The organism is Streptomyces sp. NPDC001292, from assembly GCF_042896465.1.
Lineage (GTDB): Bacteria > Actinomycetota > Actinomycetes > Streptomycetales > Streptomycetaceae > Streptomyces.
Genome location: NZ_JBIAXG010000041.1, coordinates 1 through 55386 on the forward strand (window position 1 = coordinate 1; position 55386 = coordinate 55386).

Annotated in this window: 53 protein-coding genes and 1 pseudogene (1 of these 54 only partly in view); 16 read left to right on the forward strand and 38 right to left on the reverse strand. The window is 72.1% G+C overall.

The genetic code is table 11. From position 1 onward, the window contains the following. Positions 1-91: 91 nt before the first annotated feature. The gene (locus tag ACFY4A_RS32460) at positions 92-739 is read right to left on the reverse strand and encodes an alpha-ketoglutarate-dependent dioxygenase AlkB family protein (RefSeq protein ID WP_390832900.1); all 648 of its coding nucleotides are present in this window, start codon (positions 737-739) and stop codon (positions 92-94) included. Between the two features lie 68 nt (positions 740-807). Here ACFY4A_RS32460 and ACFY4A_RS32465 point away from each other — a divergent pair, with 68 nt between their 5' ends. After that, positions 808-1941, forward strand: a complete 1134-nt coding sequence (locus ACFY4A_RS32465) for a methyltransferase (RefSeq protein WP_390832901.1) — start codon at positions 808-810, stop codon at positions 1939-1941. On the opposite strand, the gene ACFY4A_RS32470 is transcribed toward ACFY4A_RS32465, so the two are convergent. Together ACFY4A_RS32470 and ACFY4A_RS32475 are read right to left on the reverse strand one after the other, a co-directional pair. Continuing rightward, positions 1931-2803 (reverse strand): ketose-bisphosphate aldolase, encoded by an 873-nt coding sequence (locus ACFY4A_RS32470; RefSeq protein WP_390832902.1) that lies wholly within the window; start codon positions 2801-2803, stop codon positions 1931-1933. The two genes, ACFY4A_RS32465 and ACFY4A_RS32470, sit on opposite strands and share 11 nt — an antisense overlap. Positions 2804-2841: 38 nt before the next feature. After that, on the reverse strand, positions 2842-3723 hold the full coding sequence (locus tag ACFY4A_RS32475; RefSeq protein ID WP_390832903.1) for an SIS domain-containing protein: 882 nt from the start codon (positions 3721-3723) through the stop codon (positions 2842-2844). 128 nt (positions 3724-3851) lie between these two features. Here ACFY4A_RS32475 and ACFY4A_RS32480 point away from each other — a divergent pair, with 128 nt between their 5' ends. Next, the gene (locus ACFY4A_RS32480; protein ID WP_390832904.1) at positions 3852-4631 is read left to right on the forward strand and encodes a DeoR/GlpR family DNA-binding transcription regulator; all 780 of its coding nucleotides are present in this window, start codon (positions 3852-3854) and stop codon (positions 4629-4631) included. Between the two features lie 20 nt (positions 4632-4651). Here the strand turns inward: ACFY4A_RS32480 and ACFY4A_RS32485 are convergent, their stop codons facing one another. Continuing rightward, positions 4652-5032, reverse strand: coding sequence for a luciferase family protein (locus ACFY4A_RS32485; RefSeq protein ID WP_390832905.1), 381 nt, complete (start codon positions 5030-5032; stop codon positions 4652-4654). 217 nt (positions 5033-5249) lie between these two features. Between ACFY4A_RS32485 and ACFY4A_RS32490 the strand changes: the two genes are divergently transcribed. Together ACFY4A_RS32490 and ACFY4A_RS32495 are read left to right on the forward strand one after the other, a co-directional pair. Next, positions 5250-5822 carry a hypothetical protein gene (locus ACFY4A_RS32490; RefSeq protein ID WP_390832906.1) on the forward strand — a complete coding sequence of 191 codons (573 nt, stop codon included), beginning with the start codon at positions 5250-5252 and terminating at the stop codon, positions 5820-5822. A 114-nt stretch (positions 5823-5936) separates the two neighbouring features. Continuing rightward, the gene (locus ACFY4A_RS32495; protein WP_365424273.1) at positions 5937-6509 is read left to right on the forward strand and encodes a MarR family transcriptional regulator; all 573 of its coding nucleotides are present in this window, start codon (positions 5937-5939) and stop codon (positions 6507-6509) included. A gap of 39 nt (positions 6510-6548) precedes the next feature. Here ACFY4A_RS32495 and ACFY4A_RS32500 read toward each other — a convergent pair whose 3' ends face one another. The 10 genes from ACFY4A_RS32500 to ACFY4A_RS32545 form a co-directional block, all read right to left on the reverse strand. Continuing rightward, positions 6549-7265, reverse strand: coding sequence for a gamma-glutamyl-gamma-aminobutyrate hydrolase family protein (locus tag ACFY4A_RS32500; RefSeq protein ID WP_390832907.1), 717 nt, complete (start codon positions 7263-7265; stop codon positions 6549-6551). After that, positions 7262-8752 carry an aldehyde dehydrogenase gene (locus ACFY4A_RS32505; protein WP_390832908.1) on the reverse strand — a complete coding sequence of 497 codons (1491 nt, stop codon included), beginning with the start codon at positions 8750-8752 and terminating at the stop codon, positions 7262-7264. Before ACFY4A_RS32505 ends, ACFY4A_RS32500 begins: the two co-directional genes overlap by 4 nt. A 62-nt stretch (positions 8753-8814) precedes the next feature. Further along, entirely contained in the window at positions 8815-10269 is a 1455-nt protein-coding gene (locus ACFY4A_RS32510; protein ID WP_390832909.1) for an APC family permease, read from the reverse strand. 172 nt (positions 10270-10441) lie between these two features. Beyond that, positions 10442-11008, reverse strand: a complete 567-nt coding sequence (locus tag ACFY4A_RS32515; RefSeq protein WP_390832910.1) for a TetR/AcrR family transcriptional regulator — start codon at positions 11006-11008, stop codon at positions 10442-10444. Positions 11009-11381: 373 nt separating this feature from the next. Next, a complete protein-coding gene (locus ACFY4A_RS32520; RefSeq protein WP_390832911.1) occupies positions 11382-12227 on the reverse strand; it encodes a fumarylacetoacetate hydrolase family protein in 846 nt (281 codons plus the stop codon). Between the two features lie 11 nt (positions 12228-12238). Then, on the reverse strand, positions 12239-13165 hold the full coding sequence (locus ACFY4A_RS32525) for a 3,4-dihydroxyphenylacetate 2,3-dioxygenase (protein WP_390832912.1): 927 nt from the start codon (positions 13163-13165) through the stop codon (positions 12239-12241). Further along, positions 13158-14624 (reverse strand): aldehyde dehydrogenase, encoded by a 1467-nt coding sequence (locus ACFY4A_RS32530; RefSeq protein ID WP_390832913.1) that lies wholly within the window; start codon positions 14622-14624, stop codon positions 13158-13160. The genes ACFY4A_RS32525 and ACFY4A_RS32530 overlap by 8 nt, the downstream gene beginning before the upstream one ends. 34 nt (positions 14625-14658) lie before the next feature. Beyond that, the gene (locus tag ACFY4A_RS32535) at positions 14659-15465 is read right to left on the reverse strand and encodes an acetoacetate decarboxylase family protein (protein WP_390832914.1); all 807 of its coding nucleotides are present in this window, start codon (positions 15463-15465) and stop codon (positions 14659-14661) included. Positions 15466-15477: 12 nt separating this feature from the next. After that, positions 15478-16686: an NAD(P)/FAD-dependent oxidoreductase gene (locus ACFY4A_RS32540; protein WP_390832916.1), complete on the reverse strand. Its 1209-nt coding sequence runs from the start codon at positions 16684-16686 to the stop codon at positions 15478-15480. A gap of 3 nt (positions 16687-16689) precedes the next feature. Continuing rightward, positions 16690-16878 carry a ferredoxin gene (locus tag ACFY4A_RS32545; RefSeq protein ID WP_073952234.1) on the reverse strand — a complete coding sequence of 63 codons (189 nt, stop codon included), beginning with the start codon at positions 16876-16878 and terminating at the stop codon, positions 16690-16692. Between the two features lie 342 nt (positions 16879-17220). Here ACFY4A_RS32545 and ACFY4A_RS32550 point away from each other — a divergent pair, with 342 nt between their 5' ends. Both ACFY4A_RS32550 and ACFY4A_RS32555 read left to right on the forward strand, forming a co-directional pair. Beyond that, complete coding sequence (locus ACFY4A_RS32550; protein ID WP_390832917.1) at positions 17221-18576, forward strand: glutamine synthetase family protein; 1356 nt, start codon at positions 17221-17223, stop codon at positions 18574-18576. Positions 18577-18669: 93 nt separating this feature from the next. After that, positions 18670-19956 (forward strand): cytochrome P450, encoded by a 1287-nt coding sequence (locus ACFY4A_RS32555; protein ID WP_390832918.1) that lies wholly within the window; start codon positions 18670-18672, stop codon positions 19954-19956. 128 nt (positions 19957-20084) lie between these two features. On the opposite strand, the gene ACFY4A_RS32560 is transcribed toward ACFY4A_RS32555, so the two are convergent. Continuing rightward, positions 20085-22595, reverse strand: coding sequence for an ATP-dependent Clp protease ATP-binding subunit (locus ACFY4A_RS32560; RefSeq protein ID WP_390832966.1), 2511 nt, complete (start codon positions 22593-22595; stop codon positions 20085-20087). 136 nt (positions 22596-22731) lie between these two features. On the opposite strand from ACFY4A_RS32560, the gene ACFY4A_RS32565 reads away from it, so the two are divergent. Both ACFY4A_RS32565 and ACFY4A_RS32570 read left to right on the forward strand, forming a co-directional pair. Next, on the forward strand, positions 22732-23469 hold the full coding sequence (locus ACFY4A_RS32565) for a maleylpyruvate isomerase family mycothiol-dependent enzyme (RefSeq protein WP_390832919.1): 738 nt from the start codon (positions 22732-22734) through the stop codon (positions 23467-23469). Positions 23470-23567: 98 nt separating this feature from the next. After that, positions 23568-23808: pseudogene (locus ACFY4A_RS32570) on the forward strand (DUF6332 family protein). On the opposite strand, the gene ACFY4A_RS32575 reads toward ACFY4A_RS32570, so the two are convergent. From ACFY4A_RS32575 to ACFY4A_RS32585, 3 genes are all read right to left on the reverse strand, one after another. Continuing rightward, a complete protein-coding gene (locus ACFY4A_RS32575) occupies positions 23769-24434 on the reverse strand; it encodes a response regulator (protein ID WP_390832920.1) in 666 nt (221 codons plus the stop codon). The pseudogene ACFY4A_RS32570 and the gene ACFY4A_RS32575 overlap by 40 nt on opposite strands. After that, positions 24431-25663, reverse strand: a complete 1233-nt coding sequence (locus tag ACFY4A_RS32580; RefSeq protein ID WP_390832921.1) for a sensor histidine kinase — start codon at positions 25661-25663, stop codon at positions 24431-24433. The genes ACFY4A_RS32575 and ACFY4A_RS32580 overlap by 4 nt, the downstream gene beginning before the upstream one ends. A 139-nt stretch (positions 25664-25802) precedes the next feature. Next, positions 25803-26492, reverse strand: a complete 690-nt coding sequence (locus ACFY4A_RS32585; RefSeq protein ID WP_390832922.1) for a TetR/AcrR family transcriptional regulator — start codon at positions 26490-26492, stop codon at positions 25803-25805. A 130-nt stretch (positions 26493-26622) separates the two neighbouring features. Between ACFY4A_RS32585 and ACFY4A_RS32590 the strand changes: the two genes are divergently transcribed. Then, positions 26623-27093, forward strand: coding sequence for a nitroreductase family deazaflavin-dependent oxidoreductase (locus ACFY4A_RS32590; protein WP_390832923.1), 471 nt, complete (start codon positions 26623-26625; stop codon positions 27091-27093). Here the strand turns inward: ACFY4A_RS32590 and ACFY4A_RS32595 are convergent. After that, positions 27083-28327, reverse strand: a complete 1245-nt coding sequence (locus ACFY4A_RS32595) for a geranylgeranyl reductase family protein (RefSeq protein ID WP_390832924.1) — start codon at positions 28325-28327, stop codon at positions 27083-27085. The two genes, ACFY4A_RS32590 and ACFY4A_RS32595, sit on opposite strands and share 11 nt — an antisense overlap. A gap of 215 nt (positions 28328-28542) precedes the next feature. Here ACFY4A_RS32595 and ACFY4A_RS32600 point away from each other — a divergent pair, with 215 nt between their 5' ends. Next, positions 28543-29898 (forward strand): dipeptidase, encoded by a 1356-nt coding sequence (locus ACFY4A_RS32600; protein WP_390832925.1) that lies wholly within the window; start codon positions 28543-28545, stop codon positions 29896-29898. 447 nt (positions 29899-30345) lie between these two features. Here ACFY4A_RS32600 and ACFY4A_RS32605 read toward each other — a convergent pair whose 3' ends face one another. The 5 genes from ACFY4A_RS32605 to ACFY4A_RS32625 all read right to left on the reverse strand — a co-directional run bounded on the left by ACFY4A_RS32605 (position 30346) and on the right by ACFY4A_RS32625 (position 34962). Continuing rightward, entirely contained in the window at positions 30346-31386 is a 1041-nt protein-coding gene (locus tag ACFY4A_RS32605; RefSeq protein ID WP_390832926.1) for an NUDIX domain-containing protein, read from the reverse strand. A gap of 140 nt (positions 31387-31526) precedes the next feature. Next, a complete protein-coding gene (locus tag ACFY4A_RS32610; RefSeq protein WP_390832927.1) occupies positions 31527-31724 on the reverse strand; it encodes a hypothetical protein in 198 nt (65 codons plus the stop codon). 58 nt (positions 31725-31782) lie between these two features. Beyond that, positions 31783-32706, reverse strand: a complete 924-nt coding sequence (locus tag ACFY4A_RS32615) for a carbohydrate ABC transporter permease (protein ID WP_390832928.1) — start codon at positions 32704-32706, stop codon at positions 31783-31785. Continuing rightward, positions 32703-33617 carry a carbohydrate ABC transporter permease gene (locus ACFY4A_RS32620; protein WP_390832929.1) on the reverse strand — a complete coding sequence of 305 codons (915 nt, stop codon included), beginning with the start codon at positions 33615-33617 and terminating at the stop codon, positions 32703-32705. The genes ACFY4A_RS32615 and ACFY4A_RS32620 overlap by 4 nt, the downstream gene beginning before the upstream one ends. A gap of 19 nt (positions 33618-33636) precedes the next feature. Beyond that, positions 33637-34962: an ABC transporter substrate-binding protein gene (locus tag ACFY4A_RS32625; protein ID WP_390832930.1), complete on the reverse strand. Its 1326-nt coding sequence runs from the start codon at positions 34960-34962 to the stop codon at positions 33637-33639. A 210-nt stretch (positions 34963-35172) separates the two neighbouring features. Here ACFY4A_RS32625 and ACFY4A_RS32630 point away from each other — a divergent pair, with 210 nt between their 5' ends. Continuing rightward, a complete protein-coding gene (locus tag ACFY4A_RS32630) occupies positions 35173-37203 on the forward strand; it encodes an NPCBM/NEW2 domain-containing protein (protein WP_390832931.1) in 2031 nt (676 codons plus the stop codon). Between the two features lie 91 nt (positions 37204-37294). Here ACFY4A_RS32630 and ACFY4A_RS32635 read toward each other — a convergent pair whose 3' ends face one another. Continuing rightward, positions 37295-38248, reverse strand: a complete 954-nt coding sequence (locus ACFY4A_RS32635) for an ROK family protein (RefSeq protein ID WP_390832933.1) — start codon at positions 38246-38248, stop codon at positions 37295-37297. Positions 38249-38471: 223 nt separating this feature from the next. Between ACFY4A_RS32635 and ACFY4A_RS32640 the strand changes: the two genes are divergently transcribed. Next, the gene (locus ACFY4A_RS32640; RefSeq protein WP_390832934.1) at positions 38472-39542 is read left to right on the forward strand and encodes a LacI family DNA-binding transcriptional regulator; all 1071 of its coding nucleotides are present in this window, start codon (positions 38472-38474) and stop codon (positions 39540-39542) included. A gap of 253 nt (positions 39543-39795) precedes the next feature. Here ACFY4A_RS32640 and ACFY4A_RS32645 read toward each other — a convergent pair whose 3' ends face one another. The 5 genes from ACFY4A_RS32645 to ACFY4A_RS32665 form a co-directional block, all read right to left on the reverse strand. After that, positions 39796-41100 (reverse strand): DUF6986 family protein, encoded by a 1305-nt coding sequence (locus ACFY4A_RS32645; protein ID WP_390832935.1) that lies wholly within the window; start codon positions 41098-41100, stop codon positions 39796-39798. Between the two features lie 236 nt (positions 41101-41336). Then, on the reverse strand, positions 41337-42299 hold the full coding sequence (locus tag ACFY4A_RS32650) for an electron transfer flavoprotein subunit alpha/FixB family protein (RefSeq protein ID WP_390832936.1): 963 nt from the start codon (positions 42297-42299) through the stop codon (positions 41337-41339). Positions 42300-42349: 50 nt separating this feature from the next. Continuing rightward, positions 42350-43135 (reverse strand): electron transfer flavoprotein subunit beta/FixA family protein, encoded by a 786-nt coding sequence (locus ACFY4A_RS32655; protein WP_390832937.1) that lies wholly within the window; start codon positions 43133-43135, stop codon positions 42350-42352. 219 nt (positions 43136-43354) lie between these two features. Beyond that, positions 43355-43873 (reverse strand): flavin reductase family protein, encoded by a 519-nt coding sequence (locus tag ACFY4A_RS32660; protein WP_390832938.1) that lies wholly within the window; start codon positions 43871-43873, stop codon positions 43355-43357. A gap of 208 nt (positions 43874-44081) precedes the next feature. Then, entirely contained in the window at positions 44082-44453 is a 372-nt protein-coding gene (locus tag ACFY4A_RS32665) for a TlpA family protein disulfide reductase (RefSeq protein ID WP_390832939.1), read from the reverse strand. Between the two features lie 275 nt (positions 44454-44728). Between ACFY4A_RS32665 and ACFY4A_RS32670 the strand changes: the two genes are divergently transcribed. After that, positions 44729-45457, forward strand: coding sequence for a lysophospholipid acyltransferase family protein (locus ACFY4A_RS32670; RefSeq protein ID WP_390832940.1), 729 nt, complete (start codon positions 44729-44731; stop codon positions 45455-45457). A gap of 46 nt (positions 45458-45503) precedes the next feature. Here the strand turns inward: ACFY4A_RS32670 and ACFY4A_RS32675 are convergent, their stop codons facing one another. The 5 genes from ACFY4A_RS32675 to ACFY4A_RS32695 all read right to left on the reverse strand — a co-directional run bounded on the left by ACFY4A_RS32675 (position 45504) and on the right by ACFY4A_RS32695 (position 50159). Beyond that, a complete protein-coding gene (locus ACFY4A_RS32675) occupies positions 45504-46199 on the reverse strand; it encodes a B3/4 domain-containing protein (protein ID WP_390832941.1) in 696 nt (231 codons plus the stop codon). A gap of 17 nt (positions 46200-46216) precedes the next feature. After that, positions 46217-46810, reverse strand: coding sequence for a transglutaminase domain-containing protein (locus ACFY4A_RS32680; protein WP_390832942.1), 594 nt, complete (start codon positions 46808-46810; stop codon positions 46217-46219). Positions 46811-46894: 84 nt separating this feature from the next. Next, positions 46895-47965, reverse strand: coding sequence for a threonine aldolase family protein (locus ACFY4A_RS32685; RefSeq protein WP_390832943.1), 1071 nt, complete (start codon positions 47963-47965; stop codon positions 46895-46897). Continuing rightward, positions 47962-48717, reverse strand: coding sequence for an SDR family NAD(P)-dependent oxidoreductase (locus ACFY4A_RS32690; protein ID WP_390832967.1), 756 nt, complete (start codon positions 48715-48717; stop codon positions 47962-47964). The genes ACFY4A_RS32685 and ACFY4A_RS32690 overlap by 4 nt, the downstream gene beginning before the upstream one ends. Positions 48718-48761: 44 nt before the next feature. Then, on the reverse strand, positions 48762-50159 hold the full coding sequence (locus ACFY4A_RS32695; RefSeq protein ID WP_390832944.1) for a DUF6421 family protein: 1398 nt from the start codon (positions 50157-50159) through the stop codon (positions 48762-48764). 439 nt (positions 50160-50598) lie between these two features. On the opposite strand from ACFY4A_RS32695, the gene ACFY4A_RS32700 reads away from it, so the two are divergent. After that, positions 50599-51282: a glycerophosphodiester phosphodiesterase gene (locus ACFY4A_RS32700; protein WP_390832945.1), complete on the forward strand. Its 684-nt coding sequence runs from the start codon at positions 50599-50601 to the stop codon at positions 51280-51282. Here the strand turns inward: ACFY4A_RS32700 and ACFY4A_RS32705 are convergent. Beyond that, positions 51272-51838 carry a GNAT family N-acetyltransferase gene (locus ACFY4A_RS32705; protein WP_390832946.1) on the reverse strand — a complete coding sequence of 189 codons (567 nt, stop codon included), beginning with the start codon at positions 51836-51838 and terminating at the stop codon, positions 51272-51274. The genes ACFY4A_RS32700 and ACFY4A_RS32705 overlap by 11 nt on opposite strands. Before the next feature lie 278 nt (positions 51839-52116). Here ACFY4A_RS32705 and ACFY4A_RS32710 point away from each other — a divergent pair, with 278 nt between their 5' ends. Continuing rightward, complete coding sequence (locus ACFY4A_RS32710; protein WP_390832947.1) at positions 52117-52509, forward strand: VOC family protein; 393 nt, start codon at positions 52117-52119, stop codon at positions 52507-52509. Positions 52510-52613: 104 nt separating this feature from the next. Next, positions 52614-53378 carry a VOC family protein gene (locus tag ACFY4A_RS32715; RefSeq protein WP_390832948.1) on the forward strand — a complete coding sequence of 255 codons (765 nt, stop codon included), beginning with the start codon at positions 52614-52616 and terminating at the stop codon, positions 53376-53378. An 80-nt stretch (positions 53379-53458) separates the two neighbouring features. On the opposite strand, the gene ACFY4A_RS32720 is transcribed toward ACFY4A_RS32715, so the two are convergent. Together ACFY4A_RS32720 and ACFY4A_RS32725 are read right to left on the reverse strand one after the other, a co-directional pair. After that, complete coding sequence (locus tag ACFY4A_RS32720) at positions 53459-54127, reverse strand: MarR family winged helix-turn-helix transcriptional regulator (protein ID WP_390832949.1); 669 nt, start codon at positions 54125-54127, stop codon at positions 53459-53461. Beyond that, on the reverse strand, positions 54124-55386 hold the 3' portion of the coding sequence (locus tag ACFY4A_RS32725; protein WP_390832950.1) for an FUSC family protein. It continues 417 nt past the right edge of the window; only the last 1263 of its 1680 coding nucleotides appear in the window; its start codon lies off the right edge, out of view; it ends in the stop codon at positions 54124-54126. The genes ACFY4A_RS32720 and ACFY4A_RS32725 overlap by 4 nt, the downstream gene beginning before the upstream one ends.

The window sequence follows — 55386 nt, forward strand, 5'->3', positions numbered from 1 at the left end:
GGCAGGTCGGGACCCCGGGCCCGCCGCCCGACCGCAATCAATCACACCGATCACGACCGACCGGCCAATTGCCCGTTACTGACCCACGCTCCTAGAAGCCGCTCACCCTGAGAGTGATGTTCAGCCGTCCGGTCAGCCCCAACTCGGCCGGTGCCGTGCCCGGATGGACGCGCGGCACGCCGTGGTACGCGAGGCGGGACGGGCCGCCGAACACGAACAGGTCTCCGCTGCGCAGTTCGACGTCGATCCAGGGCCGGGTGCGGGTCCCGGTGTTGCCGAAGCGGAACACGCACGTGTCGCCGAGGCTCAGCGACACCACCGGCGCGCCGGACTTCTCGTCGCTGTCGCGGTGCATGCCCATGTGCGCCCCGGCGTCGTAGAAGTTGATCAGGGCGATGTCGTACGGCGCCGGGCCGGCCGCGCCGGGACCCAGCGCGTCGGTCACCGCGCCGCGGGCCAGCTCGTCCAGCCAGGCGGGGAACGGCTTCACCGGGGCGCCGTCGCCGTCGACGGCGGTGCGGGCATAGTACGGGTACCAGTGCCGGCCCAGGCAGACCTGCCGGGCGGTCATCGTCCCGCCGCCGGGCGTGCGCACCGTGCGCAGGCCGGCCGGTGGGCGGGCCCACTCCCGGCAGGCGGCGAGCAGCGCGCGCTGCCGGTCCGGATCCAGCCAGTCCGGCACGTGCACGGCGCCCGGCGCGATCTGCGTGCGGCCGCGCGGGAACAGCTCGGCGTCCATGGTTCCCATCCTGCCCGACACGGCGTGAGCTGCGGCTCCGCTAGCCTTGACAGGCGATGAACGACCGTATGACGACTCCTTGGGGCGAGCTGGAGCTCGCCCGGTTCCCACAGGACCCGCGTGACCGGCTGCGGGCCTGGGACGCCTCCGACGAGTACCTGCTGGGGCACCTCGACGAGCACGGGACCGACCTGTCCGGGACCGTCGTGGTCGTCGGGGACCGCTGGGGCGCCCTGGTCACGGCGCTGGCCGCGCACCGGCCGGTGCAGATCACCGACTCCTTCCTCACGCAGGAGGCGACCCGCGCGAACCTCGCCCGGTGCGGAGCGGAGCCCGGCGCGGTACGCCTGCTGACCACGCAGGATCCCCCGCCCGGCCGGATCGACGTGCTGCTGGTGCGGGTGCCCAGGAGCCTGGCGCTGCTGGAGGACCAGTTGCTGCGCCTGGCGCCCGCGGTGCACGAGGGCACGGTCGTCGTCGGCACCGGGATGGTGAAGGAGATCCACACCTCCACGCTGACGCTGTTCGAGCGGATCCTCGGTCCCACCCGGACCTCGCTCGCACGGCGCAAGGCCCGCCTGATCCTCTGCACGCCGGACCCCTCCCGGGAGCCGCCCGCGAACCCGTGGCCGCACACCTACACGCTGCCCGACGGCGTAGGCGCAGCCTCCGGCCGGACCGTCGTCAACCACGCGGGCGTCTTCTGCGCCGACCGGCTCGACATCGGCACCCGGTTCTTCCTGCGGCACCTGCCGGACGGCGGCGGCGCCCGCCGGGTGGTGGACCTGGGCTGCGGCAACGGCGTCGTCGGTACGGCGCTGGCGCTGGCGAACCCGGGCGCCGAGGTGCTGTTCACGGACGAGTCGTTCCAGGCCGTGGCCTCCGCGGAGGGGACGTACAAGGCGAACGGCGTGCCGGGACAGGCCGAGTTCCGGGTCGGCGACGCGCTGGCCGGGGTGCCGGCCGGCAGCGTGGACCTCGTGCTGAACAATCCGCCCTTCCACTCGCACCAGGCGACCACGGACGCGACGGCCTGGCGGATGTTCACCGGGGCGCGGCGTGCGCTGCGCCCCGGCGGCGAGCTGTGGGTGATCGGCAACCGACACCTCGGCTACCACGTCAAGCTGCGCCGGCTGTTCGGCAACAGCCGGCTCGTCGCGAGCGACCCGAAGTTCGTGGTGCTGCGGGCCGTCAAGAGGTAGGCGCCGTACGGCGTGAGCCGATCACGCCGATGAGCCGCTCCACCTCCCCCACCATCGCCTCGCGGCCCACGCTGAGGTACTTGCGGGAGTCGACAGCCTCCGGGTGGGCGGCGAGGAAGCCGCGGATCGCGCCGGTCATCGCGATGTTGAGGGCGGTGCCGACGTTGACCTTGGCGATGCCCCCGGCGACGGCGGCGGCCAGTTCGCCGTCGGGGACGCCGGAGGAGCCGTGCAGGACGAGCGGCACGTCCAGTGCTCCGGCGAGTCGCTTGATGAGGTCGTGGTCGAGGGCGGCGGTGCGCTCGGTCATGGCGTGGGTGTTGCCGACGGCCACGGCCAGGGCGTCCACCCCGGAGCCGGTGACGAACGCGTGCGCCTCGGCGGGATCGGTGCGCGCGCCGGGGGCGTGGGCGTCCAGCGGCGGCGCGCCGTTCTTTCCGCCGACCTCGCCCAACTCGGCCTCGATCCAAAGCCCTTGGGCGTGCGCCCAGGCCGCGGCGGCACTGGTCGCGGCGAGGTTCTGCGCGTACGGCAGCCGGGAGGCATCGTACATCACGGAGCTGAAGCCGGCGTCGGCCGCCTGGCGCAGCAGGTCGTCGCTCTGCACGTGGTCGAGGTGCAACGCGACGGGTACGGTGGCGCGTTCGGCCGCCGCCGCGGCGGCACGGGCGAGCGGCAGCAGCCGTCCGTAGCGGAACGTGACGGCGTTCTCGCTGACCTGGAGGACGACGGGCGCGCCGGCCGCCTCCGCCCCGGCGACGACGGCCTCGACGTGTTCCAGCGTGATGATGTTGAAGGCGACGACTGCGGAGCGCGCGGCGGCGGCGCGGGCGACCAGTTCGCCGGTGGATGCAAGCGGCACGGTCTGTCCTTTCCGGTACCGGATCGGGTGACGGGGCGTCAGGGTGCGAGGATCACCGAGCGGGTGAGGTGGCGGGGCCGGTCCGGGTCCAGGCCTCGGGCCGCGGCGACGGCGACCGCGAGCCGCTGGGCACGGATCAGTTCCGCCAGCGGGTCGAGCTCGCCCTCGATCCACAACCCACCCGTCGTGCGGACCTGTTCAGCGAGCCCTTCCGGCGCCCGGCCGAGCATCCAGGTGGCCGTGCCGTCGGTGGTGACGCTGATGGGGCCGTGCCGGTACTCCATCGCCGGGTAGGCCTCGGTCCACGACAGTGAGGCCTCGCGCATCTTCAGCCCGGCCTCGTTGGCCAGTCCGACGGTCCAGCCCCGGCCCAGGAAGGTGAACTGCGTGCAGGCGATGAGCGGTTCGGGCAGCGGAGCGGACAGGGCGGCGCGGGCGTCGACGACGACCTCGTCGGTGTGCAGCCCGAGGTGGGCGCGCAGCAGGGTGAGGGCGGTGGTCGCGAACCGGGTCTGCACCACGGAGCGTTCGTCCGCGAAGTCGAGGACCACGGCCTCGTCGGCGGTGTCCATCACGGGGGTCGCGGGGTCCGCGGTGACCGCCGTCGTACGGGTGCGCCCCTTCAACTCCCGCAACACTTCGAGGACTTCTGTGGTGGTGCCGGAGCGGGTGAGGGCGAGCACGCGGTCGTAGGAGCGGCCGTAGGGGAACTCCGAGGCGGCGAAGGCGTCGGTCTCCCCCTGTCCCGAACCCTCGCGCAGCGCGGCGGCGGCCTGGGCCATGAAGTACGAGGTGCCGCAGCCGACGATCGCGACCCGCTCCCCCTGGGCGGGCAGTGCCCGGCCGTGGACGGCGACGTCGGCCGCGACACGGGACCAGCACTCGGGCTGGCTGGTCAGCTCGTCCTCGACATGGCTCATGGCCCCTCCTCCTGCTCGGCAGATGCTTGTTCATGCAAGATACCGTCGCCTTTCGAGCACAATCAAGCATCTAGCATGCGCGCCGGGTGCGCTAAGGTCACGGAGGATCGAGGGAACGGAGGAGGCGGATGTCACGTGACGCCCGCTGGAAGGCGCTGCTGGAGCTGCTCGTCGAGCGCGGCCGGCTGGACGTCGAGGAGGCGGCGACCGGACTGGGGGTGTCGGCCGCGACGATCCGGCGGGACTTCGACCAGCTCGCCGAGCAGCAGATGCTGGTCCGCACCCGGGGAGGCGCGGTGGTGCACGGAGTCTCCTACGAGCTGCCGCTGCGCTACAAGACCGCCCGCCACGCCTCCGAGAAGCAGCGCATCGCCAAGGCGGTCGCGGATCTCCTGGCGCCCGGCGAGGCGGTGGGCCTGACGGGCGGCACCACGACCACGGAGGTGGCCCGCGCCCTGGCGGTGCGCGCCGACCTCGCCTCCGGCTCCCCCGCGCTGACCGTGGTGACCAACGCGCTCAACATCGCCAACGAGCTCGCCGTCAGGCCCCAGTTCAAGATCGTGCTGACCGGAGGGGTCGCGCGGCCGCAGTCGTACGAGCTCATCGGGCCGCTGGCGGACGGGGTGCTGAGCCAGATCACGCTCGACGTGGCGGTGCTCGGGGTGGTCGGCTTCGACGTCGCGCACGGCGCGGCGGCGCACGACGAGGCCGAGGCCGCCGTCAACCGGCTGCTGTGCGAGCGCGCCGAGCGTGTCGTCGTGGCCGCCGACTCCAGCAAGCTGGGCCGACGGGCCTTCGCCCGCATCTGCTCGGCCGAGTCGGTGGACACCCTGGTCACGGACGCGGCGGCGGCGCCGGAGACGGTGCGCGGGTTCGAGGAGGCGGGCCTGCGGGTGCTGACCGTCTGACGGCACCTCCCGCTTCCACGTCACAACCGCAGGAAGCCCACGCCGCGGCCGTCGTTGCAGCCGCAGGGGGTGGTCCGGGCGTCGTCCGGCGGCCCCTGCTGGGCCTGGAGCGCCACGCTCATCAGGCTCATCAGCAGGTCGACGTCGGCCGAGGCGTCGAGGCGGAGCGTCACCCACGAGGAGCCGGGCACGACCCGGATCGCGGCGAAGCGCCGCAGGTCGCCCTCCAGGCGGCGGATCGCCCGGGCGGTCAGGTTGAGGTCGACGTCCCGCTCGGAGTGGAAGTGGGCGATCTCCCCGCCCGCCGAGCTGAGCGCCTGCCCGCTGCCGCAGCTCGGCACCGCCTCCTTGAGGTCGGGCCAGGTGACCAGCTGGGCGAGAGCGCGCGCGGCGAACGTCATGGCCCCATCATGGCGCGCTCACCGCAGGGCAACGGCCACGTGAGAAAGCCTTAACCGATCCGTGTCCGAAGGCCCGGCACGGGCCGGCGGGCCGCGCCCGGGGGCGGCCGTGCCGCCGGGGCCGGCCGCCACTTTCCGGGCTCCCCGGAAGCCTTGGACCGCCCATGGGGGCACACTGGCAGTAGGGGCCGTCGATGCTCACGAGGGGGTGTCGAAGGTGGCACGTCGTGCGGGAGTGTGGCTGTGGCGATGGCGGCGCAATCCGCTCAGGCGGACCAGTGACGTCGTGGAGGCGTGGCTCCTGCTCGTCGCCTGGGTCCTCGCCGTGGCCGGCGGTGTCCTCGCGGGTGTGCTGACGGCGGGCGCGATGCATCAGGCAGCGGAGCGGGTCCGGGCCGAGAGCCACCCGGTGCCCGCCGTGGTGACGCAGGAGGCGACCCGCGGGGCGGTCCGGCCGGTGGGCGGCGCCCTGGGATGGGGAACGGTCCGCTGGACGGACGCCAACGGCTCGGCTCACACGGGCCGGACCAGGGTCCCGGTCTCCGCGACACCAGGCGCCCGCGTCACGGTGTGGACGAACGGGCAGGGCACGCTGGTCCCGTCGCCCGCCTCACCGGCCGACATCGCCTTCCAGACGACCCTGGGCGGACTCTGGGCGGGATCGACCACCGTGGGCGTCGTCATCGGCGGTGCCAAACTGGCCCGGACCCGGCTCGACCGCCGGCGCTTCGCCCAGTGGGACGAGGAGTGGGCGCGCGTGGACACGCCCTGGGGGTGGAAGACGGGCTGAGGACGGGGGAAGGGCACCTCGCCCCGGAACTGATCGCCGTACACTTTGAGCCCGAATGACCCGGCGGACGGCACCGGCCCGCCCGGTCCCGGCGATCAGAGCGAGGGAGTGCCCGTGCCCGGCCACCGTTCCATCACCGAGGCGGAGAAGCTCGCGCAGGCCAAGCTCGGCGGCATCCGCGTGCGCCGGGAGCAGATGGCGGCGGTCGCCAACATCTACCGGGCCGCCTCCGCGGTCCGCCAGCACCTGGAGAACTCGGTGTTGCGCGGCTCGGACCTGACCTGGACCGCGTTCGTCGTGCTGTGGGTGGTCTGGGTGTGGGGCGAGTCGGAGACCCGGCACGTGGCCGAGGAGGCCGGCATCTCCAAAGGCACTCTGACGGGCGTCTCCCGCACGCTGGAGTCGCGCGGGCTGCTGCGCCGCACCGGGCACCCCACCGACGGCCGGCTCGTCCTGCTCTCGCTCACCGCCGAGGGCGAGGAGTTCATGAGCCGGGTCTTTCCGGAGTTCAACGAGGAAGAGGCCTTCGTCACCTCGCAGTTGAGCGGCGAGGAGTGCCGGGGGCTGGCGGAGTTGCTGCGGCGTGTGGTCCTCCAGGTCGAGGAGCACGGCGAGGAACGCCGCCGGTCGCTGCTGGACGGCGCGGACCCGGCGCCGCGCCGCAGCGGGCGCCGCGCCAAGGGCTGACCCGACGGGTTCCGCGCCGCCCGTGGCGGGCCGGGACACTCAGGCACGGGCCGCCTCCACCAGCGCGTCGAACAGGCGCTGCTGCGCCGGATCCTCGTGTGCGGTGTCCTCGGGGTGCCACTGCACGGCCGCGAACCAGCCCGTGCCGCTCGCGCGCTCCACGCCCTCCACGGTGCCGTCGGCGGCCCGGGCGGTGACCGTCAGGCCCTCGCCGAGCCGGTTTATGTGCTGGTGGTGGTAGCAGGAGGCCTCGACCTTGTCGGCGCGGGTGATCCCGGCCAGTGCCGAACCGGGGGCGAGGGACACGGGGTGCCGGACGTGCCGGTGGTCCTGGCCGGGGCCGCCCATGTCCTGGTGCAGCGTGCCGCCCAGCACGGTGTTGACCACCTGAAGACCACGGCAGACCGCCAGCAGCGGCACGCCGGACTCCAGTGCCCGGCGGGCAACCTCCAGGTCGAAGGCGTCCTGGAGGTCGTCGACGTCGTAGACACTGTCGTGGGTGTCGGCGGCGCCGTACCGGTGCGGTGCGAGGTCGCCGCCGCCGGGCAGCAGGACGCCGTCGAAGCGGGCGAGCCGCGCGGCGACGTCGTGCCCGGCGGGGTCCGCCGGGTGGATGTTCACCGGTTCGCCGCCGGCCCGCCACACCGCCTCGATCAGGGCGCGGGCGTTGACCTCGGCGGCGAAGCGCAGCGCGGAGGTGGTGGCGGAGAAGCGGGCGGGGATCGCGATCAGGGGACGCACGGGGGTTCGGCTCACAACTGGATCCAGGTGGTCTTCAGCTCGGTGTACTTCTCCAGGGCGTGGACGGACTTGTCCCGGCCGTTGCCCGACTGCTTCATGCCGCCGAAGGGGACGGTGAGGTCGCCCTCCTCGTAGCAGTTGACCCAGACGGTGCCGGCCCTCAGGGCCCGGGAGACGCGGTGGGCGGTGGACAGGTCGGAGGTCCACAGGCCGGCGGCGAGGCCGTACTCGGTGGCGTTGGCGAGCGCGACCGCCTCGTCGATCCCGTCGAAGGTCAGGACGGACAGGACCGGGCCGAAGATCTCCTCGCGGGCGAGCCGGCAGCGCGGGTCGACGCGGTCGAAGACGGTGGGCTCGGCGTAGACGCCGCCGGTCTCCGTCAGGACGCGCCGGCCGCCGGTGCGCAGGCGGGCCCCGTCGTCGGCGCCCTGCCGGACGTGGTCCAGTACGCGGTCCAGGTGGGCCTCGCCGACCAGGGCGCCCATCTCGGTGGCGGGGTCCAGGGGGTCGCCCACTCGCAACTCGCGTGCCCGTGCCACGACCGCCTCGGTGACCTCCTCGGCGATCGAGGAGTGCACCAGCAGCCGGGAGGGCGCGGTGCACATCTCGCCCTGGTTGAAGAAGATGCCCCAGGCGGCGGTGGCGGCGGCCTTCGCCAGGTCGGGCGCGTCGGGCAGGACGATGTTCGGCGACTTGCCGCCGAGTTCCAGCCAGACCCGCTTGAGGTTGGAGTCGGCGGAGTAGCGCAGGAAGTGGCGGCCGACGGCCGTGGAACCGGTGAACGCCAGCACGTCGACGTCCGGGTGGAGGCCGAGGGCCCGCCCGGCCACCGGCCCGTCGCCGTTCACCACGTTGAGCACTCCGGGCGGCAGACCTGCCTCGGTGGCGATCCGGGCGAGCAGCAGCGCGGACAGCGGAGAGTTCTCCGAGGGCTTGAGTACGACGGTGCAGCCGGCCGCCAGCGCGGGGGCGACCTTCCAGCCGGCGAGCGTCAGCGGGAAGTTCCAGGGCACCACCGCGCCGACGACGCCGGCCGGCTCCCGGGTGACCAGGGCGAGCGCGTCCGCGGCGGTGTGCGGGGACTCGTCCGTGAGCTTGTCGGCGAGCTGCCCGTACCAGCGGAAGGTGTTGATCACGGCGCGCAGTTCGATGTCGTTGGCGTCGCTGATCGGCTTGCCCATCTCCAGGCTCACGGCGAGGGCGAGTTCCGCGCGCCGCTCCTGGAGGAGATCGGCGATGCGCAGGAGGACCCGGCCGCGGTCGGCGGGCGCCCACCGCGGCCACGGTCCGCTGTCGAAGGCGCGGCGAGCGGCGGCCACGGCGGCGTCGACCTCGGCGGGGCCGGCGTCGGCGACCTCGGTCAGCACCTGGCCGTCCCGGGGCGAGACGACCCGGAAGGCGGCGCCGCCGCCGGCCTCCTCGACGCCGTCGACGTGGTGCGCGCGAGGGGGCTGGAAATCCTTGGCCCGGTGGAGCCATTCGTCGTGGGTGACAGCGGACATGCGGTCCTCCAGACCGTTGGTCGTTCGTCGTCTCGGGGCGGGTGAGGGCGGGCGAGGCGGGGTTACGGCGTCGCCGCGCGCCGTTGCCTGACCCGTTCGTTGACCGCGCCGAGCGCCAGTACCACGGGCACCAGGAGGGTGAGGCACACGGCCGTGCCGGTGGAGCCGCCGATGAGGGTGGTGAAGTTGGCCAGGATCAGCCAGATGGCGCCCGCGAGGCCCAGCGCGCCCAGCACCGGGGCGACGAGGGTGTTCCACACCCGGCCGTCCAGGCGCTCTCGGCGGAAGAAGACGACCACCGACACCGAGGTCAGCAGGTAGAGCAGCATCATCGCCAGGACGGCCACTCCGCTGAACCAGGAGAAGAGGGTCAGCACCGGGTCCTTGCCGGTCAGCGCGAAGGGGACGACGAGGGCCAGGGCGATCACGGTCTGCACCCAGCCGGCGGCCGCGGGCGCGTGGCGGGCGTTGAGCCGGCACAGGCCCGGTGGCAGCAGCCCGTCGCGGCCGAGCGAGAACAGGTAGCGGTTGGCGGAGTTGTGGAAGGTGAGGATGCCCGCGAACAGGGAGGTGGCGAGCAGGATCGGCAGCACCTGGTTCACCCAGCCGCCGAACTCCGCGGCGATCGGCGCGAAGACGAAGCCGGTGGAGTCCCCGCTCGCCAGCGCCTTGCCCGCTGCCGCCGACGCCTGCGAGGCGCCGTAGGCGGAGATCAGCATCCAGGAGGTCAGCGCGAAGAAGCCGGTGACCACCAGCACGGACAGGTAGGTGGCCCGCGGGACGGTCCTGCTGGGATTGCGCGCCTCCTCGCCGTAGATCGCGGTGGCCTCGAAACCGAACATCGAGGCGACGGCGAACATCACGGCGACCCCGGGTGCGCCCTGGAGCGCCGCGGACGGCGAGAAGCTGTCGGTCACGCCGAGGCCCTCGGGCCCGCCGCCCTTGAGCAACGTGACCATTCCGAACACCAGCAGGATGCTGAACTCGGCGGTGACGAAGACGGCCAGCACGCGGGCGCCCATCTCGACGCCGGCGGCCCCGAGCACCTTCACCACGGCCATGGTGGCCAGCGCCCAGACCCACCACGGCAGGTCCAGACCGGTGTGGTGGGCGACCAGTCCGCTGACGATGGAGCCGTACAGCCCGTACATGGCCGCCTGGATGACGCAGTACGAGAACAGGGCGAGGCCGGCGCTGCCGGCTCCGGCGGTGCGGCCGAGCCCGGTGCCGATGTAGGTGTAGAAGGCGCCGGCGTCGACGACGTGCCGTCCCATGGCGACGAAGCCGACCGAGAACAGCAGGATCATGGCGCCCGCGAGTACGTAGGCGGCGGGGGTGCCGGCTCCGTTGCCGATGGCGACGGAGATCGGGGCCGCCCCGGCGATCCCGGTCAGGGGGGCCTGCGCGGACAGGACGAAGAAGAGGATGCCCAAAACGCCCAGCGCATTGGGCTTGAGCGTGGCTGCGGTGGATGTGTCCCGTACGGTCCGCTCCGCGGAGGCCGTCTGACTGTCCACTCGGATCACCTGCCAGAGAAAGGAGGATCGTTTCAGGCCAAACGAGTTGCCTCATCGTGAGGGCGGAACTATCCGTTTGACAAGGGGGTGAAGGCTGGGAATCCGTGCGGATCGCCGATTCTTACGCCACCGTGACCTGCGGTCCGGTGGCCACGCCGGTCCAGCGTACGGCTCAGGCCTCTTCCGGGTCGGCGGCGAGCTGCTGGAGCAGGTCGCGCAGCCGGGCGAGGGCCTCCTCGGTGACCTCGCGCTCGCCGAACACGAGCTGGTGCAGCACCAGGCCCTCCAGGGCCGCGAAGACCAGCCGGTACAGGCCCCGGTCGACCGGCCGGGCGAGCATCTGGGTCAGCTCCCGGCGGGTGGCGCCGAAATACTCCTCGTACAGGGCCCGCAGGTGCGGCATGAGCTCGGGCCGGCGGCGCGCCTCCAGCAGCAACTCGTACTGGAAGGCCTGAAGGTCCGGGCCGGACTCCACCATGTCCGACAGCCCGGCGGAGAAGTCCGCGACCCGGCCCGTGCCGGGCTCGAGCGCGCTGCTGTTCAGGGAGGAGCGCACGGCGTGGGCGAGCGCCTCCTCGATGAGGGCGTCGCGCGAGCCGAAGTGGTGCACGACGAGTCCATGGGTGACCCCGGCCTCCTGCGCCACGGCCCGGTAGGTGAGCCTGCGCAGCCCACCGCGCGCCACCACACGCACGGCGGCGTCGAGCAACGCGTCCCGCCCGGCCCCATAGTTCCGCACCCGCTTACGCGGCCGCCGACCAGGACCGGCCGCGGCGGGCGCACCGGATTCCGCGGCATGGTCGGGCCCGCCGGCCGCACCGGACTCGACAGATCCGGTGGACCCCACCGACCCGTCCGACTCGACAGACCCGGCAGGTGAAGCCGTCCCGGCGGAAGCCGCAGAACCAGCGGACCCCGCCGCCCCGGCGGAAGCCGCGCAGTCAGCGGGCGCCCCCGTTCCCCCGGCGGGCGCGGGGCCGGCGGGGCTGCCGGGAGCCGTCGATTCCGTGCGAGGAGCCCTCTCCGCCGGCGCCGCGGGTTCGCCGCGCTCCGCGGGGTTCACGGGGTGTCCGGGCTCGGTCATGGCACCGACCCTATCGACCGCGGGCCGTTCAGCGGCGCGGCGGACGGATGCCACGGAATTCCCAGTCGCCGCCGAGCGCGGTGGACAGCACCTCCTCGGACTCGGTGGGCTGGGCGCCGACGTCGGTCCGGATCGGGGTCGGACCGGTGACGACGTGGTTGGTGAGGCGGCCCAGCCCCTCGACCTCGACCTCGACGACGTCGCCCGGCCGGACGGGACGCGAGTTGGCGGGGGTGCCGGAGAGCAGCACGTCACCGGGGTAGAGGGTGATCGTGCGGGCGATGTCGGCGACGAGATAGTGCATGTCCCAGGTCATCTCGTCGGTCGAGCCGTCCTGGACGACCTCGCCGTTGACATAGGTCCGCAGCCGCTTGCCGTGGAAGTCCCAGTCGGTGACCAGGCCGGGGCCGAGCGGGCAGAGGGTGTCGGAGCCCTTGACGCGCAGCATCGAGCCGGCGTCGGTGTCGCGGAAGTCGTGCAGGCCGTAGTCGTTGGCGATGGTGTACCCGGCGATGTAGTCCCCCGCCTCGGCCGGCGAGATGTTGCGCGCCGTCCTGCCGATGACGATGGCGACCTCGCCCTCGTAGTTGAGCCACTTGCAGCCCTCGGGGCGCACGATCGCGCCCTTGTGGGAGTTGAGCGCCGAGGTCGGCTTGTGGAAGTACGTCGGGGTGTCGGGCAGGCCGATCCGGAACTCGTCCACCCGGCTGCGGTGGTTGAGGTGGACGGCGATCACCTTGGAGGGGACCACCGGGGGAAGGTGCCGCGCGTCGTCGCTCTTGACGCGGCGGCCGTCCCCGGCGACCAGTTCGTCCCCGTCGACGGTGACCTGGACGGCGGCACCGTCGAGGAGGATGCGGCGGTACTCGGACATGGGGGACCTTTCTAGGCGGTCGTGTGCGGGGCGGGGGACGTGGGCAGGCCGGTGCCGGTCCAGCCGTGGGCCGGGCGGTCGAACCACAGGTGGACCTGGCCGGTGCCGATGGAGTTCTCGTACTCGCCGTACTGGCGGGCCCTGGCGACGCAGGCCCGCTCGCCGAGGGCGCCGGCCATCATCAGGTAGTGGAAGAACTTCGCCTCGGGCTTGTGCTTCCAGAACTCGTCCATGGTGTCGAGGACCCTGTCGTGGCGACCCTCCTTGAACCAGTCGATGCGCTCGTGGTCGGCCTCGCGGGCCTCGGGCGTGAAGATGTGGGCCGGGTCGCTCGCCTCGTGGTCGCGCAACTCGCGCAGCGGCCAGAAGGTGTGCGACAGGGCGCCGGAGGCGATGAGCAGGACCCGGCGTCCGGGGGTGGCGGCGATGCCGTCGGCGAGGGCGCGGCCCAGGCGCAGGTGGTCCTCCATGTCGCCGGTCTGGCAGACGCCGATGGTCACCCACCGCTTGTCGGGCAGGCCCTCGCCGAGGAACTTCCACAGATTGATGGTGGCGTAGTAGATCGGCAGGTACTCGTCGTCGATCGCCGTGATCCAGGTGCCGTGCTTGTCGGCGAACGAGGCGATGTTGTGGGCGAGTTCGGGGTCGCCGGGGAAGTCGAAGGGCATCCGGCACATGCCGCGCGGCAGCTCCTCGGAGGTGAACAGGCCCGCGCGCCGGTGCTGGGCGGTGACGACGAACTCGACGGTCGTCGCCCAGTGGGAGTCCAGGACGACCACGGTGTCGTAGTCGTCGCGTGCGAAGACGTCCTCGCGCAGCTGCTCCAGGCCGGTGACGAGGGTGATCTCCTTGCCCTCGTTGAGCTCCAGCCGGGTCTCCTTCGGCAGCACGATGGTGGGCACGTGGGCGAGCAGCCCCGCCCCGACGATCTCACCCATGGTCCCTCCATCCCTTCGGGGCGGTGACGGTGTTCTTCAGGTCGCAGTAGAAGTCGAAGCTCCAGGTGCCGCCCTCGCGGCCGACGCCGGAGTGGCGGGAGCCGCCGAAGGGGGCCTGGAGGTCGCGCACGAAGAAGCAGTTGACCCAGACGGTGCCGGCGACGAGCCGCGCGGTGACGCGCTCGGCGCGCTCGTGGTCGCCGGTGGCGAGAGTCGCGGCCAGGCCGAAGCGGGTGTCGTTGGCGAGGCGGACGGCCTCTTCCTCGGTGCCGAAGGTCTGGAGGGTCAGTACGGGGCCGAAGACCTCCTCCTGCACGATCTCCGAGTCCTGGGCGACGTCGGTCAGCAGCGTCGGCGCGTAGAACAGGCCGTCCTTGCGGTGGCCGCCGATGACGGCCCGGGCCCCCGCCGCGAGCGCCCGCTGCACGAAGCCGTCGATCTTCTCCAGCTGGCGGGGGTGGATGTTGGGGCCGATGTCGGTGGCCCCGTCGCGCGGGTCGCCCTGCACCAGCCGGGAGGCCTTCTCCGTGAAGCGCCGCGTGAACTCCTCGGCGATCGACTCCTCCACCAGCAACCGGGTGCCCGCCAGGCAGACCTGGCCGGCGTTGTCGTACTGCTCCACCGCGAGGTCCACGGCGAGGTCGACGTCGGCGTCGGCGAACACCAGCAAGGGGGACTTGCCGCCGAGTTCGAGGCTGAGCGGGGTGAGGTTCGCGGCGGCCGACGCGGAGATCCGCTGGGCCGTCGGGACGGAACCCGTGAAGCTGATCCGGCGCACGTCCGGGTGCGAGGTGAGCGCGTCGCCGATCTCCGAACCGAGGCCCTGGACGACGTTGAGGACGCCGGCCGGCAGTCCCGCCTCGGCGGCGATGTCGGCGAGCAGCGAGGCGGTCAGCGGGGACCACTCGGCGGGCTTCAGGATCACCGTGTTGCCGGCGGCGAGGGCCGGGGCGACCTTCCAGGTGGCCAGCATCAGCGGCGCGTTCCACGGGGTGATCAGCACACAGGGGCCGGCCGGGTCCCAGCTGACGTGGTTGGCGTGGCCGCGGGTCTCGAAGTCCTCGTGGTCGAGCCGGAGCAGCCAGTCGGCGAAGAAGCGGAAGTTGTGCGCGACGCGTGGCATGACACCGCGCCGGTGGGAGCGCAGCAGGGCGCCGTTGTCGGTGGTCTCGACGATCGCGAGCTCTTCGAGCCGCTTCTCCACGCCGTCTGCGATGGCGTGCAGGATGCGGGCGCGTTCGGCGCGCGGGGTGGCGGCCCAGCCGGGGAAGGCGGCCTTGGCGGCGGCCACGGCGGCGGCGGCCTCGCTCGCGGTGCCGCGGGAGATCTCGCCGAGCGCGGCGCCGTCGATGGGCGAGACGTCGGTGAAGGTGCCGGCGGAGGCGACGCGTTCGCCGCCGATCCAGTGCCGGGTGTCGACGGCGACTCCGGCGACGGTGGTGGTGTGGGTGTCGGTCATGTCCGGTCTCCAGGGTGTTTCGTCTGCGGGTGCGTCACTCGGCGCCGGACGTGCCGGACTCCAGCAGGCGGCCGCCGTCCCAGACCACGCCCACCTGCCGGTAGTAGGCGGCGACGGGCTCGCGGACCTCCAGCCGGGCCAGCTCCTCGGTGGGCGACTCGAACAGCTCCAGATCGGCGTCGCCGACCCACGGCTGCCCGCCCTCGAAGAAGGCGGCGCCGGACTCGACCAGCTCGTCGAGGGCGAGGCCCTTGCCCTTCTCGATGGACGGCAGCCAGCGGTGGTGGGCCATGGGGTGGGCGTTGACGAAGCCGTTGGTCTCGGACGGCTCGCGCAGGGTGACCACGGCCTGGGCGATGCGGCGGTCGGCGGCGGCGAGCGTCGCGCCGAAGCAGGCGCCCGCCTCGATCCGCGGGGCCGGACCGTAGGGGTGCGGGCGGGTCTGGTGGATCGAGCCGAGCTTCTTCGGGTAGCCCTGGTGCAGCCCGCGGGCGATGGCGAAGTCCTTGTCGACCCAGATGTGAACGCAGCGCGTGTACGTCTGCCCCTGGTACTTGCAGCGGACGACGGCGAAGGCCTCCTTGTACTGGGCGCGCACCGGGTCCAGCAGCTCCTCGCCCGCGGCTGCGCAGGACTGCCAGTCGGCCCAGATCAGCGCCACGGCGCCGGGGTCCTCGTCGGCGAGCTCCAGCGGCTCGGGAAGCAGTTCGCGCACGCGTGCCGGGTCCGTGCGGTACTCGACGGTGAGCAGGTCGCCGGAGTAGTGCCACGGCGGGGAGGGGATCAGCGACGAGGCACCCGTCGCCGTCTTGGGGTGGAAGAATCCGCGGACGGTGGTCATGGCAGGCGTTCCTTACGCGGTGAGGGCGGGCAGCTTGAGCAGTTCCGCGCGGCGGCGGGCGGCGGCGGCTGCCGCGGCCTGGCCGCCGAGGGCGACGACGCCGACCAGACGGCCGTCCTGGTGGTAGCCGACGAGCACGTCCCCCTCCGGACCGCCGTCGAGGATCCGTACGTCGCCGAGGCCGAGCCCGGGCGCGCCGAATGACTGAAGGCGGAAGTCGTGCTGGTCGCTCCAGAAGGTGGGCAGCGGCCCGAACGGGTCGAGACCGGCGTCGGCGCCGTCGAGGTGGGCGGCGAGCACCCGGGCGGCGTGTTTGGCGGTGTCGGTGGGGATCGACCAGTGCTCGACGCGGCGGGGTACGCCGTCGTAGCGGGCGTTGGGGAAGCGGGCGACGTCGCCGACCGCCACCACCTCGGGGCGGCCGCCGACGCGCAGGTGCTCGTCGGTGAGCACGCCGTCGGTGAGGTCGAGTCCGTTGCCGTCGAGCCACTCGGTGTTGGCGACCGATCCGACCGACTCCACCACGACGTCCGCGGGAAGCACGGTCCCGTCGCCGAGCACCACGCCGGTGACCCGGTCCTCGCCCTCGAAGCCGGCCACGCCGGTGCCGAGCGCGAAGCGCACTCCGCGTTCCTCGTGCCGCTTCAGCAGGGCCCCGGCGAGCAGTTCGCCGAGCGGTCCGGCCATGGGCAGGGGCAGCGGGTCCACGACGGTCACCTCGGCGGCGCCGAGGGCGACGGCCGTGGCGGCGACCTCGCAGCCTATGAAGCCCGCGCCCACCACGACCACCCGGACGCCCGGGCGGGTCAGGGCCTCGCGCAGCTCGCGGGCGTCGGTGAGCGTACGGACGGTATGCCGTCCGCGGAGGGGTCCGGGGCAGCGCAGCCGGCGGGGCCGCATCCCGGTGGCGACGACGAGCCCGGCGTAGGACAGGGTCTCGCCGTCGTCGAGTTCGACCTGGCGCCGGTCGAGGTCGGCGGCGACGACCCTGGTGCCCAGGCGCCATGCGGCGTCGGCGACCGCGGCACGGGGCCTGAAGGCCAGCGACTCGAAGGCCGCCTTGCCGGCCAGGACCTCCTTGGACAGGGGCGGCCGGTTGTAGGGCATGTGGGGTTCCTCGCCGACCAGGGTGATCGGGCCGAGGTATCCGGCGGCCCGGAGCTGCTCGGCGGCGCGCAGGCCGGCCATGGAGGCGCCGGCCACGACGACGGGTGCGCTCACGGCTCAGTCCTCGATCCGGATGGCCTGGAGCGGGCAGACGTCGGCGGCCTCCTCGACCTCGTCGCGCAGCGCGTCGTCGGGGTCGCTGACGTAGGCCAGACGGCCGGCGTCGTCGAAGCTGAAGACGTCAGGGGCGGCGAAGACACACTGACCGTGGTCCTGGCACTTGTTCATGTCGACGACGACCTTCATGGCCGGTCCTCCTGGTGCTGAGGGCGTCGGGCGCGGGGCTGGAAGGGAAAGGGGCCCGGACCGGATGCGGCCGGGCCCCGGCCAACGGGGTGGGTGACACCGCACCCCGAACTCGTTTGGCGTCAAACAACATAGGAAGCGACCGGACCCTGGTCAATAGCTATCCGGATGGATAAATTTTTGCGGCCAACCCCTTGCGGCGAGGTGATGGGGTCCATACCGTTTGGCCTCAAACATTGAGCGGCCCCTGCTCCTCCCCGCAGTGCGGCGCCGCCCCTCTTCCCCTCTCCCAGCGCCCGCTCCGGCCTGGGAAGCGCCCCACATTCCCCAGAGGAGACACCGGTGAGCGCATCCGATTCCCCATCCGTCCGCCGGCACCAGGACCGGCTCGCCGCCGAGGGTGTCGACGTGGTCCGGGTGACCTACCCCGACCTCATCGGCACCGACCGCGCCCGGGACGTCCTGCTGGAGCACCTGCCCTCGGCCTGCGACCACGGCCTGGCCTTCTGCCGCGCCGTCTACCACACCAGCCCGCAGGGCGACGTCGTCCCGGTCGCCGGCGGCCTGGACGCGGGACTGCCCGACATCTGCGTACGACCGGATCTCGACACCCTGGTGTCCCTGCCCTGGGAACCCGGCGTGGCGAGCTGTCTGGGCGACGTCACCGACCCGGCCACCGGGCTGCCCGCCCCCGAGTCACCCCGCGACCTGCTCCGCGCCGTCCTCGACCGGTGCCGCGAGCACGGACTGCACCCGGTGATCGGCCCCGAGCTGGAGTACTTCCTCTGCCAACCCGCGCCCGGCTCCCCGCGCGGCTGGCGCCGCTACAGCGACGCCCGGGGCGTCGTCTACACCGCGGGCCTGCGCGCCGACGACGACAACCACCTGTTGCGCACCCTGCGCCTGCTGCGCGCCGCCGACCTCGGCGTGAGCAGTGGGAACCACGAGTTCGACGGGGGGCAGTTCGAGATCAACCTGACCCACTCGGAGGCGCTGTCGGCCGCCGACCGGGCCTTCCGCTTCAAGTCGGCGGTCAAGGAGCTCGCCCGCAAGGAGGGGCGTCTGGCCACCTTCATGGCCAAGCCGTTCAACGACGCGGGAGGCTCCGGCTTCCATCTGCACCTGTCCTGCGAGAACGACGACGGCGGCAACGCCTTCGACGACCCGACGGCGCCGTACGGCCTGTCCGACACCGCCCGGCACGCCGTCGCCGGCATCCTCGCCCACGCGCCCGCGCTCGCGGCGCTGGCCAATCCGACGGTCAACTCCTACAAGCGCTTCGGCCCGGACACCCTCGCCCCCTGGCTGGTCGACTGGGGCCTGGACAACCGCAGCGCCATGGTCCGCATCCCGCCCGAGCGGGGTGCCGGCTCCCGGCTCGAACTTCGCCTGGGCGACGCCGGCGCCAACCCCTACCTGCTCATCGCCGGGACCGTGGCCGCCGCCCTGCTCGGCGTCCTGGCCGGCGACGAACCGCCCGCGCCGCTGGACGGATACGGCTACGACACCGACCGGTCCGCCATGCTCCCGACCACCCTGTCCGCCGCGCTGGACGCCCTCGAGGCGGACACCGCGCTGGCCGACGTCCTCGGCAAGGACTTCACCGCCTCCTACCTCACCTACAAGCGCGACGAGGTCGAACGCTTCGGTCGGCACGTCACCGACTGGGAGTTCACCGAGTACGCCTACCACCTCTGACCGAGCCCGCCCCGCCCATGGCACCGGGCCCCCGGCCCCGTGACGCCGCATCCCGCCGGCACCGTGCCCCTTGACGCCGAGGAGACACCACCCATGACCACCCCGACCCTGCCCGACGCCGTCCGCGAGCCGCTGCCGCTGGCCGACGTGGACCTCGCCGACCTGGACAACTTCACCGACGGCGTCACCCCCTGGCGCATGTTCCACACCCTGCGCCACGAGGATCCGGTGCACTGGCAGCCCGAGGAGGCGCCGAACTCCGGCTTCTGGAGCGTGACCCGGCACGCGGACATCGCCCGCGTCGACCGCGACGCCGAGACCTTCACCTCCACCCGGTTCGTCAACCTCGAGGAGGTCGACGACGACCAGATCAAGAAGCGCGCCTCCATCCTCGAGCTCGACGGGGTCCGCCACCGCGCGCTGCGCAGCCTGATCCAGCGCCAGTTCGGCGCGAGCGTGATCAACAGCTACGGTGACTTCCTGCGCGGCCTGACCGCGACCACCCTGGACGCGGCCCTGGCCAAGGGCACCTTCGACTTCGTCAAGGAGGTCTCCGCCGACTTCCCCATCAACGTGCTGGCGCGGCTGCTCGACGTGCCCCCGGAGGACAACCAGCAACTCATCGACTGGGGCAACCGCATCATCGGCAACACCGACCCGGACTACGCCGACGTGCTCCTGCACTCCGAGGAGAGCGAGAAGTACCGCGACCTGCCCTTCCGCTCCCCCGCCTCCCTGGAGGTCTTCGCCTACGGCCGGGAGCTGGCCCGGCAGCGGCACGGCGGCGACGGCACCGACCTGGTCTCCCGGCTGGTCAACGGCACCCCGCGGGACGGCGTCCCGCTCTCGGCGCAGGACTTCGACAACTACTTCCTGCTGCTGGTGGTGGCGGGCAACGAGACGACCCGCCACACCATCAGCCACTCCATGCTGGCCCTGCTCCAGCACCCCGAGCAGCTGGCCCGCCTCCAGGAGGACCCCTCGCTGATCCCCACCGCGGTCGAGGAGTTCCTGCGCTGGGCCTCCCCCGTGTACCACTTCCGCCGCACCGCCACCCGCGACACCGAACTCGGCGGCAAGCGGATCAAGGAGGGCGACAAGGTGGTCATGTGGTTCGCCTCCGGCAACCGTGACGAGGAGGTCTTCGGCAACCCGTACGACTTCGACGTCACCCGGCAGAACAACGACCACGTCACCTTCGGCAAGGGCAGCCCGCACCTGTGCCTGGGCAACCTCCTGGCCCGCACCGAGATCCGGATCATGTTCGAGGAGCTCATCCCGCGCCTGGCCGGCATCCGCCTGGCCGGGGACGTGCCCCGGGTGCGCTCCAACTTCGTCAACGGCATCAAGAAGCTGCCGGTGGAGGTGACCCTCGCCTGACCGGACGCAGGCGGTACCGCCGCAGGGCGCATGCCGGCCCGGCCGCATCGGTGCAGCCCCGGTGAATGACGGGTGATCCGGTTCGTCGTGCGGCTGCCGGCCGCGCCGCCCCGCGGCAGCCTGCCTCATCAGGTCAGCCGGCCGGGGACCTCCGGGTGTTCGACCCGGCAGACCAGGGCGTCGTTCACGACGTCCGCCACGATCGTGTCACCGGGGTCGGCCGAGTCGCTCAGCAGCAGGGAGGCGATGCGGTTGTCGAGTTCGGCCTGGATGGTGCGGCGCAGCGGACGGGCCCCGAACCCGGGCTGGTGGCCGTGGGCGACCAGCAGCTTCTTCGCGGCGTCGGTGACCTCCAGGTCCAGGCCCTGGGCACGCACCCGCCGGCGGCTGTGGTCCAGCAGCAGGTCCACGATCCGGCCGAGGTCCTCCTCGCTCAGACCGTGGAAGACGATGATGTCGTCGATGCGGTTGAGGAACTCGGGCAGGAACCTTCCGCGCAGGTCCTCCATCAGCTGGTCCTTGATGGCGGCGACGTTCCCGTGGTGGGCGAGGATCCGCTGGGCGCCGATGTTGGAGGTCATGATGACCACGGTGTTGCGGAAGTCGACGGTACGGCCCTGGGCGTCGGTGAGCCTGCCGTCGTCGAGCACCTGGAGCAGGGTGTTGAAGACGTCCGGGTGGGCCTTCTCCACCTCGTCGAAGAGCAGCACGCTGTAGGGCTGACGGCGCACCTTCTCGGTGAGCTGGCCGGCCTCCTCGTGTCCGACGTAGCCCGGCGGGGCCCCGACGAGCCGGGAGACGGTGTGCTTCTCCTGGAACTCGCTCATGTCGAAGCGGACCATCCGGTTCTCGTCGCCGAACAGCAACTCGGCGAGCGCCTTGGCCAGTTCGGTCTTGCCGACCCCGGTGGGGCCGAGGAACAGGAAGGAGCCCACGGGCCGGTCGGGGTCGCCCATACCGGCGCGGCTGCGGCGCACCGCCTGCGCGATCGCGGTGACGGCCTCGTCCTGGCCGACGACCCGGGAGTGCAGCGCCTCCTCCAGCTTCAGCAGCCGCTCCTTCTCGCTCTCGGTCAGCTGGGAGACCGGGATACCGGTGCGCCGGGACAGCACGTCGGCGATGTCGTCGACGGTCACCTCCAGTACGCCCTCGCGGCGCTCGGCCAGACCCTCCAGTTCCGTCTCCACCTCGGCGATCCGGTCCTTGAGTTCGGAGGCCCGTTCGAAGTTCTCGGCGGCGACGGCCTGGTCCTTCTCGCGGCGCAGCTTGGCCAGCCGGTCCTCGCGCTCGACGACCTCGGCGGACCGGCCCAGGGACCGCAGACGCACCCGGGCGCCGGCCTGGTCGAGCAGGTCGATGGCCTTGTCGGGCAGGAACCGGTCGGTGACGTAGCGGTCCGACAGCTCCGCCGCGGCGACGAGGGCGTCGTCGCTGTAGCGGACCTGGTGGTGAGCCTCGTAGGAGTCGCGCAGTCCCTCCAGGATCTGCACCGTCTCCTCGACGCTCGGCTCGGGCACCATGACGGGCTGGAAGCGGCGCTCCAGGGCGGCGTCCTTCTCCACGTACCGCCGGTACTCGTCGAGGGTGGTGGCTCCGACGACGTGCAGCTCGCCGCGGGCGAGGGCCGGTTTGAGGATGTTGCCCGCGTCCATGGAGCCCTCGCCGGTGGCGCCGGCGCCGACGACGGTGTGCAGTTCGTCCAGGAACAGGATCGTCGACTCGGAGGCCGCCTTGACCTCGTCGATGACGTTCTTCAGCCGCTCCTCGAACTGGCCACGGTACTGGGCGCCCGCCACCAGTCCGGTGAGGTCCAGGGCGACCACCCGCTTGTTCTCCAGGGTCTTCGGCACGTCCCCGCCCACGATCCGCTGGGCCAGCCCCTCGACGATCGCGGTCTTGCCGACGCCCGGCTCGCCGATCAGGACGGGGTTGTTCTTCGTACGGCGGGAGAGGACCTCGACGGTCTGCTCGATCTCCGCGGCCCGCCCCACCACCGGGTCCAGCTTCGCGGCACGGGCCTCCTCGGTCAGGTCGCGCCCGTACTGGTCCAGGGTCGGGGTGTCGCTCGGGGGCTCTGCCCCGCCCGGCGCGGTATCGGGGCGGGAGGCCGTGTCGGCGCTGCGGCGCAACTGGTCCGCCTCGATGCCGTGGGCGCCCAGCACGCGCGCCGCCGCGGCGCCCGGGGTGTCCAGCAGCGCGCCGAGGATGTGCTCGGGGCCGATGTACGACACTCCGGCCGCCCGGGAGTGTTCGTAGGCGCGCAGCAGCACCCGCTTGGCGGCCGGGGTCAGGCCGGGCTGCGCGGAGGGGGTGCCGCTCTCACCGGGCAGCGCCTCGGCGAGGGCCGCGCCGAGCCGGTCGGGGTCGGCTCCGGCCTGGGCGAGCAGGCCGCGGGCCGGCTGCACCTGGGTGCACGCCCAGAGCAGGTGCTCGGTGTCCAGGTCGGAGCTGCCGTCCTCGGCCGCCCGCCCGGTGGCCTGGTTGATCAGCTCGCGCGCGGAGTCGGTCAACAGCCGTCCGATCGGCACCCGCTGCACCTGCGGGGGCGCCGCGCCCGGCGTCATGCCGAAGAAGCGGTTGAGGATCTCGGAGAACGGGTCCGGGCCGCCGAAGGAGGCGCCGAAGGGGGACATCGTCATGATCGCCGTCCGGAACTTGGGCAATGAGTCACCTTCCAGCCCAACCCGCCGAATGGAGTATCGCAACGCGGCCTACGCCGGTCCGGTGCCCAGGGCGGCTCTCCCCGGGGCGGGCCGCGTCCGGCAGACTCCCGGCATGGATACCGCCGCGTACCTTCACGCACTGGACCGTCAGGGCCGTCTGCTGGCGGCCGCCGCCGAGCAGGCGGGGCCCGACGCCGCGGTGCCGGCCTGCCCGGGGTGGCGGGTACGGGACCTGCTGCGGCACACGGGCGTGGTGCACCGGTGGGCCGCCGGCATCGTCGCCGACGCCCGCACGTCACCGCGCCCGATGGGCGATCCGCCGGATCTGGACGGCGCCGCGCTGGTGGCCTGGTACCGGGCCGGTCACCGCCTGCTCGTCGAGACGCTGGCCGCGGCGCCCGCCGACGTGGAGTGCTGGAACTTCCACCCGGCACCGTCACCCTCGTCCCTGGCCTTCTGGACCCGGCGGCAGGCACACGAGACGGCGGTCCACCGCCACGACGCCGAGGCCGCGCGCGGCGGCACCCCGGACACGCTCGGCACGGCCTTCGCCGTGGACGGCATCGACGAGCTGCTGCGCGGCTTCCACGCCCGCTCCCGCAGCCGGGTCCGCAGCCGCGAACCGCGGGTCCTGAGAGTGCGGGCCACGGACGCGGACGCGGTGTGGACCGTGCGCCTGTCCGGCGAGCCACCGGTCACGACCCGGACCGCGTCCGCCGCGTGCGACACCGAACTCTCCGGCCCCGCCGGCCAGTTGTACCTCGCCCTGTGGAACCGCGTCCCCGTGCCGAACGTGACAGGCGACCTCACCCTCGCCGCACTGTGGCGGGAGACGTCCGGCATCGTCTGAGCCCGCCGGGCCACGCTTGCCCCGCCGGGCACACGATTGCTCGACTCGCGACATGAAGGCTCACGGGGCAACGGCGGAGTCGGGCCGAGCGGGACGCGATGACCGTCGGGATCGGTACGAGCTGTGCAGCGCGGCGTTCGCGGCGGCGGTGGTCCTCGGGGCCGTGGCCGGCCCGGTGCTGCTGTTCGACCTGCCGCGGGGCGCCGCCACGGTGTGCTCCTGGGGGCGGGCCTGGTGCTCGCGCCGGTCGTCTTCACCACCCGGGTCGTCAGCACGGTGGTGCGTTTCCGGCAGGCGTCTCAGCCCAGCCAGCCCGGGCGTACCAGGCCCGATTCGTAGGCCAGGACGACCAGTTGGGCGCGATCCCGGGCGCCGAGCTTCACCATGGTGCGGCTGACGTGGGTCTTGGCGGTGAGGGGGCTGACGACCAGGCGGCGGGCGATCTCCTCGTTGGACAGTCCGATGCCGACCAGCGCCATCACCTCGCGTTCGCGTTCGGTGAGCTGCGCGAGGGCGTCGGCGGCCGCCGGTTCCTTGGAGCGGGCGGCGAACTCGGCGATCAGGCGGCGCGTCACGCCGGGGGAGAGCAGGGCGTCGCCGCCGACCACCGCCCGTACCGCGCGCAGGAGTTCGTCGGGTTCGGTGTCCTTGACCAGGAAGCCGGAGGCGCCCGAGCGAATCGCCTCGAAGACGTACTCGTCGAGCTCGAAGGTGGTGAGCATGACCACCTTGACGTCCTTCAGCCGCGGCTCGCCGGTGATGCGACGGGTCGCGGCCAGTCCGTCGAGCAGCGGCATGCGGATGTCCATGAGCACCACGTCGGGGCTCAGGTCGCGCACCTCGCGCAGGGCCTCCTCCCCGTCCGCGGCCTCCCCGGCGACCTCGATGTCCGGCTGGGCGTCGAGCAGCGCCTTGAAGCCGGCCCGTACCAGCGACTGGTCGTCGGCCAGCAGTACCCGGATCACCGGTTCTCCTCCTCGGTCGTCAGGGGCAGTACCGCGAGCACCCGCCAGCCGCCGTCGGGGCGCGCGCCCGCGTCGATGGTGCCACCGAGCGCGGCGGCCCGCTCACGCATCCCGGCCAGGCCGTTGCCGCTGCCGCCGGCGTCCGCCCCGGTCGCGGGTCCGTCGTCGTCGACGCGCAGCCGCAGCGCGCGGCGGTCCTGGTCGAGGCGGACGCGCGCGTGCCGCGAGCCCGAGTGGCGTACGACGTTGGTGAGCGCCTCCTGGACGATGCGGAAGGCGGCGAGGTCCGTGCCGGGCGGCAGCCGGGGCGGTGCCCCCTCGACCTCGACGGTGAGGCCGGCGGTCGCCGCCTGGTCCACCAGCTCGGACAGCCGGCCGAGGCCGGGCGCGGGGGTGCGCGGGGCGTCGCCGGGGGTGCGCAGGGTGTCGAGCACCTGACGCACCTCCCCCAGCGCCTCCTTGCTGGCGGCCTTGATGGTGGTCAGCGCGGTGCGCGCCTGCTCCGGGTCGCTGTCGAGCAGGGCGAGGCCGACGCCTGCCTGGACGTTGATGACGGAGATGCTGTGCGCGAGGACGTCGTGCAGTTCACGGGCGATCCGCAGCCGTTCCTCGTCGGCCCGGCGCCGGGCGGCCTGGGCGCGCTCGGCGCGCTCCTTGACCCACTGCTCGCGGCGCACACGGGCCAGCTCCGAGACCGCGACGACGGCCACCACCCAGGTGGCGATGGCCAGTTCCTGCCCCCAGGAGGAGGCGGTGTCCCCGGGTGGGGGCAGCCAGCGGTACAACCAGAGGGCGATCAGCGCGTGCCCGGCCCACAGCATGGCCACCGACGACCACGCGGCCCTGCGGTGCCCGGCGACGACGGCGCTGAAGCAGCTGACGGCGACGGCCAGGAAGACGGGTCCGTACGGGTATCCGGCGGCGTAGTAGACGAGGGTGGTCGCCGCCGTGCCGAACGCCACGAACGCCGGATACCGCTTGCGCCACAGCAGCAGGCCCAGGGTCACCAGCAGCAGCGCGAACCCGAAGGCGTCCAGGGGCTCGCGGTGGCCGTGCTGGTTGCGGGCCGAGAAGTGCGTGCCGACGAGCACGAAAGCGGTGAACAGCGCGGTGGAGAGCCAGGGCCAGTGGCGGCCGGGCGCCTCCCCCTCGTCGGCGCGGTGCCACCACGGGGGGCCGTGCCGCCACCACTGCGGCGGGCCACCCCGGCGTACGCGCTGCTCCGTCATGACCGCCACGCTAGACGCCCGTCGCCGCCCGGGGCGTCAGCCGGGCGAGGTGATCACGCGTACTCCCCGGGAAGTACGCGCCTTCGCGAGTGCCTGGGAAGTCATGCCTTCGCGTGTGCGCGGCCGGTCACGGCGGCGGTCAGGCCCGCAGGCCGGTCCCGTGCGCGAGCCGGACCACCGCGTGCCGGAAGAACGGCTCGCGGTCCTCCACCACCCGGTTGAACTGCCCGAACAGCTCGAACCCGACCAGCCCGAAGAGCTGCGCCCACGCGGCGACGAGCGCGGCACCCACCTCGGGCGGCAGTCCCGGCGCGAGGTCCGCGGTCATCCGCTCGGCCTCGTCCCGCAGTTCGGCGGCGAGCGGCGGCCCGGTCAGCGCGTGCCGCTCGTGGGCGTCGCGCACGATGCCGATGAAGACCAGACCGACGCGGGACGCGGCCGGGACGGTCGTCCTCGGGGCGGTGTAGCCGGGCACGGGGGAGCCGTAGATGAGGGCGTACTCGTGCGGGTGGGCGAGCGCCCAGCCGCGCACCGCCTCGCACACGGCGGTCCAGCGTGCCAGGGGCTCGGCGCCGGACGCGTCCGCGTTCGCCGCCTCCGCGGCCTCGCCCACGGAGTCGTAGGCGTCGATGATGAGCGCGGTCAGCAGGTCGTCACGGCTCGGGAAGTACCGGTACAGCGCGGAGGAGACCATGCCGAGTTCGCGGGCCACGGCGCGCAGCGAGAGTTTCGCGGCACCCTCGGCCGCGAGCTGTCTGCGGGCCTCGTCCTTGATCGCCGCGGTGATCTCCGTCCTGGCCCGGGCGCGGGCTCCCTGTGCGGTGCTCATGCGCACCAGTGTTCCACGAATTCGGAGCACTGCACACGAAAAAGAGCACTGCTCTTGCCTTGGATCACCGATCTACCCCACACTGTTCAACAAGCGAGAGCACTGCTCTCCCGAACCCGTGGGGGTCATCATGTCGTCGTCCGCTTCGTCTTCCTCGTCGCCGTACTACCTCAAGGGCAGCCCGATGGCCGTCCGTCTGAACAGCGTCATCGGCTGGCTGGCCCGCCGCGGGCTGAGCCTCGCCGGCTCGGCCGAGTTGTCGGTGCGCGGCCGCAAGAGCGGCAAGCCGCAGCGCATTCCGGTCAATCCGCACACGTACGAGGGCGGGCAGTACCTGGTCTCGGCGCGCGGCCACTCGCAGTGGGTGCGCAACATGCGCGCGGCGGGCGGCGGGGAACTGCGCGTCGGGCGGAAGGTCCGCGAGTTCACCGCGGTGGAGCTGCTCGACGCGGAGAAGCTCCCGATCCTGCGGACCTACCTGGAGAGGTGGGGCTGGCAGGTCGACGGGTACTTCAAGGGCGTCACGGCGAAGTCCTCCGACGAGGAGATCACCGCGTCCGCCCCCGACCACCCGGTCTTCCGCATCACGGTCAGGAACTGACCGGGTCCTCGTCGGCGGGCCGGGCCGGCCGCCGGTCCAGCGCGGTCAGGGCGCGGTGGGCCATGGGGTGGGTGCGGACGATCTCACCGAGCGAGGTCGAGCCCTGCGTGATGTCCTTGAACGCCTTCCAGGCGGGCCGGAAGCCGGTCAGGACGGCGTGGAAGATCCCCGGCCGGCGCTCGAACACCGCGAGCATCCGTTTGCCGACGGCCATCTCCACGCCCAGTCCCGCCTTGATCGCGAACGCGTAGTTAAGGGCCTGGCGCCGGGTGTCCACCGCGTCGTGCGCCTCGGCGACGCGCACCGCCCACTCCCCCGCGAGCCGCCCGGACCTGAGCGCGAAGGAGATGCCCTCGCGCGTCCACGGCTCCAGGAGTCCGGCCGCGTCCCCGCACACCAGCACCCGCCCGCGCGAGAGCGGCGAGTCCTCGGCCCGGCAGCGGGTCAGATGGCCCGAGGAGATGCTCGGTTCGAATCCGGCCAGGCCCAGCCGGGCGATGAAGTCCTCCAAGTACCGCTTGGTGGCGGCGCCTTCGCCGCGCGCCGAGATCACTCCGACGGTCAGCGTGTCCGCCTTGGGGAAGACCCAGCCGTAACTGCCGGGCATCGGCCCCCAGTCGATGAGCACCCGCCCGCGCCAGTCCTCGGCGACGGTCTCGGGCACCGGGATCTCCGCCTCCAGGCCGAGGTCCACCTGGTCCAGCTTCACCCCGACATGGGCTCCTATCCGGCTGGCGCTGCCGTCGGCGCCGACCACCGCGCGCGCGAGCACCGTCTCACCGCCTTGGAGCACCACGGCGACCGTACGCCGGTCCGGCACCGCCGAACCGTGCTGCTCGACCCGCGAGACCGCGGCGCCGGCCCGCAGCTCCGCGCCCGCCTTCTGCGCGTGCTCGACCAACTGCTGGTCGAACTCGGGCCGGTTGATCAGCCCGAACAGCATCTGCTTGGAACGGCGGGTGCGGGTGAAGCGGCCGTTGTGGGAGAAGGTCACCGCGTGCACGCGGTCCTTCAACGGGAGCTCGAAGCCGGGCGGCAGCGAGTCGCGCGAGGGGCCGATGATCCCGCCGCCGCACGTCTTGTACCGGGGCAGCTCCGCCTTCTCCAGCAACAGCACGCGCCGCCCCGCGACCGCCGCCGCGTAGGCGGCCGAGGCCCCCGCGGGTCCCGCGCCCACCACGACGACGTCCCACACCCGCTGCACGTCGTCCGCCGAAGAGTTCTCGCTGCTCACGATGGTCTACCGCTCCCGATCAAGCCGCCTGCCGCTGCTGCCTCCCGCATCCTACGGCGGCCTTGGCGGTGGGCCGCTGTGGGAGGATCAGCAGCGTACGTGCCTCGTACACGGGGTCGCGCCTACGCTGACGCGATCATCCGGAACACAGAAGTGCTCGGAAGTATCTCCCCGGTACCCACGAGTGCGCCTTCGCACCGACAAGGAGCGTGCCCATGTCGTCGAATCCGGTCGCCGAGACCGTCGCCTCCCTCATGCCCAGGGCGCGGGCGGAACTCGCCGAGCTGGTGGCCTTCCAGTCGGTGGCGGACTTCGGCCAGTACCCGAAGAGCGAGAGCGAGGGCGCCGCGAACTGGATCGCCGACGCGCTGCGCGCCGAGGGCTTCACGGACGTGGCGCTGCTCGACACCCCGGACGGCACCCAGTCGGTGTACGGCTACCTGCCCGGACCGGAGGGCGCGAAGACGGTCCTGCTCTACGCCCACTACGACGTGCAGCCGCCGCTGGACGAGGCCGGCTGGACCAGCCCGCCCTTCGAGCTCACCGAGCGCGACGGCCGCTGGTACGGGCGCGGCGCCGCCGACTGCAAGGGCGGCCTCATCATGCACCTGCTCGCCCTGCGCGCTCTGAAGGCCGACGGCGGCGTCCCGGTCAACGTCAAGGTGATAGCCGAGGGCTCCGAGGAGCAGGGCACCGGCGGCCTGGAGCGCTACGCCGAGGAACACCCCGAACTCCTGGCCGCCGACACCATCGTGATCGGTGACGCCGGCAACTTCCGCGTCGGTCTGCCGACCGTCACCAGCACCCTGCGCGGCATGACCCTGGTGCGGGTCCAGGTCGACACCCTCGAAGGCAACCTGCACTCCGGCCAGTTCGGCGGTGCCGCCCCGGACGCGCTCGCCGCGCTGATCCGTGTGCTGGACTCGCTGCGCGCCGAGGACGGCTCGACGACCGTCGAAGGACTGGCCGGCGAGTCCGTCTGGGACGGCCTGGCCTACGAGGAGGAGCAGTTCCGCAAGGACGCCAAGGTGCTGGACGGTGTGGAGCTGATCGGTTCCGGCACGGTCGCCGACCGCATCTGGGCCCGCCCGGCCGTCACCGTGCTCGGCATCGACTGCCCGCCGGTCGTCGGCGCCACCCCGTCCGTGCAGGCCGGCGCCCGCGCCCTGATCAGCCTGCGGGTGCCGCCGGGCGTCGACGCGGGCGAGGCGGCCAAGCTGCTCCGGGCCCACCTGGAGGCCCGCACCCCCTGGGGCGCCCGGGTGCGCACCGAGCAGATCGGCCAGGGCCAGGCCTTCCGCGCCGACACCAGGAGCCCGGCCTACCGGGCGATGGCCGACGCGATGGCGGTCGCCTACCCCGGCCAGGACATGCAGTACGCCGGTCAGGGCGGCTCCATCCCGCTGTGCAACACCCTCGCCGCCCTCTACCCGCGGGCCGAGATCCTGCTGATCGGCCTGAGCGAGCCGGAGGCGCAGATCCACGCCGTGAACGAGAGCGTCTCCCCCGAGGAGCTGGAGCGCCTCTCGATCGCGGAGGCCCTGTTCCTGCGCAACTACGCGACCGACTGAGCGCCCCACCCGCTCCCACCGGCACAGGGCCCTCGCTTCGCGTCGGGAGCCCTGTGCGGAACGGCGGACGGGTACGGGGCGGTCCGGCCGGCTGAGGAGATCGGTGGCGGCGACCATACCCGGGGTGCCGTGAGCGCGAGTGCGGCTGAGCCGCACGCGGCGAGGCAGGCGGGGCACGCCGGGGACCCCACCGGGCGCAGGCGGGACTCCCCGGAGACAGGCGGGACTTCCGGAGACAGGCCGGACTCCCCGGCGACAGGCCGGACTCCCCGGAGACAGGGGCGACTTGCCGGAGACAGCCCGGACACTCCGGGGACGGACGGGACTCCCCAGACGAAAGCAGGACACACCGGGAAACAGCAGGCCTCCCCAGGGACAGGCCGGACACACCGGACGCAGGCCAGACTCGCCGAAACGACGGGCGGGACCGCTGTGGCTGTCGGCGCGTCAGCCGACCGGCACGCCCGCCTCCAGGTACACCGCCGCGCCGCGCTCGCGGGCACGCAGCGCCCAGCGCAGTCGTGCGTAGCGCACGGGTGGGAGCAGGTCGGCGGCCTCCCGCTCGGTGACGAAGCGGCAGTCGCGCAGCTCGGGTCCGGGCAGCAGCAGGCGCTGGGCCGCCGCGGAGTCCAGCCGGCCGCCGTCGAAGAGGAAGCGCAGACCTCCGAAGGCGGGGGGCGCGGGCGGCTCCCAGTCGACCACGAGCAGCCGCGGCACGTCGTCCAGCCGTACCCCCGTCTCCTCGGCGACCTCGCGCATGCCCGCACGGGCCGGGGCCTCGCCGGGTTCGACGACACCGCCGGGGAACTCCCAGCCGGGCTTGTAGGTGGGGTCGACGAGCAGCACGCGGTCCCGTTCGTCGAACAGCAGCACCCCGGAGGCGACGGTCTCGGCCGTGGGCTCCGGCGTCTGCACGATGTCGCAGACGGGCACGGCACCGCTGCTGACGGCCTCGACGATGCGGACGGCCGTCTCGTGCGGGGTGAGGGCGCTGGTGTCGACGGGGTGGGCGTCGGCGGTGAGCCAGGAGGCCAGGGCGGCCCGGTAGGGCTCGATGTGGTCGTAGGACCACTGGCGGACGCGCATCTCGCCGTCGGGCAGGTCGGGCGGGACCTCCCGGTGGGCTATCCGCTCCCGCAGGATCGTTTCGGCCGGGGCCAGGAGGATGTGCCGCACGGCGACGCGGCGGGCGGCGAGCCCGCCGAAGATCTCGTCGCGGTATTCCTGGCGCAGCAGGGTCATGGGCACCACGAGGGTTCCGCCCAGTTCGGCGAGCATCGCGGCCGCCGTGTCGATCACCATGCGCCGCCAGATCGGCAGGTCCTGGTAGTCGCCGACCTCGGCGAGGTGTTTGGGCGGCAGCAGGTACGTCAGCGCACCGCCGATGACCTCGGGGTCGAAGAGCGTACTGTTCGGGATCAGTTCGATCAGTTCCCGTGCGGTGGTCGTCTTCCCCGCACCGAAAGCGCCGTTGATCCAGACGATCACGGGTCCCCCTCTGCAGTCGGCCCCCTGTGGCTTGCCCGCTCCACCCTGCCACGGAAACCAGCCCCAGTTGAGGGCCGTCCACAGGACGGCGCCGGCACCGCCCGCGGCGGGGCGCCGGCGCCGCGCTCGGCCGACGGACGTCAGCCGTGCCGGGGCCCGGACGCGTCGTCGTCCGTGGCAAGGCCTTCCTGACCGACGACCTGGTCGACGGTGCCCACGATGTCCTTCACGCTCCGATCACCGAGCCCGTCGTGGTCGACGGCGTGCGACGGAGTGACGGCGGCCACGACGAATCCGGTGGCCAGGGACGCGAGGGCGAGCATGCTGCGCTTCTTCATGCTCGGTTCAACTGCGCCCACCGCCCGGGGGTCACGCTCGTGCACCCGACGGGAGCACTCACCCCTTCGTCGACCCCAGGGTCAGTCCCGCGATGAAGTGGCGTTGCAGGAGCAGGAAGACCAGGATCGTCGGAAGGGCCACCAGGACCGATCCGGCCGCCAGCAGGTTGTAGTCCGTAAAAAACTGTCCACGCAGGTTGTTCAGGGAGGAGGTGATCGGGAGCTTGTCGGGGTTGGAGATGAAGATCAGCGCCCAGAGGAAGTCGTTGTAGACCCAGGTGAACTCGAGCGTGGCCAGGGCCGCGAGGGCCGGGCGGCACAGCGGCAGGGTGATGCGCCAGAACTGGGTCCACACCCCGGCGCCGTCGACGATCGCCGCCTCCAGGATCTCCTGGGGCAGCGTGCGCATGAAATTGGCCAGGACGAAGACGCAGAATCCCAGCTGGAAGCCGATGTTGACGACGATGACGGCCCAGTAGGAGTCGTACATCGTCAGCGAGTCGGACATCCACCACGGCAACGGGATCCTGTTGAACAGGACGTAGAGGGGCGTGACGATCACCTGCTGCGGGAGCAGGTTGCCCGCCGTGAAGAACATCAGCAGGACGAGGCCGCCGCGCAGTCTCAGGCGCGAGACCGCGAACGCCACGAACGCCGCCAGGAACAGCGTGACGATCACCGCGGGCACCGCGATGATCAGCGTGTTGGTGAAGTACCTGCCCATGCCGGACTCGGTGTAGGCCTGGCGGTAGTACCCGAAGGACAGCTGCCTGGGCCAGGAGAAGTAGCCGTGCTGCGCCGTGTCCTGGTACGGGCGCAGGGAGGCGTAGACGGCGAGCAGCAGCGGCGCGACGAACGCCAGCGACACCGCCGACAGGAAGATCTGCACGCCCCAGCGGCCCCGCCGCCGGGATCCCGCCGGCTGTGCGGGCGCCGGCGCCGGGCGGTGCACGGGCGCGGTGCTGCGGATTTCTGCCGTCATCTGTCGCGCGCACCCCGCAGCTCTTGGACCAGGAACGTCACGATGCACCCCAGGGACACGGTGAGCAGGACCACGGCGATGGCTGAGCCGAAGCCGATGCGGCTCGCCTCGCCGATGATGTTGTCGGTGATCAGCACCGACAGCAGTTCCAGGCCGTTGCGGCCCTTGTTGACCGCGTAGACGATGTCGAAGGCGCGCAGAGCCTCGATGACCGTGATGACGCCGACGACGACGTTCACCGGGCGCAGGGTCGGCAGGACCACGCGGAAGAACGTCTGGCGTTCGTTCGCCCCGTCGATCGCCGCCGCCTCCTTCAGCGCCGGGTCGACGGACTTCAGTCCGGCCAGGTAGAGGATCATGACGTAGCCGACGTGCCGCCAGCTGGCCGCGATCATCATCATCCAGATGTTGAGGCGGGAGTCGCCGAGCCAGTCGATGGGGTCGGTGTGGTTGCCGAGGAGGGTGTTGACCGCGCCCTGGTCGGTTCCCAGCAGCAGTTGGGCCATGAAGCCGACGATGGCCAGCGAGAGCACCACCGGCAGGTAGAGCACGGACTGGTAGAAGCGGCTGAAGCGGACCCCCCGGTCGATGAGGACGGCCAGGAACAGCCCGAACGGCGTCGCGATCAGTCCCAGGAAGAGCAGCCACAGGACGTTGTGGCGGACCGCGGGCCAGAACGGCGGGTAGTTCTCCGCGAGGTTCCGGTAGTTCTCGCCGCCGGCCCAGTGGATGTCCCCGATGCCGTCCCAGGAGGTGAAGGACAGTCCGATGGAGGCCAGCGTCGGTCCCCAGACGATGGCGACGTCGAGCAGCACCGGAATGCCGAGCAGCACGCCGAGGACGGCGAGGTCGCGACGGGTGAACCGGTGCAGCCGTGGCCGTCCGGCGCGCCGCGGGGAGGTGAGCGCCACGGAAGATGTCCCCCAGTGATCAGCCGACGGGCTGCGAGAAGATGGTCTTCTTCTGCCGTTCGATGCTGTTGCACAGCCCGTCGACGTCCTTCGGGTTGCCGATGAAGTCCTGGATCGCCTGGATCATCACGGTGGAGGCGAAGTCGGGGCGGGTGTCGCGGTCCAGGAACTGCGAGATCTGCCGGGCGCCGGAGACGAGTTCGGCGGACTTCTTCTGCAGGGAGCTGTACGTGGAGGTGTCCGCGCCGGAGTTGACGGCCACGTTGTTCGGGTCGTACCGCAGGTAGACGTCCTCGGCCTTCGGCGTGCCGAGCCATTTGAGCAGGTCCTTGGCGGCGGCGACGTTCTTGGACTTCTTCGCGACGAGGAAGCCGTCGATGGGCGCCTCCACGGCGTCCTGGCCGTACTGCGGGTCGATCTCGGGGAACGCGAAGAAGTCGATGTCGTCGCGCTCGTTCTCCGGGAACTGGCTGCCGGGGTGCGGCATGCCGAAGACGGCCATGCCCGTCTTGCGCTGCTGAAGGCTCTGCCCGGCCTCCTCCCAGGTCCGGCCGAGGGCGCCCTTCTGGTAGTACGGCATCAGCTCGCGCCAGGTGTCGAAGACCTTCTTCACCCGGTTGTCGGTCCACGCCTCCTCGCCCGCCATCAGGGACTTGTGGAAGTCGTATCCGTTGAGGCGCAGGTTGATGTAGTCGAAGGTGCCCATGGCGGGCCAGCCGTCCTTGTCGCAGAAGGCGACCGGGGTGCCGTCCTTGGACATCTGCTTGGCCAGCGCGATGAAGTCGTCCCAGGTCTCGGGCTGTTGGTAGCCCTTCTGCTGGAACAGGCTCTTACGGTGGAAGACGGCCCACGGATAGTAGTAGTACGGCACGAAGAACTGCCGGCCGTCGTGCGTGGACTGCGCCTTGAGGGCGTCGGAGAACCCGGAGAAGGACGACCACACGTCACTGATGTCGGTCAGCAGTCCCTTCTCCGCGAAGTACTGCATCCGGTACCCCGCGAACCACATGAAGACGTCGTCGGGCCGACCCTGGAGATACCGGTTGATGTTCTCCTGGAAGTCGTTGTGGTCCTTGGTGTTGACCTTGACCTTCTTGCCGGACTGCTTCTGGTACGCGTCGAAGGCCGCCGCGTACGCCTTCTTCGGCACCGCGTCCGAGGCGTTCGACCCGACGGTGACCTCGTTCTTGCCTCCGCCGGGGCCGGAACCGCAGGCGGACAGCAGGGCGGGAAGCGTGACCGCGCCCGCTCCGACGGCCGCACCACGCAGGACATTGCGCCGGGAGATCGGATGTACTGCCGCACCGGTCGGCGGGACGAGCCGGTTGAACGATGACTGCGCCATGTCCCCCTCCTCGGGGTGCCACCCAACACAACCGAACGCGAGAATGGGATCTCACCGCCAACTCGCAAAGCAGTCAAGGTCCCTGACGGGATATCGGCCAACCGTTACCACTTCTCTTCCAACAGAGTCAGACACGTCCTACCATAACCGCGCACCGATGGCGCGAACATGATGTCATCCCATCTTTCGCGAGTTCGGAGGAGCGTTCTTATGCGTCAGCCGCACACGCGCACCGCCCGCCGCACAGTGGTCGGGGCCCTGGCCGCAGGACTGCTGTGCACCGCGGGGCTCGCCGTCCCCGCAGTCGCCGCGCCCGCCGCCGCGGCCCCCACGCGGGACTCCGTCACACGGGCCGACGGGCTCGCCCTCACCCCTCCCATGGGCTTCAACAACTGGAACTCCACGCACTGCCGGGCCGAGTTCGACGAGTCCATGGTCAAGGGCATCGCCGACCTCTTCGTCGCCAAGGGCCTGAAGGACGCCGGGTACCAGTACGTCAATCTCGACGACTGCTGGGCCCTGCCCGCCCGCGACGCGAACGGCAAGCTCGTGCCCGACCCGACCCGGTTCCCGAACGGCATCAAGGCCGTCGCGGACTACGTGCACTCCAAGGGTCTCAAGCTGGGCATCTACACCAGCGCCGGCACCAAGACGTGCAGCAGCGCCGGATTCCCCGGCGCGCTCGGCCACGAGTACAGCGACGCCCAGCAGTTCGCCGACTGGGGCGTGGACTACCTCAAGTACGACAACTGCAACAACCAGGGCGTGGACGCCAGACTCCGCTACACCACCATGCGGGACGCGCTGAAGGCGACCGGCCGGCCCATCGTCTACAGCCTCTGCGAATGGGGCCAGAACAAGCCCTGGGAATGGGCCTCCGACGTCGGGCACCTGTGGCGCACGACCGGTGACATCAGCGACAGCTGGGGCTCCATGCTGTCGATCCTGAAGCAGAACCTGCCGCTCGCCCCGTACGCCGGTCCGGGCCACTGGAACGACCCCGACATGCTGGAGGTCGGCAACGGCGGCATGACGGACACCGAGTACCGCACCCACTTCTCGATGTGGTCCGTGATGGCCGCACCGCTGCTCATCGGCTCGGACCTGCGCAAGGCCTCCGAGGCGACCTTCGACATCCTGGGCAACAAGGAGGTCATCGCCGTCGACCAGGACCCCCTGGGCAAGCAGGGCTCCGTCGTCACCTCCGAGGGCGGGCGCTGGGTCGTGGCCAAGGAGATGCAGGACGGCAGCCGCGCCGTCGCCCTGTTCAACGAGACCGGCAGCCCGCAGCGCATCGCCACCACCGCGCGGGCCGTGGGCCTGCCCGACGCCGCCGCCTACACCCTGCGCGACCTGTGGCGGCACCGCTCCTACAACACCGCGGGCACGATCTCGGCGACCGTTCCGGCCCATGGCACCGTCCTGGTCCGGGTCTTCGCCGACCACCACTGGGACGCGAACCCGCCCGCCGTCGAACTCGGCCTGGACGGCGCTCCGTTGCTGGAGGCGGGCAAGCCGGCGACGCTGTCCACGACCCTCACCGACCTCGGCCGTACGCCGGCCACGCAGGTCTCCGTGTCCCTGACCGGACCCGAGGGCTGGACGGTACGGCCCGAGTCCGCGGCCCACGCCGAGTCCGTACCGACGGGCCAGACGCTGCGTACCCGCTGGACGGTCACCGCACCGGCCGGAACACCGACGGGGTCGTACGACCTGACGCTCAGGGCGAGCTACCGCTCCCCCGCCGGCGCCCGCGCCGACAGCACCCTGGCCCTCGCCGCCGGCGTGGTGGTGCAGCCGCCCGCCGGGACGTCGTACCTCAGCGACCTCCCCTGGCTGTCGGCCACCAACGGCTACGGCCCGGTGGAACGCGACACCAGCAACGGCGAGAGCGCCGCCGGTGACGGTCATCCGATCACTCTCGGCAAGGCGGTGTACGCCAAGGGGCTCGGCGTACACGCGGAGAGCGCCCTCGAGTTCTACACCGGCAGGGCCTGCCGGACGGTCACCGCGGACGTCGGCGTCGACGACGAGAAGAACGGCAGGGGCACGGTCGCGTTCGAGATCTGGGCGGACGGCCGGAAGGTCGCCGCCACCGGGGTCCTCACCAACGCGATGGGCGCCCAGCCGCTGTCGGCCGACGTGACCGGCGCGCAGGTGGTCCGCCTCGTCGTCACGGACGGCGGCGACGGCATCGACTACGACCACGCGGACTGGGGGGACGCCCGCCTGACGTGCTGAGCCCGGCCGAGGAGGCGTTCCCGGGAGCCCGCGCCGCAGACGCCTCCTCGTCCGACCGGCGCGGCCCACACCCTGTGCCGCGGTCGCCGGTTCAGACGCCGGCCGCCGTCACGCCCGTCCGCGCCGCGAGCGCTGCCGCCGCCGCTCCCACCAGACCGGCGTCCGTGCCCATCCGGGCCGGGGCGACCGTCAGACGCTGCACGAAGGAGAGGGTCGCGTAGTCGGCCAGGGCCCGGCGGAGCGGGGCGAGGAGCACGTCCCCCGCCTTGGCCACTCCCCCGCCGATCACCGCGATGTCGATCTCGACCAGGGTCGCGGTGGCGGCGATGCCCGCGGCCAGGGCGCGGGCGGCGCGGGCGAAGGAGGCCACGGCGACCGGGTCCCCGGCACGGGCGGCGGCGGCCACCGCGGCGGCCGAGGTGTCGCCGTCGGGGCCCGGGCGCCAGCCGTGGTCCAGGGCCCGGCGGGCGATGTTCGGGCCGCTCGCGATGCGCTCCACGCAGCCGCGCGAACCGCACGGGCACGGGTCGCCGTCGAGGTCGACGCTGATGTGGCCGATGTGCCCGGAGTTGCCGGTCGGGCCGGGGTGCAGCCGCCCGTCGAGGACCAGGCCACCGCCGACACCGGTGGAGACGACCATGCAGAGCGCGTTGTCGTGTCCCCGGGCGGCACCCTGCCAGTGCTCGGCCGCCGTGATGGCCACGCCGTCGCCGATCAGCTCCACGGGCAGGCCGCCGGCCGCGGCGCGGGCCCGCTCGACCAACGGGTAGCCCCGCCAGCCGGGCACGTTGACGGGGCTGACCGTGCCCGCGGAGGCGTCCACCGGGCCCGCGCTGCCGATGCCCAGGGCCGTGGCACGCCCCCACAACGGCGACGCGCCCAGCTCGCCGAGCACCTCCTCCACGGCCCGCATCACGGTGTTCCCGTCCTCCCGCGCGGGCGTCGGGCGCTGCGCGCGCACCAGGATGCCGCCGCGGCCGTCCACCAGCGCTCCGGCGATCTTGGTGCCGCCGATGTCCAGCGCAGCCACGAGGTCGGTGTGCATCAGAGTCAGATCTCCCCGTCAACCATGAGAAAACCAAGAGGTGGGCGCAGTTCCGGTCTCGCCGTGGGGCTGCGGACCGGAGTATGCGGTGGACAGTCTCTCGCGCGTATGACAACGTTGTCCAGGTTCTATGCTCGACGCCACATCCTCATACGAACCCATGGACCGACGCATCCCCGTGACGCGACGCATACCCGTGGACGACAGGACAGGACGCCGCACCGTGCCCGAGACCGCCCGTCGAGCAGACCGCCCCGCAGACCGCCCACACCGCGCCTCCGGGAACCGCTACGGCAGCCGTCCGACCATGAAGGACGTGGCGGCACGCGCGGGCGTCGGCCTGAAGACCGTCTCCCGCGTGGTCAACGGCGAGCCCGGGGTCACCGCGGACACGGAGCGGCGTGTCCAGGACGCCATCGCCGCCCTGGGCTTCCGCCGCAACGACAGCGCGCGGGTGCTGCGCAAGGGCCGTACGGCGAGCGTGGGGCTGGTTCTGGAGGACCTCGCCGACCCGTTCTACGGGCCGTTGAGCCGCGCGGTGGAGGAGGTCGCCCGCGCCCACGGCGCCCTGCTCATCAACGGCTCCAGCGCGGAGGACCCGGAGCGCGAGCAGGAACTGGCGCTGGCGCTGTGCGCACGGCGGGTGGACGGGCTCGTCGTCATCCCGGCCGGTGACGACCACCGGTATCTGGAGCCGGAGATCAAGGCGGGCGTCGCGACCGTGTTCGTGGACCGCCCGGCCGGGAACATCGAGGCCGACGTCGTGCTGTCGGACAACTTCGGAGGCGCCCGCGACGGCGTCGCCCACCTGATCGCCCACGGCCACCACCGGATCGGGTTCATCGGCGACATGCCGCGCATCCATACGGCCGCCGAGCGCCTGCGCGGCTACCGGGCGGCGATGGCGGACGCGGGCATAGCGGTCGAGGGCTCCTGGATGTCGCTGGGCGTCACCGACCCGGAGCGGGTGCGCCGGGCCACCGAGACGATGCTGTCCGGGCCCGACCCGGTCACCGCGGTCTTCGCGGGCAACAACCGGGTGACCGTCACCGTGATCCGCGTGCTGGCCGAGCAGGCGCGCCGGGTCGCCCTCGTCGGCTTCGACGACATCGAACTGGCCGATCTGCTCCAGCCGGGCGTCACGGTCGTCGCCCAGGACGCGGCGGCCCTCGGCCGGACCGCCGCCGAGCGCCTCTTCCGCCAGCTGGACGGCACCCTCCTCGCCCCGGAACGCATCGAACTCCCGACCCGCCTGATCACCCGCGGCTCGGGCGAACTGCCCCCGTCGGACTGAACGGCCGGCGGCGAGGCTCCGGCTTCCTCCCCGTCGTCACCGCACGGCTGGACCTACGGCCCGACTCGGGCCCCGGCGGACCCGCGGCTGTGCGCGGGAGACGTGGGACACACGGCTGGACAGCCAACGAGCCAGGTTGGAGCACGCGGATGATCGAGGCGGGGGCCGGGTGGCCAGGGGGCCGGAGGGACGCACAGGAGCGTGAGCGCGGGGACAAGGCCCTTGGTCATGACCCCTGCCGGAGAACCGCCGGCTACTGCGCCGACGCGGTGAGGTCGCCGCGGCGCGGGGCGGCGAAGGACTCCAGGTCGGTGCGGGTCAGGCCGGTGAGCTGGGCGACCTCGGCGGAGTCGAGGGCGCCGCAGTCCAGGCCGCGCAGCAGGTAGCCGCTGAGCGCCTTGGCGGTGGCGGGCTCGTCCATGACGTCGCCGCCGGCGCGGCTGACGTAGCGGGCCAGGCGGGCCGCCGCCTGTTCGAAGCCCTCGCGGTAGAAGGCGAACACGGCCGCGTACCGCGTGGGGATGTGGCCGGGGTGCATGTCCCAGCCCTGGTAGTAGGCGCGGGCCAGGGCACGGCGGGTGAGGCCGAAGTGCAGCCGCCAGGCGTCGTGCACCTTCTCGGTCGGGCCGACCGGCAGGACGTTGGTCGAGCCGTCCGAGACGCGTACGCCCGTGCCGGCCGCGGCGACCTGCATCACGGCCTTGGCGTAGTCGGCGGCCGGGTGGTCGCTGGCCTGGTAGGCGGCGGAGACACCGAGGCAGGCGCTGTAGTCGAAGGTGCCGTAGTGCAGACCGGTGGCGCGGCCCTCGGCGGCCTGGATCATCCGGGCGACGGTGGCGGTGCCGTCGGCGGCGAGGATGGACTGGCTGGTCTCGATCTGGAGCTCGAAGCCGAGGCGCCCGGGCGCCAGACCATGGGCCTTCTCGAAGGCCTCGAGCAGCCGGGCCATGGCGGTGACCTGCTCGGGATAGGTCACCTTCGGCAGGGTCAGGACCAGCCCGTCGGGCAGGTCGCCGGCCGCCATCAGGCCGGTGAGGAAGATGTCGAGGGTGCGGATGCCTCGGTCGCGGACCGCCGCCTCCAGGCACTTCATGCGGATGCCCATGTACGGGGCGGCCGTCCCGCTCCGGTACGCCTCTGCGACCAGCCTGGCCGCGCGGGCGGCCGCCTCGTCCTCCTCCGCGTCCGGGCGGGGGCCGTAGCCGTCCTCGAAGTCGATCCGCAGGTCTTCGACGGGCTCCCGCTCCAGCTTGGCGCGGACGCGGTCGTACACGGGAGCGGCCAGTTCGTCGCTCAGACCGAGGACGGCGGCGAAGGAGGCCGCGTCCGGAGCGTGTTCGTCGAGCGCGGCGAGCGCCTGGTCGCCCCAGGAGCGGATGGTGCCGGCGTCGAAGGCGTCGCCGGGCACGTAGACGGTGTGCACGGGCTGGCGGGTACCGGGGTCGCCCGGGTAGTGGCGCTCCAGCTCGGCGTCGACCGGCGCGAGGGAGGCGCTGATCTCCTCGCTGACGGCGCCCGCGAGGCTCGTCGCCACGTTCTCCTGCTGGCCCTGACCCATCCCACACCCTCCTGTTTTCCGCTTCACGGAATCAATAATCCGCAGAACGAAGTTATCCGTGGATCTTCCCGTGGGTCAACACCGTCTTTCGTGCGACCGCCCACGCCTCTCATCCTGACGCGCGGGAGGAGGAGATCACTGCCGAAGCTCAGGGGGCGTGCCGCCAGGACGAGCCGAGGCCCCCGCGTCCCGCCCGGAGGAGGCGGGGCACGAGGGCCTCGGTCGGCGCCGGAGGATCAGCCCTTGCGGGCCTTGATCTCCTCGGTGAGCTGCGGAACGACCTCGAACAGGTCGCCGACCACGCCGTAGTCGACCAGGTCGAAGATCGGGGCCTCGGGGTCCTTGTTGACCGCCACGATCGTCTTCGAGGTCTGCATGCCCGCCCGGTGCTGGATCGCACCGGAGATGCCGTTGGCGATGTACAGCTGCGGCGAGACCGACTTGCCGGTCTGACCGACCTGGCTGGTGTGCGGGTACCAGCCGGCGTCGACGGCGGCACGCGAGGCACCGACGGCCGCGCCGAGGGAGTCGGCGAGCGCCTCGATGATCGCGAAGTTCTCCGCGCCGTTCACGCCACGGCCGCCGGAGACCACGATCGCGGCCTCGGTCAGCTCCGGACGGCCCGTCGACTCACGCGGCGTCCGGCCGGTGATCTTCGTGCCGGTCGCCTGGTCGGAGAACGTGACGTCCAGCGCCTCGACCGCACCGGCGGCCGGGGCGGCCTCCACGGCGGCCGAGTTCGGCTTGACCGTGATGACCGGGATGCCCTTGGAGACACGGGACTTGGTGCTGTACGAGGCGGCGAACACCGACTGGGTGGCCACCGGGCCCTTGTCGCCGGCCTCCAGGTCGACGGCGTCGGTGATGATGCCCGAACCGATGCGCAGCGCCAGGCGGGCGGCGATCTCCTTGCCCTCGGTGGAGGACGGGACGAGCACGGCGGCCGGTGAGACGGCTCCGACCGCGGCCTGCAGGGCGTCCACCTTCGGCACGACCAGGTAGTCGGCGTACTCGGACGCGTCGTGGGTGAGGACCTTCACCGCGCCGTGCTCGGCGAGCGTCGCGGCGGTGTCCGCGGCACCCGCCCCGAGGGCGACGGCGACCGGCTCGCCGATGCGGCGGGCCAGGGTCAGCAGTTCCAGGGTCGGCTTGCGGACGGCACCGTCCGCGTGGTCGACGTAGACGAGGACTTCAGCCATGGGACTTCTTCTCTCCTGCTTGCGAAGTGGGACGGTCGGCGGTTGCGGGCTCAGATGAACTTCTGGCTCGCGAGGAACTCAGCGAGCTGCCTGCCGCCCTCGCCCTCGTCCTTGACGATCGTGCCGGCGGTGCGGGCCGGACGCTCCGCGGCCAGGTCCACGGCCGTCCAGGCGCCCTCGAGACCGACCTCGTCCTCGTCGATGTCCAGGTCGGACAGGTCCCAGGACTGAACCGGCTTCTTCTTGGCCGCCATGATGCCCTTGAAGGACGGGTAACGGGCCTCGCCGGACTGGTCGGTGACCGACACCACCGCGGGCAGGGACGCCTCGAGCTGCTCCGAGGCCGCGTCGCCGTCCCGGCGGCCCTTCACCGTGCCGTCCTCGACCGACACCTCGGACAGCAGCGTCACCTGCGCCACGCCCAGGCGCTCCGCCAGCAGCGCCGGGACCACGCCCATGGAGCCGTCGGTGGAGGCCATGCCGGAGATCACCAGGTCGTAGCCGGCCTTCTCGATCGCCCTGGCCAGCACCAGCGAGGTGCCGATGGCGTCCGTGCCGTGCAGGTCGTCGTCCTCGACGTGGATCGCCTTGTCGGCGCCCATCGACAACGCCTTGCGCAGCGCGTCCTTGGCGTCCTCCGGACCCACCGTCAAAACGGTGACCTCGGCGTCGTCGGCGTCCTCGGCGATGCGCAGCGCCTGCTCGACCGCGTACTCGTCCAGCTCGGAGAGCAGACCGTCCACGTCGTCCCGGTCGACGGTCAGGTCATCGGCGAAGTGCCGGTCGCCAGTGGCGTCGGGCACGTACTTCACAGTGACAACGATCCTCAAGCTCACGCCGGCTCTCCTACTGCATCGTCTTCTCTGGGCTGCCTTCCTGCAGGCAGCATAGGCGCCTGAAGCGGCCGATCCCGGTCAGGGCGACCACACGCTCCGAGCGGAATATTACTCGTCAGTACACCCAGTTCACGCCCGCTGAGCAAGCGCTTTGAACTGTGACCTTCGCAACGCAGCGTAACCGGAACCGGACGGCTTCGCAGGAGAGCGGCGAGGTGATCAATCACGCAGCGCGCTGAAGCGGCCCTGATGGTAGAGGAGCGGACGGCCGGCGCCCGTGGGGTCGCCCAGGACGACCTCGGCCAGCACGATGCGGTGGTCCCCGGCCGGCACCCGCGTGACGACCCGGCACACCAGCCAGGCGAGCACGCCGTCGAGGACCGGAACCCCCTCGGGACCCTCGCGCCACGCCGTCGGCGCTCCGAAGCGGTCGGCACCGCTGCGCGCGAAGGTGGCGGCCAGTTCCTCCTGGTGCTCACCGAGTATGTGGACGCCGACGTGGTCGGTCGCGGCGATGGCCGGCCAGCTGGAACCGCCGGTGCCGACACCGAAGGAGAGCATCGGGGGCTCGGCGGAGACGGAGGTGAGGGAGGTGGCGGTGAAGCCGACCGGACCTGCCTCGCCCCGGGCGGTGATCACCGCGACGCCCGCCGCGTGCCGCCGGAAGACGGAGCGCAGCAGATGGGGGGAGGCGAGTTGGACGGTGGCGGGGGCATCCAGGCCGGACGTGGCCGTCATGGAGTTGTCCTTCTGCTGGTCGGACGAGCGGGATCCGTGGCTGCTCAACAGTCCGGACGGCAGGCGCTCGTGTGGCGGGCTGGGTCGACGCGGGGCCGCCCGAGAAGAAGGAGTTCCGAGGGCGTGCGGTCAGGCTCACGATAGTTGGCGTGCACAGTCAAGTACGTCCCGGGATGTGGGAGCTGTCCCGCCGTCACGGCCAGGGACCTCACAACGCCTCACCCAGAGCCGCGATGACGTCCGCCTTGCGCGGCTGTCCTGCGGCTCTCCTCACCACGCGGCCGTCCTTGTCGAGGACGAGCACGGTCGGCGTCCTGAGGATCCCGAGTTCGCGCACGAGGTCGAGCCGGGCCTCGGCGTCGACCTCGACGTGCGCCACCCCGGGGACCATGCCGGCCACCTCGCGGAGGATCCGCCGGGTCGCCCGGCAGGGAGCGCAGAAGGCGCTGGAGAACTGCACCAGCGTGGCACGCGCGCCGAGGTCCTCACCGAGTTGGGCCACCCCGAGCCGCCTGCCGTCGTCACATCCCCGCACGCCTGCTCTCCTGTTCCGCCGCCGCACTGCCGCGAACGCTCTCACTGCTTCAGCGCCCACGCGAGCGCGGAGATTCCCGGCACCCGGGACGCGTCCCCCGGCCGGCCGCCGTGGCCGGTGTTGCGTGGGCACGGTGTGCCCGCGATGGGCCGTCGGGCGGAATCTCAGGGGTGACGTGACGAGGATCTCGCCGCGGACGGGCACGTGGGCTGGCTCCCCGGCCGTTCTTGGGGCACGATCTGCGACAGGCCGTAAGCCTACGGCAGCGTAACTTCCGCCGGGAGTCCCTTCCCTGGCAGAGAGAAGGGTCCGTCCCGCTCATGGCAGAGCTCGTCTACCGCCCCGTCATCGGTCTCGCCCGCACGATGTTCAAGGCGTGGGACCTCAAGATCGACTGCCGGGGATCGGAGAACATTCCGCGCACGGGCGGCGCCGTGCTGGTCAGCAATCACATCAGCTATCTCGACTTCGTCTTCAACGGGCTCGCGGCGCTCCCGCAGAAGCGTCTGGTGCGTTTCATGGCGAAGGAGTCGGTCTTCCGGCACCGGATCTCCGGCCCCCTGATGCGCGGCATGAAGCACATCCCGGTGGACCGCGCCAACGGCGAGGCGGCGTACGCCCGAGCGCTGGACTCACTGAAGTCCGGCGAGGTGGTCGGGGTGTTCCCGGAGGCCACGATCTCGCAGTCGTTCACGCTGAAGAGCTTCAAGTCGGGCGCGGTGCGCCTCGCCCAGGAGGCGGGCGTCCCCCTGGTCCCGATGGCCGTCTGGGGCACGCAGCGGCTGTGGACCAAGGGCCACCCGCGCAACCTCAAGCGCAGCCACATCCCGATCACGATCCGGGTGGGCGAGGCCATGGAGGCCTCCCGGGAGCAGTACGCGGGCGCCATCACCCGCCGACTGCGCGAACGCGTCCAGGAACTCCTCGAGGCCGCCCAGCGTGCCTACCCGGTCCGTCCCCGGTCCGCCGACGACACCTGGTGGATGCCCGCACACCTCGGCGGCACGGCCCCGACCCCGGACCAGCTCCGCACGGCCGGGGCGCACTGAACCCCGGGCCGGGCCGCGCGGCAGACGGGAATATGACGGACACGCCCTAGGACGCGGGCGGCCGTACGGTGACCTCGGCGCCCGGGCTGAACTTCTCCAGTAGTTCGGCGAGTTCGGCCGCCGCCGCCTCCACCTCGGCAACCGGCATCGGGGCCAGGCTCTCCAGTAGGAAGACGCCCGACGTGGTCTGCTCGGTGAGGCGGGTGCGCGGGCCTTGGCGCCAGTTCCAGCGGCGGCAGGTCACACCGGCCTCGTCGCACCACACCACCTCGCCCGCGTCCGGGTGTTCGACGGTCTCCTCGCCGCCCGCGACGGTCACGAAGTCCTCCTCACCACTGGCACGCAGCAGGCGCATGCCGCCCTGGATCAGGTCGAGGTCCTCACCGCCGACGGGGATGAGGTGGGCGACGCTGATCGCGTTGTAGAGGTCGACGAGCAGGTTGATGCGGGGCAGTCCGGCGCCGGTCAGCGCCCGCCGGGCCAGTGCCTCGGCCGAGTTACGGGTGCGGGAGGGCTTGGAGTCGAACGCCGTGTACGTCTCGCGCCAGGCGGCCATGTGCGGGTCCTCGTGCGGGGCCCGCCCGTCCAGACGTGCCGCCAGACGGCGTGCGGCGTCGTCGAGGAGCGCCGAGGTGGCCTCGGTGCTCGGTCCGCCCACCAGCCCGTGGGCCTCGACGGCCACGTGGGTGAAGCCGGGCGCGAGAGCGCGTACCTCGTCGGACACGGTGAGCGTCGGTGTCATGTTCTCCCGCCTCGCGGTCAGAGTGCGGCAGGGAGCGTCTTCCACAGCCGCGGCCGGTCCGGAGCGGCCGTGAGGGCGGCCAGTACGGCCGGGTGCGGTTCAGCGTACAGCACCGGGTAGTCCAGCTCGTTGGACTTCGGGTCCGGTACGAAGGCCAGGCGCTCACCGGCGAGGGAGAACTGGGCGTCGACGCCCGGCTTGTTGCCGCGCGGGTCCTGCCGGTGCCAGGCTCCGTTGAATCGCACGGCGACCAGTCCGTGCACCACGTGCCCGCCGCCCTCGTCGTGCGTCAGCCGCTGGTAGCACAGTGCCGTCGGAATGTCCTCCGCTCGCAGCAACGCCGCCAGGGCATGGGCCTTGGCGTAGCAGATGCCGGTGCGCAGACGGAGGACGTCGGAGGCCCGCCAGGTGACGCGCGGGTCGCCCGAGTCCTGCGAGTGCCGGACGCCGTCGCGCACGAACTCATACGCGGACCGCGCATAGGCATACGAGTCTGCCACCTCCTCGGCGAGGCGGGCAGCTGTCTCGCGGACCATCGGATGCTCATGGTCGATCACCTCGTCGGCGGCCAAATACGCAGACAGATCGGTTGTTTTCTGGATCAGCTCCATGTCCGCAGAGCATAGGAACACGATCACTCGAGCGTCAATGACTTTTCGAATGATCGCATAACTATGCAGATCGGTGTGCGGGCGCTAGCGCGCCGTCTCCTCCTTCAGCGCGGCCACGAACGCGTCCACGTCGTCCTCGGTGGTGTCGAAGGCGCACATCCAGCGCACGACGCCCTCCGCCTCGTCCCAGAAGTAGAAGCGGAACCGCTTCTGCAGACGCTCGCTCACATCGTGCGGGAGCTTGGCGAAGACCCCGTTGGCCTGCACCGGGTAGAGGATCTCGACGCCGTGCACGGCGCGCACGCCCTCCGCGAGCCGCTGCGCCATCTCGTTGGCGTGCCGGGCGTTGCGCAGCCACAGGTCCTTGGCGAGCAACGCCTCCAACTGCACCGAAACGAAACGCATCTTGGAGGCGAGCTGCATGCTCATCTTGCGGATGTGCTTCATGCGGCGGACGGCGTCCTGGTTGAGGACGACGACCGCCTCGCCGAACATCGCGCCGTTCTTCGTCCCGCCCAGGGAGAGGATGTCGACGCCGACCGCGTTGGTGAACGTCCGCATCGGCACGTTCAGGGAGGCGGCCGCGTTGGCGATGCGGGAGCCGTCCAGGTGCACCTTCATGCCCCGCGCGTGCGCGTGCTCGCAGATGGCGCGGATCTCCTCGGGCGTGTAGAGGGTGCCGAGTTCGGTGCTCTGGGTGATCGAGACGGCCTGCGGCATCGCCCGGTGCTCGTCCTCCCAGCCGTACGCCTGGCGGTCGATCAGCTCGGGGGTGAGCTTGCCGTCGGGCGTGGGCACGGTGAGCAGTTTCAGGCCGCCCATGCGCTCGGGGGCGCCCCCCTCGTCGACGTTGATGTGCGCGCTCTCCGCGCAGATCACCGCGCCCCAGCGGTCGGTGACCGCCTGGAGCGCCACGACGTTCGCGCCGGTCCCGTTGAACACCGGGAACGCCTCGGCGGTGGCGCCGAAGTGGCTGCGGACGATCCGCTGGAGGTTCTCGGTGTAGTCGTCCTCGCCGTACGCGACCTGGTGCCCGCCGTTGGCCACGGCCAGGGCTGCGAGCACCTCCGGGTGGACCCCGGCGTAGTTGTCGCTGGCGAACCCGCGGACCTGGGGGTCGTGATGGCGACGCGCGTCGGTCCTGGGAGGGTTCACGGCTTCTCGGTCAGCCACAGACGGTTTCCGTTCACTTCCGCGGCGGGCTTGCTCCACACGTCGACGATGGCCTCGGCCAGGTCCTTGACGTCCGTGAAGCCCGCGAACTTCGCGTTGGGGCGGTCGGCGCGCATCGCGTCGTGCACCAACGCCTTCACCACCAGGATCGCAGCCGCGGACGTCGGCCCTTCGGCGCCCTCGGCCTTCCCTGCCTTGCGGAAGTAGTCGGCCATGGCCAGCGTCCATGCCTCGGCGGCGGCCTTTGCGGCGGAGTAGGCCGCGTTGCCCGCGGTGGGCCTGCTGGCGCCGGCCGCGCTGATCAGGACGTACCGGCCGCGAGCGCTGCGCTGCAGCGCCTCGTGGAAGGCCAGGGAGGTGTGCTGCACGGTGCGGACGAGCAGCAGCTCCAGGAAGTCCCAGTCGTCCAGGCTGGTCTTGGTGAAGGTCTCGCTGCCGCGCCAGCCGCCCACGAGGTGGACCAGGCCGTCGATCCGGCCGAAGTCCTTCTCGATGTGCGCGGCCCAGTCACGGGTGGACTGGAGGTCGAGCAGGTCGACCGTGTCGCCGGTGACGCTGGCGCCGCCGGAGGCGTACCGGGCGGCGTCCACGGCCTGCGAGAGCCGCTCCGGGTCGTTGTCCGCGCCGACGACGGTCGCCCCCGCCTCGGCGAGCCTGAGCAGCGTCGCCCGGCCGGCCGGTCCGCCCGCGCCGGCCACCGCGATCACCGCACCGCTGAGAGCCCCGTTCCCCACCATGTTCCTCGCCTCCTGCGCAGTGTTCTCGGTTTCGCGGTCGCTCACGCGGCGACCCGCTCGGCGCTGTCCGCCGTGATGCCCCTGGTGGAGGCGATCACATTCTTCAGCTTCTTGGAGAGTGCCTCGTAGAACATGCTGAGCGGAAACTCGTCCGGAAGCACGTCATCCACGAGCTTGCGCGGGGGCTGGGTCAGGTCCAGGGCGTCGGGGCCCTTGGCCCACTTGGAGCCCGGGTGCGGAGCGAGGTAGGTGGAGACCAGTTCGTAACCGGCGAACCAGTGGACCAGCTTGGGGCGGTCGATGCCGTCGCGGTAGAGATTCTCGATCCGGGCGCACAGCTGGTTGGTGACCTGCGGGGCTCGCTCCCAGTCGATGGTCAGCTTGTTGTCGGTCCAGCGCACCACGTCGTGCTTGTGCAGGTAGGCGAAGAGCAGCTGACCACCGAGGCCGTCGTAGTTGCGCACGCGCTCACCGGTGACCGGGAAGCGGAACATGCGGTCGAACAGCACCGCGTACTGCACGTCACGGGCCTGTGCGACACCGTCGGCCTGGAGTTTCACGGCCTCCTTGAAGGCGGTGAGGTCGCAGCGCAGCTCCTCCAGGCCGTACATCCAGAACGGCTGGCGCTGCTTGATCATGAACGGATCGAACGGCAGGTCGCCGTGGCTGTGGGTGCGGTCGTGGACCATGTCCCACAACACGAAGGCCTCCTGGCAGCGCTTCTGGTCGTGGACCATGGCGGCGATGTCCTCGGGCAGCTCGAGGCCCAGGAGGTCGACGGCCGCGGCGGTGACGCGGCGGAAGCGGGCGGCCTCGCGGTCGCAGAAGATGCCGCCCCAGGAGAACCGTTCCGGCGCCTCGCGCACGGCGATGGTCTCCGGGAAGAGCACGGCGGAGTTGGTGTCGTAGCCGCCCGTGAAGTCCTCGAAGGTGATGCCGCAGAACAGCGGGTTGTCGTAGCGGGTGCGCTCCAGTTCGGCCAGCCAGTCCGGCCAGACCATGCGCAGCACGACCGCCTCCAGGTTGCGGTCGGGGTTGCCGTTCTGCGTGTACATGGGGAAGACGACCAGGTGCTGGAGGCCGTCCGCGCGGTTCGCGGCGGGCTGGAAGGCCAGCAGCGAGTCGAGGAAGTCCGGCACCTCGAAGCCGCCCTCGGCCCAGCGGCGCAGGTCCCGCACGAGCGCCTCATGGTAGGCGGCGTCGTGCGGCAGCAGCGGGGACAGCTCCTCGACCGCGTCGATCACACGGCGTACGACGGCGACGGCGTCCGCGCGGCCGGGGGCGCCCTCGGCCGTGAAGTCGATCGAGCCGTCCTTCGACTGCCATGGCCGGATTCGCTCCACGGCATCCTTGAGCACGGGCCAAGCCGGATGATCGACCACCCTGGCCAACGGAGGAACCTTCTCCTCCGCACCCACCTGCACAAGAATTTCCGTCATGTCTCATCCTCCACGGGAGAACCTCGCGTAAGGAGACGGTATACATACAGGGTTTCTCCCAGCAAGGGGGCCCTCGGGAAATTATTCTGCGCACAGCCATGGTCACCGGTTATTTTCCTGCCGTACGCCCGGACGGGGCCAGACCCGGTAGGCCGGGCCGGGGTGACCGGCGCGACGCCGCCCCGTTGAGCGATTTTCGGCCGAGGGCACCGCGCGAGGGCTTCACAGCCCGGAGGTCAATGCCCGGCGGACTCGCCCACGCCGGAGTGACCGCCACGGCGGATACGCCCCCGTTCCTGCGGGCCGTCACCCCACTGCCCCGTGTACGCGGGGGTTCAACCAGCGTGTGGGCCATTAGGCTGCGTCACTACCGCGCGGACGACGAGGTCCGTCCGCTCCGCGCCGCGCCGAGCCGCCGTCGACGGAAGCGAGTTGAACCTTGAACTTCCTTACCATCGGTCACCGCGGAGTCATGGGTGTCGAGCCCGAGAACACCCTCCGTTCCTTCGTCGCCGCCCAGCAGGCCGGCCTGGACGTCATCGAACTCGATCTGCACCTGAGCAAGGACGGCGCGCTCGTCGTCATGCACGACGACGAGGTGGACCGCACCACCGACGGCAGCGGTGCGATCGCCGACAAGACGCTCGCCGAGCTGCGCTCCCTGGACGCCGGCCGCGGCGAGCGGATCCCGGTCTTCGAGGAGGTCCTCGACGCGGTGCGGACGCCGCTCCAGGCCGAGATCAAGGACGTGGCCGCGGCCCGCGCACTGGCCGAGGTCCTGCACGAGCGGGACCTCGTCTCCCGAGTGGAGGTGTCCTCGTTCCACGACGAGGCGATCACCGAGGTCGCCCGCCTGGTGCCGGGAGTGCGCACCGCGCTCGTGGCCAGCCGCTACGGCTCCGATGTCGTCGAACGCGCCACCGCCGTCGGCGCCGCGACCGTCTGCCTCAACATCCGCCGGCTCACCCTCGAGATCGTCGAGCACGCGCGCAAGGCGGACCTGAGGATCATCGGCTGGGTCGTCAACACCCTGGATCATCTGCGCCTGGTCCGCGCCCTGGAGCTGGACGGGGCGACCACCGACTACCCGGAGATCAAGCTCACCGGCCGCTTCACCGCCTGACCCCTGGGCGAGGCCCCTGGGCGAGTTCCTTGACCAGCAGCTCGAACTCCAGGTCGTCGCGCTGCGGAATGCCGAAGCGCTCGTCGCCGTAGGGGAAGGGTGTCGTCCTTCCCGTACGGCGGTAGCCGCGGCGCTCGTACCAGGCGATCAGGTCCTCGCGTACGGAGATCACGGTCATGTGCATCTCCCTGGCACCCCAGTCCTCCCGGGCCCGGCGCTCGGCCTCCGCGATGACCGCCTTGCCCAGGCCCGCGCCCTGCAACGTGGGGCTGACGGCGAACATGCCGAAGTAGGCGTGGTCCCCCTTGTGCTCGAGCTGGCAGCAGGCGACCACTCGGCCGTCCCGCTCGACCGTCAGCAGGCGGCTGCCGGGCGACTTGATCACCTCAAGCACGCCCTCGGGGTCCGTCCGCTGCCCCTGGAGGATGTCCGCCTCGGTGGTCCAGCCTGCCCGGCTGGAGTCCCCGCGGTACGCCGACTCGATCAGGTGCACCAGCGTGTCGACATCGGCGTCACAGGCGTCACGGAAGGTCAGTCCGCTGGCGGCGGTCTTCATGGGGCGTGCCTCTCGGTTCGGGCGCTGTCGGGCGGGGCGAACGCCATCCTGCCACCAGGGTCTGTCGTCAACCGAAGGGCGGCCCCACGACGTCTGGTGCGTGCTCTGGGGGTCCCCCCGCTCGGAGAGCTTGGGGGAGTGCCGTGCGGAAGTCCTCGTACTGGACGTACTTGGGCTTTCGCCCGGTGCGGCGAGTGGGGGTTCCCCCTGCTCGAAGAGCTCGGGGGAGCGTGCCAGGCCTCGCGGGGCAGACGGAGATTGTCCTAAGCTCCGGGTGCATGGTGCACGTACTCAGCAGCCGGACACTGGTCCGGCCCACGGACCCCGAGCGCTCCCGTGTCTTCTACGGCGAGCGGCTTGGCCTCGCCGTCCACCGCGAGTTCGGCACGGGGCCGGAGCGGGGCACCGTCTACTTCCTCGGCGGCGGTTTCCTTGAGCTCTCCGGGCGCTCCGACGACCCGCCGTCCCCCTCCCTGCGGCTGTGGCTCCAGGTCGAGGACGTGGCGGCGGCCCACGAGGAGCTGCGGGCGAAGGGCGTCGAGATCACGCGTGAGCCGGTGCGCGAGCCATGGGGTCTGATCGAGATGTGGATCGCCGATCCGGACGGCACGCCCATCGTCCTCGTCGAGGTGCCGGCGGAGCATCCGCTGCGGTACCGGGCGGGGATCTGAGCCGGACTCGGGCTCGGGCGGGGCGCGGGCGGCTCCCGCTGGCCCGCGTCGGCGGCCGGGGCTAGCGTGCTGGTGGGTGGGGACGAGCTTCCCGGAGGAGTGCCATGGAGTTCGACAAGCCTGTGGTCGGCGGACCCTGCTGGGCGGAGCTGGGCACCAGCGACCTGGAGGCGTCCACGCGGTTCTACACGGAGGTCTTCGGCTGGCGCATGCGCCGCGACCCCCGGCTGGTCTCGGGTGGTTACACCCTCGCTCACCTGGGGGACGCGCCGGTCGCCGCGATCACGCCCCTGTACCAGAGGTCGCAGCCGGTCGCGTGGAACGTCTCGTTCGCCGTCGCCGACGCGGACGCCACGGCGAACAAGGTGGTGGAGGCCGGCGGGACGGTGATCCACGGTCCGAGGGACATCTACGACGAGGGCCGCTTCACCGTCGCCCTGGACCCGTCGGGCGCGGCCTTCCAGATGTGGCAGCCGCGGGACTTCTCCGGTGCCGGGGTGTTCAACCGGCCCGGCTCGCTCGGCTGGGTGGAACTCGTCACCCGCAACCCCAAGCGGGCCAGGGACTTCTACACGAGCGTGTTCGGCTGGAGCGTCAACGCCTCGGAGTGGTACACGCAGTGGGGCCTGCACGGCGAGGACTTCGGCGGCGTGACGGCGATGCACGACCGCTTCCCGGCCGATGTGCCGCCGCACTGGCTGCCGTACTTCGCGGTCGAGGACGTCGACACGACCACGGACGTCGCGGTACGGGCCGGCGCCAAGGCCCTGCTGGAACCCACCTCGCTGCCGGACGGCCCCCGCATCGCGGTGCTGCGGGACCCCCAGGGCGCGACCTTCGGCATCTACCGGTCCGCCCAGGAAGACTGAGGCCGGCCCGGGGGAGCCGAGACCCACGACGGTCCGCCCCGGACCCACGAGGCGGTCGTGGATCCGGGCGGGCCGTCGGCTCAGAGGCGCAGGGCGCCCGGGCGGCCCTCCAGTCGGCCGAGCAGATCGGCCAGGAGCGCGGCCAGGCCATCCCGTTCCTGCCTGGCCAGGCCGGACAGGACGGCCCGTTCGTAGGCGAGCTGTTCCGGCAGGATCCCGTCGACGAGGTCGCGTCCGGCGTCCGTGAGGCGGACGTGGGCGACCCGACGGTCACGGGTGTCGCCGCGGCGCTCCACCAGGCCGCGTTCGGTGAGCTGCTTCAGGCGCTTGGTGACGGCGGCCCCCGAGGAGAACGTCTCGCGTGTCAGTTCGCTCGGGGTGAGCTCGTCCCCGGTCCGCCGCAGCGCCCCGAGCAGGTCGAACTCGGGCCGGCTGAGGCCCGCCCGGCGCAGGGGCGCGTCCTCGGCCTGCTGGAGGAGGGCGGCGCAGCGGTTGATCCGGCCGATGATCTCCATCGGCGCGGTGTCCAGGTCGGGGTGGACCGCCCGCCACTGGCGGACCACGCCGGCGACGGTGTCGTCGCCCGGCTCGGTCCCCGTGGGCCGGGTCCGCTCGTGCGCCGCGTCACCGGTCGACGCCACGGCGACGGTGTCGTCGCCCGGCTCGGTCCCCGTGGGCCGGGTCCGCTCGTGCGCCGCGTCACCGGTCGACGCCTCCCCGTGGGCCGGCCGTCCGTTCCTCGCCGTCATGGCCGTACGTCCTCCGTCGTCTCGCCCGTGCTCGCCGGGGCGTCCAGACCCTGGCGTCGTATCGTCGCGGCGAGCGTACGGTGTGCGGACTGCTCGGTGAGCACGACCCGCTCCTGGGGCAGAGCGCGTTGCCACCACTCGCCGGACGCGGCGTCGGCGGTGGCGCGCAGGTCGACCAGCGCGGCGGCCAGGCTCCGTCGTGCGGACTCCAGGGCGCCGGGCGCGGGCCGCTCCTCGGCGAGCAGGCGGGCGGCCCCTTCACAGGCCCGGTCGACGGCGGCCAGGGCGTGCTCGATGCGGTCACCGGCCCGGCGGTTGGTGACGGCGACGGCGGCCACGAAGCCGACCAGCGCGCCGACGACGGTGTCCACGGCCCGCTCGGTGATCAGTTCGCCGGGCTCGTGGTACCCGGCGAATTCGACGATGAGCAGCGCCAGCGGGGTCACGCAGATGCTGCCGAGCCAGTAGTTGCGGCCCATCAGCGCCTCGGCGCCGAAGTTGAAGGCCATGCAGAGCAGGACGAGGGCCAGGTCACCGGCGTGCGCGAGCGGGGCGACGGCGGCGAAGACGAGGACGCCGACGAGGTTGCCGACGACACGCTGGACGCCCCGCTTCCAGGTGAGGGTCATGTTGGCCTGGTACAGGGAGGCGGCGGTGACCAGGGCCCAGTAGGGGCGGCCGATGCCGAGCGCGAGGGAGGCGTAGCCGGCGAGGGCGCAGCCCAGCGCGGTGCGTACCACGATGGGGGTGAGCGGGCCGAGCCGACTCCACCAGGGCCGGTGCGGGGCGGTGGTCTCGGCGTCCACGCCGAGCAGTTCGTCGGCGTCCGCCGCGGTCGCGCCGGCCTGCGGGATCGGCCCGGTCCCGCACAGTTCGCGGGCCCAGGTGCGCAGCCGCTCGGGGTCCGCGTCCGCCGGGGCTGCGAGCGCGACCTCGGCGCGCACCACGAGCCGCGCCAGGGCGCGCCGGGGAGCGGTACGGGCGCCGGTGGACAGCAGCGTCTGCCAGGCGGCCTGGACGGCGGCGGCCGCGGCGGCGCGGGTCCGGGTGCGGCCGTCGCCGGTGCCGCCGGTGGCGGCGTGGGCGGCGGCCGCGTTCAGCGCCTGCGCGGTGGCGCGGCGCTCCGGGCCGTGCGGGCGCAGCAGCCCGGGCGCCATGCCGACCAGCCAGGCCCAGGCCGCCGCGGCGAGGGCCAGCGCCACGTGGGCCGGGACCTGGCCGAGGGTCTGCGGGGCGAACAGGGAGGCGGAGCTGATGAA

What these genes read in the sequence shown, in the direction of transcription:
- ACFY4A_RS32535 (WP_390832914.1), bottom strand. Translation starts at nt 15,465, where the DNA reads ATGACCACCGTCCGCGGATTCTTCCACCCCAAGACGGCGACGGGTGCC.
- ACFY4A_RS32525 (WP_390832912.1), bottom strand. Translation starts at nt 13,165, where the DNA reads ATGGGTGAGATCGTCGGGGCGGGGCTGCTCGCCCACGTGCCCACCATC.
- ACFY4A_RS32585 (WP_390832922.1), bottom strand. Translation starts at nt 26,492, where the DNA reads ATGAGCACCGCACAGGGAGCCCGCGCCCGGGCCAGGACGGAGATCACC.
- ACFY4A_RS32670 (WP_390832940.1), top strand. Translation starts at nt 44,729, where the DNA reads ATGGCAGAGCTCGTCTACCGCCCCGTCATCGGTCTCGCCCGCACGATG.
- ACFY4A_RS32460 (WP_390832900.1), bottom strand. Translation starts at nt 739, where the DNA reads ATGGACGCCGAGCTGTTCCCGCGCGGCCGCACGCAGATCGCGCCGGGC.
- ACFY4A_RS32560 (WP_390832966.1), bottom strand. Translation starts at nt 22,595, where the DNA reads ATGACGATGTCCCCCTTCGGCGCCTCCTTCGGCGGCCCGGACCCGTTC.
- ACFY4A_RS32615 (WP_390832928.1), bottom strand. Translation starts at nt 32,706, where the DNA reads ATGACGGCAGAAATCCGCAGCACCGCGCCCGTGCACCGCCCGGCGCCG.
- ACFY4A_RS32485 (WP_390832905.1), bottom strand. Translation starts at nt 5,032, where the DNA reads ATGACGTTCGCCGCGCGCGCTCTCGCCCAGCTGGTCACCTGGCCCGAC.
- ACFY4A_RS32545 (WP_073952234.1), bottom strand. Translation starts at nt 16,878, where the DNA reads ATGAAGGTCGTCGTCGACATGAACAAGTGCCAGGACCACGGTCAGTGT.
- ACFY4A_RS32465 (WP_390832901.1), top strand. Translation starts at nt 808, where the DNA reads ATGACGACTCCTTGGGGCGAGCTGGAGCTCGCCCGGTTCCCACAGGAC.
- ACFY4A_RS32650 (WP_390832936.1), bottom strand. Translation starts at nt 42,299, where the DNA reads ATGGCTGAAGTCCTCGTCTACGTCGACCACGCGGACGGTGCCGTCCGC.
- ACFY4A_RS32555 (WP_390832918.1), top strand. Translation starts at nt 18,670, where the DNA reads ATGACCACCCCGACCCTGCCCGACGCCGTCCGCGAGCCGCTGCCGCTG.
- ACFY4A_RS32480 (WP_390832904.1), top strand. Translation starts at nt 3,852, where the DNA reads ATGTCACGTGACGCCCGCTGGAAGGCGCTGCTGGAGCTGCTCGTCGAG.
- ACFY4A_RS32720 (WP_390832949.1), bottom strand. Translation starts at nt 54,127, where the DNA reads ATGACGGCGAGGAACGGACGGCCGGCCCACGGGGAGGCGTCGACCGGT.
- ACFY4A_RS32590 (WP_390832923.1), top strand. Translation starts at nt 26,623, where the DNA reads ATGTCGTCGTCCGCTTCGTCTTCCTCGTCGCCGTACTACCTCAAGGGC.
- ACFY4A_RS32630 (WP_390832931.1), top strand. Translation starts at nt 35,173, where the DNA reads ATGCGTCAGCCGCACACGCGCACCGCCCGCCGCACAGTGGTCGGGGCC.
- ACFY4A_RS32580 (WP_390832921.1), bottom strand. Translation starts at nt 25,663, where the DNA reads ATGACGGAGCAGCGCGTACGCCGGGGTGGCCCGCCGCAGTGGTGGCGG.
- ACFY4A_RS32635 (WP_390832933.1), bottom strand. Translation starts at nt 38,248, where the DNA reads ATGCACACCGACCTCGTGGCTGCGCTGGACATCGGCGGCACCAAGATC.
- ACFY4A_RS32520 (WP_390832911.1), bottom strand. Translation starts at nt 12,227, where the DNA reads ATGTCCGAGTACCGCCGCATCCTCCTCGACGGTGCCGCCGTCCAGGTC.
- ACFY4A_RS32645 (WP_390832935.1), bottom strand. Translation starts at nt 41,100, where the DNA reads ATGGGTCAGGGCCAGCAGGAGAACGTGGCGACGAGCCTCGCGGGCGCC.
- ACFY4A_RS32695 (WP_390832944.1), bottom strand. Translation starts at nt 50,159, where the DNA reads ATGACGGAAATTCTTGTGCAGGTGGGTGCGGAGGAGAAGGTTCCTCCG.
- ACFY4A_RS32660 (WP_390832938.1), bottom strand. Translation starts at nt 43,873, where the DNA reads ATGACGGCCACGTCCGGCCTGGATGCCCCCGCCACCGTCCAACTCGCC.
- ACFY4A_RS32505 (WP_390832908.1), bottom strand. Translation starts at nt 8,752, where the DNA reads ATGTCCGCTGTCACCCACGACGAATGGCTCCACCGGGCCAAGGATTTC.
- ACFY4A_RS32680 (WP_390832942.1), bottom strand. Translation starts at nt 46,810, where the DNA reads ATGGAGCTGATCCAGAAAACAACCGATCTGTCTGCGTATTTGGCCGCC.
- ACFY4A_RS32675 (WP_390832941.1), bottom strand. Translation starts at nt 46,199, where the DNA reads ATGACACCGACGCTCACCGTGTCCGACGAGGTACGCGCTCTCGCGCCC.
- ACFY4A_RS32475 (WP_390832903.1), bottom strand. Translation starts at nt 3,723, where the DNA reads ATGAGCCATGTCGAGGACGAGCTGACCAGCCAGCCCGAGTGCTGGTCC.
- ACFY4A_RS32530 (WP_390832913.1), bottom strand. Translation starts at nt 14,624, where the DNA reads ATGACCGACACCCACACCACCACCGTCGCCGGAGTCGCCGTCGACACC.
- ACFY4A_RS32610 (WP_390832927.1), bottom strand. Translation starts at nt 31,724, where the DNA reads ATGAAGAAGCGCAGCATGCTCGCCCTCGCGTCCCTGGCCACCGGATTC.
- ACFY4A_RS32625 (WP_390832930.1), bottom strand. Translation starts at nt 34,962, where the DNA reads ATGGCGCAGTCATCGTTCAACCGGCTCGTCCCGCCGACCGGTGCGGCA.
- ACFY4A_RS32710 (WP_390832947.1), top strand. Translation starts at nt 52,117, where the DNA reads ATGGTGCACGTACTCAGCAGCCGGACACTGGTCCGGCCCACGGACCCC.
- ACFY4A_RS32565 (WP_390832919.1), top strand. Translation starts at nt 22,732, where the DNA reads ATGGATACCGCCGCGTACCTTCACGCACTGGACCGTCAGGGCCGTCTG.
- ACFY4A_RS32715 (WP_390832948.1), top strand. Translation starts at nt 52,614, where the DNA reads ATGGAGTTCGACAAGCCTGTGGTCGGCGGACCCTGCTGGGCGGAGCTG.
- ACFY4A_RS32600 (WP_390832925.1), top strand. Translation starts at nt 28,543, where the DNA reads ATGTCGTCGAATCCGGTCGCCGAGACCGTCGCCTCCCTCATGCCCAGG.
- ACFY4A_RS32705 (WP_390832946.1), bottom strand. Translation starts at nt 51,838, where the DNA reads ATGAAGACCGCCGCCAGCGGACTGACCTTCCGTGACGCCTGTGACGCC.